49 protein-coding genes, 4 tRNA genes and 1 riboswitch (1 of these 54 running past the window's edge) are annotated in these 48,576 nt (G+C 41.6%); of the genes, 28 read left to right on the top strand and 25 right to left on the bottom strand.

Annotated elements, in window-relative coordinates; all coding sequences use genetic code 11:
* Positions 1 to 211 precede the first annotated feature (211 nt).
* Both MN869_RS11755 and smpB read left to right on the top strand, forming a co-directional pair.
* Complete coding sequence (locus MN869_RS11755; RefSeq protein WP_243307513.1) at positions 212 to 412, top strand: AlpA family phage regulatory protein; 201 nt, start codon at positions 212 to 214, stop codon at positions 410 to 412.
* 101 nt (positions 413 to 513) lie between these two features.
* Positions 514 to 987, top strand: a complete 474-nt coding sequence (gene smpB, locus MN869_RS11750) for an SsrA-binding protein SmpB (protein ID WP_004804984.1) — start codon at positions 514 to 516, stop codon at positions 985 to 987.
* A 39-nt stretch (positions 988 to 1,026) separates the two neighbouring features.
* On the opposite strand, the gene MN869_RS11745 is transcribed toward smpB, so the two are convergent.
* The 3 genes from MN869_RS11745 to rluD all read right to left on the bottom strand — a co-directional run bounded on the left by MN869_RS11745 (position 1,027) and on the right by rluD (position 3,545).
* Positions 1,027 to 1,599 carry a flavodoxin family protein gene (locus tag MN869_RS11745; protein ID WP_005312685.1) on the bottom strand — a complete coding sequence of 191 codons (573 nt, stop codon included), beginning with the start codon at positions 1,597 to 1,599 and terminating at the stop codon, positions 1,027 to 1,029.
* An 83-nt stretch (positions 1,600 to 1,682) separates the two neighbouring features.
* A complete protein-coding gene (pgeF, locus tag MN869_RS11740; RefSeq protein WP_033134438.1) occupies positions 1,683 to 2,423 on the bottom strand; it encodes a peptidoglycan editing factor PgeF in 741 nt (246 codons plus the stop codon).
* 72 nt (positions 2,424 to 2,495) lie between these two features.
* Positions 2,496 to 3,545, bottom strand: a complete 1,050-nt coding sequence (gene rluD / locus MN869_RS11735; protein WP_026057564.1) for a 23S rRNA pseudouridine(1911/1915/1917) synthase RluD — start codon at positions 3,543 to 3,545, stop codon at positions 2,496 to 2,498.
* Positions 3,546 to 3,616: 71 nt separating this feature from the next.
* Here rluD and MN869_RS11730 point away from each other — a divergent pair, with 71 nt between their 5' ends.
* Together MN869_RS11730 and MN869_RS11725 are read left to right on the top strand one after the other, a co-directional pair.
* The gene (locus tag MN869_RS11730) at positions 3,617 to 4,720 is read left to right on the top strand and encodes an outer membrane protein assembly factor BamD (RefSeq protein WP_004804977.1); all 1,104 of its coding nucleotides are present in this window, start codon (positions 3,617 to 3,619) and stop codon (positions 4,718 to 4,720) included.
* Positions 4,721 to 4,847: 127 nt separating this feature from the next.
* Positions 4,848 to 6,734 carry a CHC2 zinc finger domain-containing protein gene (locus tag MN869_RS11725; protein WP_033134437.1) on the top strand — a complete coding sequence of 629 codons (1,887 nt, stop codon included), beginning with the start codon at positions 4,848 to 4,850 and terminating at the stop codon, positions 6,732 to 6,734.
* 7 nt (positions 6,735 to 6,741) lie between these two features.
* Here the strand turns inward: MN869_RS11725 and hemA are convergent, their stop codons facing one another.
* Positions 6,742 to 8,025, bottom strand: coding sequence for a glutamyl-tRNA reductase (gene hemA / locus MN869_RS11720; RefSeq protein ID WP_004804973.1), 1,284 nt, complete (start codon positions 8,023 to 8,025; stop codon positions 6,742 to 6,744).
* A gap of 79 nt (positions 8,026 to 8,104) precedes the next feature.
* Between hemA and MN869_RS11715 the strand changes: the two genes are divergently transcribed.
* The 12 genes from MN869_RS11715 (at position 8,105) to MN869_RS11660 (ending at position 16,171) form a co-directional block, all read left to right on the top strand.
* Positions 8,105 to 9,823 carry a tetratricopeptide repeat protein gene (locus tag MN869_RS11715; protein WP_033134436.1) on the top strand — a complete coding sequence of 573 codons (1,719 nt, stop codon included), beginning with the start codon at positions 8,105 to 8,107 and terminating at the stop codon, positions 9,821 to 9,823.
* 4 nt (positions 9,824 to 9,827) lie between these two features.
* Entirely contained in the window at positions 9,828 to 10,409 is a 582-nt protein-coding gene (lolB, locus tag MN869_RS11710; protein WP_033134435.1) for a lipoprotein insertase outer membrane protein LolB, read from the top strand.
* Between the two features lie 14 nt (positions 10,410 to 10,423).
* Positions 10,424 to 11,257, top strand: coding sequence for a 4-(cytidine 5'-diphospho)-2-C-methyl-D-erythritol kinase (ispE, locus tag MN869_RS11705; protein ID WP_033134434.1), 834 nt, complete (start codon positions 10,424 to 10,426; stop codon positions 11,255 to 11,257).
* Positions 11,256 to 11,330 (top strand) — tRNA-Gln (locus MN869_RS11700). Before ispE ends, MN869_RS11700 begins: the two co-directional genes overlap by 2 nt.
* 29 nt (positions 11,331 to 11,359) lie before the next feature.
* Positions 11,360 to 11,434: transfer RNA gene (locus tag MN869_RS11695), tRNA-Gln, on the top strand.
* 18 nt (positions 11,435 to 11,452) lie between these two features.
* Positions 11,453 to 11,527 (top strand) — tRNA-Gln (locus tag MN869_RS11690).
* An 84-nt stretch (positions 11,528 to 11,611) separates the two neighbouring features.
* A tRNA-Gln gene (locus MN869_RS11685) sits at positions 11,612 to 11,686 on the top strand.
* 37 nt (positions 11,687 to 11,723) lie between these two features.
* Positions 11,724 to 12,677 (top strand): ribose-phosphate pyrophosphokinase, encoded by a 954-nt coding sequence (locus MN869_RS11680; protein ID WP_004804966.1) that lies wholly within the window; start codon positions 11,724 to 11,726, stop codon positions 12,675 to 12,677.
* Positions 12,678 to 12,774: 97 nt separating this feature from the next.
* Positions 12,775 to 13,071 (top strand): 50S ribosomal protein L25, encoded by a 297-nt coding sequence (rplY, locus tag MN869_RS11675; RefSeq protein WP_004663523.1) that lies wholly within the window; start codon positions 12,775 to 12,777, stop codon positions 13,069 to 13,071.
* A 19-nt stretch (positions 13,072 to 13,090) separates the two neighbouring features.
* The gene (gene pth, locus MN869_RS11670; RefSeq protein WP_004804964.1) at positions 13,091 to 13,672 is read left to right on the top strand and encodes an aminoacyl-tRNA hydrolase; all 582 of its coding nucleotides are present in this window, start codon (positions 13,091 to 13,093) and stop codon (positions 13,670 to 13,672) included.
* 139 nt (positions 13,673 to 13,811) lie between these two features.
* Positions 13,812 to 14,192 carry an aspartate 1-decarboxylase gene (panD, locus tag MN869_RS11665; protein ID WP_004655255.1) on the top strand — a complete coding sequence of 127 codons (381 nt, stop codon included), beginning with the start codon at positions 13,812 to 13,814 and terminating at the stop codon, positions 14,190 to 14,192.
* 188 nt (positions 14,193 to 14,380) lie between these two features.
* Positions 14,381 to 16,171: a patatin-like phospholipase family protein gene (locus MN869_RS11660; protein ID WP_005312665.1), complete on the top strand. Its 1,791-nt coding sequence runs from the start codon at positions 14,381 to 14,383 to the stop codon at positions 16,169 to 16,171.
* Here the strand turns inward: MN869_RS11660 and MN869_RS11655 are convergent.
* Together MN869_RS11655 and MN869_RS11650 are read right to left on the bottom strand one after the other, a co-directional pair.
* On the bottom strand, positions 16,168 to 17,340 hold the full coding sequence (locus MN869_RS11655) for a hypothetical protein (RefSeq protein ID WP_004804960.1): 1,173 nt from the start codon (positions 17,338 to 17,340) through the stop codon (positions 16,168 to 16,170). The two genes, MN869_RS11660 and MN869_RS11655, sit on opposite strands and share 4 nt — an antisense overlap.
* A gap of 1 nt (position 17,341) precedes the next feature.
* On the bottom strand, positions 17,342 to 17,566 hold the full coding sequence (locus MN869_RS11650; protein ID WP_004804958.1) for a hypothetical protein: 225 nt from the start codon (positions 17,564 to 17,566) through the stop codon (positions 17,342 to 17,344).
* Between the two features lie 185 nt (positions 17,567 to 17,751).
* Positions 17,752 to 17,909, top strand: a riboswitch (FMN riboswitch).
* Positions 17,910 to 18,007: 98 nt separating this feature from the next.
* Between MN869_RS11650 and ribB the strand changes: the two genes are divergently transcribed.
* Positions 18,008 to 18,667 carry a 3,4-dihydroxy-2-butanone-4-phosphate synthase gene (gene ribB, locus MN869_RS11645; protein WP_005205490.1) on the top strand — a complete coding sequence of 220 codons (660 nt, stop codon included), beginning with the start codon at positions 18,008 to 18,010 and terminating at the stop codon, positions 18,665 to 18,667.
* A gap of 47 nt (positions 18,668 to 18,714) precedes the next feature.
* Here ribB and MN869_RS11640 read toward each other — a convergent pair whose 3' ends face one another.
* Positions 18,715 to 19,389 carry an HAD-IA family hydrolase gene (locus MN869_RS11640; RefSeq protein WP_033134433.1) on the bottom strand — a complete coding sequence of 225 codons (675 nt, stop codon included), beginning with the start codon at positions 19,387 to 19,389 and terminating at the stop codon, positions 18,715 to 18,717.
* Positions 19,390 to 19,482: 93 nt separating this feature from the next.
* Here MN869_RS11640 and MN869_RS11635 point away from each other — a divergent pair, with 93 nt between their 5' ends.
* Positions 19,483 to 20,250: a hydroxymethylpyrimidine/phosphomethylpyrimidine kinase gene (locus MN869_RS11635; RefSeq protein ID WP_033134432.1), complete on the top strand. Its 768-nt coding sequence runs from the start codon at positions 19,483 to 19,485 to the stop codon at positions 20,248 to 20,250.
* 67 nt (positions 20,251 to 20,317) lie between these two features.
* Here MN869_RS11635 and lysM read toward each other — a convergent pair whose 3' ends face one another.
* From lysM to MN869_RS11605, 6 genes are all read right to left on the bottom strand, one after another.
* Positions 20,318 to 20,791 (bottom strand): peptidoglycan-binding protein LysM, encoded by a 474-nt coding sequence (lysM, locus tag MN869_RS11630; RefSeq protein ID WP_004804950.1) that lies wholly within the window; start codon positions 20,789 to 20,791, stop codon positions 20,318 to 20,320.
* A 206-nt stretch (positions 20,792 to 20,997) separates the two neighbouring features.
* A complete protein-coding gene (gene acpP / locus MN869_RS11625) occupies positions 20,998 to 21,234 on the bottom strand; it encodes an acyl carrier protein (RefSeq protein WP_004655272.1) in 237 nt (78 codons plus the stop codon).
* 86 nt (positions 21,235 to 21,320) lie between these two features.
* Positions 21,321 to 22,055: a 3-oxoacyl-ACP reductase FabG gene (gene fabG, locus MN869_RS11620; protein WP_033134431.1), complete on the bottom strand. Its 735-nt coding sequence runs from the start codon at positions 22,053 to 22,055 to the stop codon at positions 21,321 to 21,323.
* Positions 22,052 to 23,038: an ACP S-malonyltransferase gene (gene fabD / locus MN869_RS11615; RefSeq protein WP_033134430.1), complete on the bottom strand. Its 987-nt coding sequence runs from the start codon at positions 23,036 to 23,038 to the stop codon at positions 22,052 to 22,054. The genes fabG and fabD overlap by 4 nt, the downstream gene beginning before the upstream one ends.
* Before the next feature lie 197 nt (positions 23,039 to 23,235).
* Positions 23,236 to 23,421 carry a 50S ribosomal protein L32 gene (gene rpmF / locus MN869_RS11610; protein ID WP_004638135.1) on the bottom strand — a complete coding sequence of 62 codons (186 nt, stop codon included), beginning with the start codon at positions 23,419 to 23,421 and terminating at the stop codon, positions 23,236 to 23,238.
* 74 nt (positions 23,422 to 23,495) lie between these two features.
* A complete protein-coding gene (locus tag MN869_RS11605; protein WP_005312651.1) occupies positions 23,496 to 24,056 on the bottom strand; it encodes a YceD family protein in 561 nt (186 codons plus the stop codon).
* A gap of 96 nt (positions 24,057 to 24,152) precedes the next feature.
* Here MN869_RS11605 and MN869_RS11600 point away from each other — a divergent pair, with 96 nt between their 5' ends.
* Entirely contained in the window at positions 24,153 to 24,815 is a 663-nt protein-coding gene (locus tag MN869_RS11600; RefSeq protein ID WP_005205499.1) for an elongation factor P hydroxylase, read from the top strand.
* 88 nt (positions 24,816 to 24,903) lie between these two features.
* Complete coding sequence (locus MN869_RS11595) at positions 24,904 to 25,521, top strand: L-threonylcarbamoyladenylate synthase (protein ID WP_004804938.1); 618 nt, start codon at positions 24,904 to 24,906, stop codon at positions 25,519 to 25,521.
* Positions 25,522 to 25,633: 112 nt separating this feature from the next.
* Here MN869_RS11595 and MN869_RS11590 read toward each other — a convergent pair whose 3' ends face one another.
* Both MN869_RS11590 and MN869_RS11585 read right to left on the bottom strand, forming a co-directional pair.
* On the bottom strand, positions 25,634 to 26,131 hold the full coding sequence (locus MN869_RS11590; protein ID WP_243307511.1) for a hypothetical protein: 498 nt from the start codon (positions 26,129 to 26,131) through the stop codon (positions 25,634 to 25,636).
* A 192-nt stretch (positions 26,132 to 26,323) separates the two neighbouring features.
* On the bottom strand, positions 26,324 to 27,040 hold the full coding sequence (locus tag MN869_RS11585) for a GNAT family protein (protein ID WP_033134428.1): 717 nt from the start codon (positions 27,038 to 27,040) through the stop codon (positions 26,324 to 26,326).
* 246 nt (positions 27,041 to 27,286) lie between these two features.
* Here MN869_RS11585 and MN869_RS11580 point away from each other — a divergent pair, with 246 nt between their 5' ends.
* From MN869_RS11580 to rluB, 3 genes are read left to right on the top strand one after another with little or no spacing between them, the layout of a single operon-like run.
* A complete protein-coding gene (locus tag MN869_RS11580) occupies positions 27,287 to 28,081 on the top strand; it encodes a segregation/condensation protein A (RefSeq protein ID WP_004804932.1) in 795 nt (264 codons plus the stop codon).
* Positions 28,078 to 28,677: an SMC-Scp complex subunit ScpB gene (gene scpB, locus MN869_RS11575; protein ID WP_005205502.1), complete on the top strand. Its 600-nt coding sequence runs from the start codon at positions 28,078 to 28,080 to the stop codon at positions 28,675 to 28,677. The genes MN869_RS11580 and scpB overlap by 4 nt, the downstream gene beginning before the upstream one ends.
* 42 nt (positions 28,678 to 28,719) lie before the next feature.
* On the top strand, positions 28,720 to 29,667 hold the full coding sequence (gene rluB / locus MN869_RS11570) for a 23S rRNA pseudouridine(2605) synthase RluB (protein WP_004804930.1): 948 nt from the start codon (positions 28,720 to 28,722) through the stop codon (positions 29,665 to 29,667).
* Between the two features lie 54 nt (positions 29,668 to 29,721).
* Here rluB and MN869_RS11565 read toward each other — a convergent pair whose 3' ends face one another.
* From MN869_RS11565 to MN869_RS11540, 6 genes are read right to left on the bottom strand one after another with little or no spacing between them, the layout of a single operon-like run.
* Positions 29,722 to 31,455: an ABC transporter ATP-binding protein gene (locus tag MN869_RS11565; protein WP_033134427.1), complete on the bottom strand. Its 1,734-nt coding sequence runs from the start codon at positions 31,453 to 31,455 to the stop codon at positions 29,722 to 29,724.
* Positions 31,456 to 31,467: 12 nt separating this feature from the next.
* Positions 31,468 to 32,610 carry an ABC transporter permease gene (locus MN869_RS11560; protein ID WP_005205504.1) on the bottom strand — a complete coding sequence of 381 codons (1,143 nt, stop codon included), beginning with the start codon at positions 32,608 to 32,610 and terminating at the stop codon, positions 31,468 to 31,470.
* A gap of 10 nt (positions 32,611 to 32,620) precedes the next feature.
* Positions 32,621 to 33,559, bottom strand: a complete 939-nt coding sequence (locus tag MN869_RS11555) for an ABC transporter permease (protein ID WP_004804925.1) — start codon at positions 33,557 to 33,559, stop codon at positions 32,621 to 32,623.
* A gap of 12 nt (positions 33,560 to 33,571) precedes the next feature.
* The gene (locus tag MN869_RS11550) at positions 33,572 to 35,590 is read right to left on the bottom strand and encodes a M3 family metallopeptidase (protein ID WP_033134426.1); all 2,019 of its coding nucleotides are present in this window, start codon (positions 35,588 to 35,590) and stop codon (positions 33,572 to 33,574) included.
* 26 nt (positions 35,591 to 35,616) lie between these two features.
* A complete protein-coding gene (locus MN869_RS11545) occupies positions 35,617 to 37,431 on the bottom strand; it encodes an ABC transporter substrate-binding protein (protein WP_033134444.1) in 1,815 nt (604 codons plus the stop codon).
* A 14-nt stretch (positions 37,432 to 37,445) separates the two neighbouring features.
* Complete coding sequence (locus tag MN869_RS11540; protein ID WP_005312633.1) at positions 37,446 to 39,230, bottom strand: ABC transporter substrate-binding protein; 1,785 nt, start codon at positions 39,228 to 39,230, stop codon at positions 37,446 to 37,448.
* A 658-nt stretch (positions 39,231 to 39,888) separates the two neighbouring features.
* Here MN869_RS11540 and MN869_RS11535 point away from each other — a divergent pair.
* The 5 genes from MN869_RS11535 to MN869_RS11515 all read left to right on the top strand — a co-directional run bounded on the left by MN869_RS11535 (position 39,889) and on the right by MN869_RS11515 (position 45,230).
* On the top strand, positions 39,889 to 42,573 hold the full coding sequence (locus MN869_RS11535; protein ID WP_171248676.1) for a TonB-dependent receptor: 2,685 nt from the start codon (positions 39,889 to 39,891) through the stop codon (positions 42,571 to 42,573).
* A 153-nt stretch (positions 42,574 to 42,726) separates the two neighbouring features.
* A complete protein-coding gene (locus MN869_RS11530) occupies positions 42,727 to 43,440 on the top strand; it encodes a TonB family protein (protein ID WP_004804915.1) in 714 nt (237 codons plus the stop codon).
* 40 nt (positions 43,441 to 43,480) lie between these two features.
* Positions 43,481 to 44,356: a MotA/TolQ/ExbB proton channel family protein gene (locus MN869_RS11525; RefSeq protein ID WP_004804913.1), complete on the top strand. Its 876-nt coding sequence runs from the start codon at positions 43,481 to 43,483 to the stop codon at positions 44,354 to 44,356.
* Positions 44,357 to 44,367: 11 nt separating this feature from the next.
* Positions 44,368 to 44,796 carry a biopolymer transporter ExbD gene (locus MN869_RS11520; RefSeq protein ID WP_004804911.1) on the top strand — a complete coding sequence of 143 codons (429 nt, stop codon included), beginning with the start codon at positions 44,368 to 44,370 and terminating at the stop codon, positions 44,794 to 44,796.
* A 14-nt stretch (positions 44,797 to 44,810) separates the two neighbouring features.
* Positions 44,811 to 45,230 carry a biopolymer transporter ExbD gene (locus tag MN869_RS11515; RefSeq protein ID WP_004655303.1) on the top strand — a complete coding sequence of 140 codons (420 nt, stop codon included), beginning with the start codon at positions 44,811 to 44,813 and terminating at the stop codon, positions 45,228 to 45,230.
* Positions 45,231 to 45,304: 74 nt separating this feature from the next.
* Here MN869_RS11515 and MN869_RS11510 read toward each other — a convergent pair whose 3' ends face one another.
* The 4 genes from MN869_RS11510 to MN869_RS11495 form a co-directional block, all read right to left on the bottom strand.
* Complete coding sequence (locus MN869_RS11510; RefSeq protein ID WP_033134423.1) at positions 45,305 to 45,970, bottom strand: hypothetical protein; 666 nt, start codon at positions 45,968 to 45,970, stop codon at positions 45,305 to 45,307.
* A gap of 235 nt (positions 45,971 to 46,205) precedes the next feature.
* Complete coding sequence (bioD, locus tag MN869_RS11505) at positions 46,206 to 46,847, bottom strand: dethiobiotin synthase (RefSeq protein WP_033134419.1); 642 nt, start codon at positions 46,845 to 46,847, stop codon at positions 46,206 to 46,208.
* Positions 46,844 to 47,632 carry a malonyl-ACP O-methyltransferase BioC gene (bioC, locus tag MN869_RS11500; protein ID WP_033134422.1) on the bottom strand — a complete coding sequence of 263 codons (789 nt, stop codon included), beginning with the start codon at positions 47,630 to 47,632 and terminating at the stop codon, positions 46,844 to 46,846. Before bioC ends, bioD begins: the two co-directional genes overlap by 4 nt.
* Positions 47,629 to 48,576, bottom strand: the 3' portion of a protein-coding gene (locus MN869_RS11495) for an 8-amino-7-oxononanoate synthase (protein WP_033134418.1). It continues 207 nt past the right edge of the window; only the last 948 of its 1,155 coding nucleotides appear in the window; its start codon lies beyond the right edge, outside the window; the stop codon is at positions 47,629 to 47,631. Before MN869_RS11495 ends, bioC begins: the two co-directional genes overlap by 4 nt.

Raw genomic sequence — 48,576 nt, 5'->3', positions numbered from 1 at the left:
TTAATGGTTCAGATCCAGAATGCAACAGATTTAACTACACTGGACGCTCTTGAGATCGATGTATCAAGCTTGGACCCAATAGCTGCAGATCAAATCGGCATGAGTCGCACCAAACTCGGATACAGAGTCAGAGGCATTAGATCAAATACAAGCGTGAGGGCTGCAGCATGAATGATTTAACAGCAAAAGCAAATGTGGAGGATAAATAAATATGCAAATTGATCGTAGAGTGCGAGCAGCAGAGTTTATGCAACTCCTCTCAATTAAAAGAACCAAGTTTTATCGCATGATTAAAAATGGTGAAATTCCACAACCAATCAAGGTGAGTGATAGAGAAGTTTATTGGCACGAATCAAGCGTGAAGAAAGTAGTCGAAAAACATAAGGGAAAATCTGATATGATAGCCTGCTAACCGCAGGCTTTCTTTTAAGTCGAGTGCCTTTAAAAACGGGTAACTAAACGGGTAACAAGATAATCGCTTAAAAATTAGCTTATCAATTTCAATAGGTTAAGATGAACAAGATTGTTGTAAAAAAACATAATGGTGGCACGATTGCTCAAAATAAAAGAGCGCGTCACGATTACTTTATCGAAGAAAAATTTGAAGCAGGCATGTCCCTCCAAGGCTGGGAAGTAAAGTCTTTGCGTGCAGGACGTATGACCCTCACTGAAAGCTATGTGATTTTTAAAAATGGCGAAGCTTTTTTGCTGGGCTCACAAATTCAGCCGTTATTGTCTGCATCAACCCATGTGGTTCCAGAAGCAACACGTACGCGTAAGTTGCTACTCTCTCGTCGTGAGCTAGAAAAGCTTTTGGGTGCAGTGAATCAAAAAGGCTATTCATGTGTGCCGTTGGCTTGTTACTGGAAAGGCCGTTTGGTTAAGTTGGAAATTGCGCTGGTGAAAGGTAAGCAATTACACGACAAACGTGCCACAGAAAAAGACCGTGATTGGCAACGTGATAAATCTCGTCTGCTGTATAAATGAAAAAAACCTCCAATTATTGGAGGTTTTTTTCATTCAAGATTAAACTGGGATATGCGTCAATCTTAATTCAGCTAAATATTTTCCGAACTTGCGTGCAGTTTCCAAATCACCTTCAGGTGGAGTAATTTCAACACTGGCATTATCTGACTGAGTCATTAAGCCCAGAAAGCTCGACATACGGTTAATATCTAAAGCGCTTCTTCCCGTTGGCATAAATGGCAAACCAGCCCACACCATGCCATGTTGCATCGCAAATAAGTTAATTTGCTGCAATACCGCCAATTTATCGCCACTAAGACCGCCCCCATTGGTAAAACCAGCAGCCAGTTTGCCTTGCCATGCCCGTGCCAACCAGCGTTTAGATGAATCTTCCATAAACTGTTTCAATGCAGCTGTGAGACTGCCCATATAGGTTGGACAACCAATAACAATCACATCTGCTTGGTCTAATAAGTCCCACTGTGGCGCAGCCACAGAAATGAGATGCACCTCTGCACCCGCCTGCTCGGCACCCTGAGTAATATATTGCGCAACTTTGGCCGTATGCCCATAAGGGCTATGATAAACCACACAAACTTTAACTTGGGGAGTAATTTGCTCAATAACAGACATGGAGAATTTTAAAAACCAATGAATTAGATCAAGTTTAACATTTTCACTACGACATGGCGAATCAACAACACAAGGGATGCAATTTATTGCATGAATACAAAAGTTGCCATTCGTCCTGTTTTTGTATCACGACGATAAGAAAAATAATCTTCGGCTTGTTGATAAGAGCACTGATCTCCGCCTAAAACAGTTTCCACGCCCAAACGGTTTAAAATAAAGCGAGCAATCGCATAAAGATCCGCATGATATTTACCCATCACTTGACCAGCAACAAAAGCAGTTTCGAGTTCAGGATATTTTTCACAAAAAGCGGCTTTGACTTCTGCACCTATTTCAAAACACGGTTGGCTAATCGCAGCACCCAACCATGCCCAACTCGGCTGAGACTGCAATTCAGCGACTGTATTTTCGATAATCCCATTAGCCAAGCCACGCCAACCAGCATGTAGATTGGCAACCTCAGTCCCTTCGGCATTGCCCAAGACTACAGGCAGGCAATCAGCTGTCATCATCATTAAAGCATGACCTGCTTTTTGTGTAACCAAGCCATCGCCTTCAAGCGCAATAAATGGAATTTGTTCATTTACGGTATGACAAATCGTGCTATGGGTTTGCGTCATCCATGTGATTTTATCTACACCAAATACAGATAACTGATTCAACAAGACCATACGATGCTGCTGAACACGTTGTGCATCATCATTGACATGCAACGCCAGATTAAACCCAGACAGATTTTCATTTGCTGTTGCAATGGTTTGAGCATGTTCAATTCGTGTTTGCCCAACATAAACACCATTAGGCAGACCTTTTACAAATTCCATAAAATCCCTCCCAACCTCCCTTTTCAAAGGGAGGATCTGAACAAATCATCCTTTATTAAAAAGGAACTTTACTTAATACGCTTCATTTTCACTACGTAGGACTTCAAGCAACTGAGTAAAATCTTCAGGCCAAGGCGCTTCAAACATCATTTCTTCACCTGTACGTGGATGTACCAAACCGAGTTTGGCTGCATGTAGAGCTTGACGCTTAAAGCTACGTAACTTATCGGTTAATGTTTCTGATGCACCTGCTGGGAAACGCACGCGATTGACATAAACAGGATCGCCAACCAAACCATGCCCAAGATAACTAAAGTGCACACGAATTTGATGGGTACGCCCTGTTTCAAGTTGTGCCTGAATACGGGTAAAGTCACGGAAGCGTTCTTTCACATTATAATGTGTTACCGCATCACGCCCACCCGGTAAGATCGCCATTTTGACACGGTCTACAGGATGACGCTTAATCGGTTCATCAATGGTGCCACCCGCAATGACATTACCATACACAACTAAATCATAAACGCGATAAACGGTTTTCTTGGCTAACTGCTTGCTCAGAGAAAATTGAGCTTCCAGATTTTTTGCAACCACCAATAGACCACTGGTGTCTTTATCAATACGGTGTACCAAGCCTGCACGAGACAGCTCTGCCAATTTTGGCGCATGATAAAGTAACGCATTCACTAAGGTTCCAGTTGGATTGCCTGCGCCTGGATGAACGACCATCCCCACTTCTTTATTGATTACAATAATATCGTCATCTTCATAGACAATATTTAATGGAATATTTTCAGGTTGGCTCGAAGTTTGTGTCTCAAGTTCAACTTCAAGCGTAAGCAGCTCATTGCCTTCACAACGGTACTTCGGTTTAACAATGTTACCATTTACCAACAGATGACCGTCTTTCATCCATTGCTTGAGTTTTTCACGAGAAAACTCGCTCCAAACCAATGCGGCAACCTGATCAATACGTTGACCTAAATAGTTTTCATCAAGTTGAATTTGCAACGATAAACGTGTTGCAGTTGAGTCGGAATTATGATTATCTGCATCCACAGAATCTTCGAGTAAGAAATCTGTTTCAGAGATGTTTGAATTGGAAGATTGTGCTGAAGTCATTTGATGATCGGTACAAAAATGGTTTAATAGCACCATTGTAGCTCATTGCCCAGAATAACAGAGGAGTTTTTATGTCGCTACCACGTTATAAAATTACGGTGCTTGCACTATCTTTAGGTGTAGCGTCTGCATTTGTGGGCTGTAGCAGCAATCCAAGTAAGAAAGATGTGGTGGATAAAGGACCACAATCAAGTGAACAAGTTTATTTTGAAAAAGCCATAAAATCGCTTGAACGCAATCAATATACCGATGCAGTAAAGTCACTTGAAGCTTTAGACACGTACTATCCAACTGGGCAATATACGCAACAAGCTCAACTTGAGCTGCTTTATGCAAAATTCAAGCAAAAAGATTATGAAGGTACGATTGCACTTGCAGATCGTTTCATTCGATTAAATCCTCAACATCCAAATGTTGATTATGCCTACTATGTTCGTGGCGTAGCCAACATGGAAATGAATTACGACAGTTTGATTCGCTATACTTCTTTACAGCAATCACACCGTGATGTGAGCTATGTCAAAGTTGCTTATCAAAACTTCGTAGAACTGATTCGTCGCTTCCCAAGTAGCCAATATTCTGTTGATGCTGCACAGCGTATGAAGTTTATTGGTCAAGAACTGGCTGAAAGCGAAATGAACGCAGCGCGTTTCAACATTGAACGTAAAGCATGGCTTGCTGCTGCTGAGCGCGCGCAATGGGTGATTGAACACTATCCGCAAACACCACAAACGCCTGAAGCATTAGCGACTTTGGCTTATAGCTATCAAAAACTTGGCGATAATGCGACCTCTCAGCAATATATTGATATCTTAAAACTCAACTATCCAAATCTCGTAAAATCGAATGGTGAAGTGAATTTACGTGCTGCACGTAAAGAAGGTAGTTGGGTGAATCGTGCAACTTTAGGTTTATTGGGTCGCGAATCTAAAACGGTTCAAACGAAAAAAGATGAAGTAAGCAGCGATACTGAACAACGCAGCTTAACCAACCGTTTAAGCTTCGGTTTGTTTGATAAACCTGAAACTGAACAAGCCACACCTGCTCCAGTGGTAGCACCTGAAGCACCAGCAGCAACCACGGAAAATAAACCGAGTTGGAAAAACCGTTTAAGCTTTGGCCTACTCGATAAGCCAGAAGCGAGCAATACATCTGAGGACGATGCTGCAAACTAATTTGCAATCATCTGATACATCAAACAGGCAAGTCTCCCTTGCCTGTTTTTTATTTTATGCAACAATGATTCCTGACATTTTGCAGTGCAACAATGTTCTACTCCCAGTCTTAAATGGTTAAACACACATGGCAATTCCACAACATACGATTGATCAAATTTTAGATCGAACCGACATTGTCGATCTGATCGGTCAACGTGTGAAGTTAAAAAAGACGGGACGTACTTATTCGGGTTGCTGTCCTTTCCATCAGGAAAAGTCACCTTCATTCCATGTTTATCGAGATAAGCAGTACTATCATTGCTTCGGTTGCCAAGCCAATGGCAATGCCATTCGCTTTTTGATGGACATTGATAGCCGTAACTTTGTCGATGTAATGAAAGATTTATCTAATCAGACAGGCATCGAATTACCCAAAGATAATCACGACAATAAAAAATTATCCTATAAACGCAGCCCACAACAGGCTGTAGCTCCGCAAATCACACAAACCCCGCAAGAGCAATCAACAGCACCAGCTCCTTCTATCCAGGAAGCGCTGGACGATCATTTTGTTGATATGGATCACTATATGGATGATCCTTTTGCGCAGTTTGATCCTTCATTTAACATTCAAGAACAAGTACAAGAAGGTAATCTCTACGACTTGTTAGAAAATGTCGCCCAATTTTATGAACGCCAACTCCCTAATAGTCAAAAGGCACAAAACTATTTTAAACAACGTGGCTTATCCCCACAAACCATTCAATTTTGGCGTTTGGGTTATGCCCCAGAAGACTGGCAACATTTAGAAAAAGCCTTCCCACAAGATATTGAAGGGTTAAAACAACTGGGCTTAATTCGTTCCAGTGATAGCGGTCGAGATTTCGATTTATTGCGTGAACGAGTGATTTTCCCGATCCGTGATCATAAAGGACGTGTAGTAGGTTTTGGTGGTCGTGCCTTAAACGATGAGATTAAACCCAAATATATCAACTCACCTGATTCTGAAGTATTCCATAAAAACCAGCTGCTCTATGGTCTATACGAAGGTCGTAAACTCAAAGCCAATGATTGGTTGATGGTCGAAGGTTATATGGACGTCATTGCCTTACAGCAATATGGGATCAATGGTGCAGTGGCGACACTGGGAACGGCCAGTAATGCCGATCATTTAACCACCCTGTTTAAACAAAATTCTCGAATTACGATTGCCTTTGATGGAGATGCCGCAGGTCAAAAAGCAGCTCGACGCACCTTGGAAATTGCATTGCCACTACTCAATGATGGTCGTGAACTAAAATTCTTTGTGCTTCCGAATGAGCACGATCCAGACTCGCTGATTCGTCGTGAAGGCTTAGAAAATTTCCAAAAATTATTACAGCAAGCACCACTGTTATCAGACTTTGTGTTTGCCCATTTAACAGGACAGCATGACGTCAGTACACCCGAAGGTAAAAGTCTGGTCATGGGTGAACTGCGTGAATTAACAGAACTACTACCCAAACATGGTTCATTTCGTTATCTACTGAGTCAGTCTTTCCGTGAAAAACTCGGTCTAGGCAAACGCTTCACGCCACAAATCAGCCACGATGCCTCTTTATCTTTTAATATTCAGACCAAGGATGAAGATTTTGCAGTGGCAATTTTAATGCACCACCCCTTCCTGTATATTCATTTTGAAGAGCTACGCGCGGTGATTGATCAAAATGAATTATTGGCGAAGATTTTAGCGGCACTGAATATTGTATTTGATGATCTTCCTGATGATCAGGAACTTGCAACCTATTATGTGCTGGGCGCTTGTAGTAGTTATAGCCATGAACTGGCGGATATTATGCAGCGTACCAATATCCAATCCTTAACCCAAGCACCTGAAGTTGCCGATAAACTTGCAAAAGAATATGCGCTAGGGCTACAAGAGAAGTATTTGCGCTTAAAGCTCAAATCGCCAATTTCTTTAATTGAATCGCGTAATTTACGTCAACAACTGAATGAATTGACCAAACAGATTAGTTTGCGTTTATTGTCTTAATTGTCCATTACTGGCGTGGCTTACGCTCATGTTCAAACACATCTTGTAGATGTTGCTGTAGCCATTCAAAGTAATCTGGATTTTCAGCTTTAGCTGCTTCTCTAAGTAAAATTGAGGTTGGGTGCATCAACTTTTGGGTCAGACGATGTGCAAACTCTTGTAAGACCTGTTCAGCAGTATTTCCATGTTGCAACGATTCTAAAGCATGCGCCAATTCTTTTTGACTGACTTCTTCACTATGTTGACGATAAGCTTGAATGGTACCACTGGCTTCTTTGACCTTTTGTTGGGTCATTAATTGGGTTGCCAATTGATTGACCATGATTTCAGCTTCAACTGCGGCCTGACGACGTTGCGCTAGGTTTTCATCAATTACACTTTGTAAGTCATCAACACCATACAAATACACGTTATCCAATGATTCCACTTTCGGATCAATGTCACGCGGAACAGCTAAATCGACCATCAACATTTGTTGATAGCGACGCTTTTTTAATGCAGCTTTAACGTCTGAATATTCAATCACTTGATGCAAACTACCTGTACAGCTAGAGACGACATCCGCTCTATGCAAGTTTTGTGCAAGCTCAGCAAAGGGAATAATTTCCACATCAACTTGATGGGCAATTTCTTGTGCCAACAGATCTGCACGTTCGCGGCTACGGTTACAAATCAGGATTTTAGCAACCCCCATTTCGGCCAAATGTTTGGCAACCAAGGTGTTCATCTCGCCTGCCGCGACCACCATCACTGTGAGTTTTTCCGTGTGGCTAAACACTTGTGAGGCCAGTTGCGCAACCGCATAACCCATTGAAACAGCATGACTTCCTACCGAGGTTTCAGAACGGACGCGCTTTGCTGCATAAAAGGCATATTCAAAGACACTATTCAATTCAGGCGAAACAGTTTCTGCATCTTTTGACAGCGCCAATGCACTTTTCACTTGCCCTAAAATTTGCGGCTCACCCAGCATCAGCGAGTCTAAACCACTGGCAACACGCATTAAATGTGTAACTGCTTGGGCATTTTCGTAACGATAAACATGATGAATTAACTGTTTTACATCAATATTATTCACTTGGGCCAGCCAACTCAGGACGCTATCCGCATCCTCAGTCATGGCATACACTTCGGTACGATTGCAGGTCGACACCACCACTAAATCATTCAGTGATGCATGTTGGTTTTGCTCAAGCAATAGCGCAGCTAATCGCTCTGCATTGAAAGCAATTTGTTCGCGAAGTTCAACAGAGGCTGTTTGATGGTTGACGCCCAATGCAAAGAAAGACATATCAGATCATCATTTCGCTAAATTTATGTTATTGTGCAACATCGGTGTCATAAAAAGCATTACTTTGGATCAATAAAAATTGCGTCAGCTATATCGCCGTACCCTTTTTAGCGGCAAGACGATTAGACGGTATTCTACCACAATCTTGTTGTTAGGTAGCATGAGCTCTTATGTCTCTGCACAAGCAATACACGACATGTATGCAGATAAGAGCTTTGAGCATGCACTGCAACAGAGCATGATTGCTGAATTTTCTCTTGCTTATGACGATATTGCAACGGCACTACATAATTATACTGTGCTTGCGATTCGTAGTAACTCAACCACCATTAAACAACGTGCCTTAGACATTGCTTTAGAATACAATGATTTACAAGCTGCTTTAAATATTGCCACGCATTGGGTTGAACAAGAACCCAAAGATGTTCCAGCCCTGTTCTATTTGTCTCATATCGCGTTAAAAACACATGAATATGAGTTAGCAGCCAAGACGCTGGATAAGATTCTCAATATTGATCCTACTGCCGATCTTGAACAGATTTTGGCGGGTATTGCACCTGAACAAGCACAAGATCGTGAGATTCTACTCAATGCGCTCCGTGCCAGTGAGGAGCGCAACAATCCCTCTATTCTCGCTTTAATTGCAGGTTTAGAAGCGCAAGATGGTTTGTATGAACAAGCACTGAATAATATTAATCGTGCATTACGCAAGCGTTCAAAATCAACCAGTTTTATTCTAATGAAAGCCAACCTATTAATGGCTTTGCAGAATGATGAAGAAACCAAACAATGGTTTGAAAAAGCTAGTCGCAAAAACAAGAACAATATTGATGTTCGCATGGCAGAAGCACGTTATTACATTCAAATTAATCAGCAACAAGAAGCCTTGGATAAACTTGAAGATATTATTAAAGATCATCCCAAGGCAGAAGAAGCGCTCTTTATTGCAGGCTTGACCAGTATTGACTTAAAGCAATACGAAAAAGCCGAACAATATCTGGTTGAATTGCGCTCATCGGCAAAATACCAAAATGAGGCTTATTATTACCTTGCGATCAATGCACAACGTAAACAACATTATGAAACTGCAAAAGCATACTATCGCCTAGTCGATGGTAGTTTATATATCGTTTCTCGACGCAATATGATTGCGATCTTTGAAAAACAAGGTCAACTGAATGATGCCTTACGCTTCTTGACCCAAGAACGAGTCAACTATCCACAACATGCCAGTTTCTTATATCAAGCACAGGCCGATATTTTAAAGAAGATGGATAATAAAAAGGCGGCTTTGGCCTTACTGGATGAAGCAATTAAGAGTCTACCCGACGATCCTGAATTGATTTATGCCGAAGTATTATTACTCGACCCATATACCGATCGAGATAAATTAGACAAAACATTAAAGCAACTCTTAATAATTGAGCCCAATAGCCCAACCTATCTCAATGCTTATGCCTATACACTGGCACTACAAAACCGTCGCCTTAAAGAAGCACGTAAATATGCAGAACTAGCGTTAGATTTTGCCCCAGAACAGGCATCTATCCTAGACACCTTAGGCTATATCGCCTTTTTACAAAATGATTTCGATACCGCATCCAAAGTCTTGGGCCAAGCGTATTCGCTGAGTGAGAATGTCAATATTGGTATTCGTTATGCTAAAGCCCTATATATGCAAGGCGCACTCACGCAATTTAGCGAGGTGTTACAGCAATTGAAACAAAAACATGCCAATGCCCCACAATTACAACAACTTGATAGCTTAATCTTACCCATCACCGTAAAAAAGAGTTAAATTCATGCGCTTGTTTTCAAAATTATGCATCACCGTTTGTAGTAGTAGCGTTCTATTTTTAACTGGTTGCCAACATTTAAGTCAGCCAAATAAAGTGATTGCATCACCACAAGTTCAAGATGAAAATAATTTTAGCTTACAAGGTAAAATCGGTGTCCGCACACCACAACAATCTGGCAGTGCTTTTTTCACATGGGTTCAACAACAGGATCAGTTTGATATTGAACTCACTGGAATTTTAGGAGTTGGTAAAACCCAGATCGAAGGTAAACCGGGTGAAGTGACATTAAACAGTGCCAAAACAGGTCTAATTACGGCTGAAACACCTGAAGAGTTACTTGAGAAAGCAACTGGTTGGCAAGCACCGATTATGCATCTCGCTTATTGGGTACAAGCTAAGCCTGCGACTCAAGATGCACAAGTGAATAAAGATGAAAATAATCGTCTAAAGCAGTTAGTTGAAGATGGCTGGACGGTTGATTTTAGCTATAACGATGCGCAAACCCTTCCCAATAAACTTTTATTGAAGCAAGCACTTGTCGATAACAAAGAAAACCGTATTACAATGGTGATTCAAAACCGATGATTTAGATTGTTTTTATGATTAGAGTGCCTTCCCCTGCAAAATTGAACTTGTTTCTGCATATTACAGGTCGTCGTGACAATGGTTATCATGAATTACAGACTATTTTTCAACTGATTGATCTATATGACTGGATGACTTTTGAGCAATGCTCAGAGCAAATCATTCAAATTGAGGGTCTGAACGAAGTCACTCTTGAACAAAACTTAATCTATCGTGCTGCACAGCTACTCAAACCACATGCAAAAAAAATCTGTGGGCTAACTATCAGCATTGAAAAAAACATTCCAATGGGCGCTGGTCTCGGTGGTGGTTCATCCAATGCAGCAACCACACTGATTGTACTGAATCAGCTCTGGCAATGCGGCTTAGATGAACAGCAATTAGCCGATTATGGCGTACAGCTTGGGGCAGATGTTCCGATCTTTGTTTTAGGTCGTAATGCATGGGCAGAAGGCATCGGTGAACATTTATCATTCATAGACTTAGCTCAAAAAAAATTCATAATCTTAAAACCTGACTGTTTTATCAGCACTCAACAGCTTTTTTCACAAAAAACATTGACAAGAGATTCTAAGATCACTACATTTTGCGCCTATCAGTTACAACCTTCTAATTTTGGAAATAACTTTGAACCTCTGGCTCGACAGTTATACCCTGAAGTAGATGAAGCAATGCAATATTTAGATCAATTTGGTCTAGCAAAGCTTACAGGTACAGGTGCTTGTGTTTTTACTGAAGTAACCGATGAAATGAATATAGAGCAAATTTTGCAAAACGCGCCTTGTAAAGCTTACTTGGTCAACAGTTTAGCAGAATCACCTCTAAGACATTTTGAAGTTACCTGTTAGGGGCGTCGCCAAGTGGTAAGGCACCGGGTTTTGATCTCGGCATCCGTTGGTTCGAATCCAGCCGCCCCTGCCAATTTTCATCTGTAGATACATGTAATATTTAGGGGCGTCGCCAAGTGGTAAGGCACCGGGTTTTGATCTCGGCATCCGTTGGTTCGAATCCAGCCGCCCCTGCCATTACATAGTATCGAATTTAGGGGCGTCGCCAAGTGGTAAGGCACCGGGTTTTGATCTCGGCATCCGTTGGTTCGAATCCAGCCGCCCCTGCCATATCTTAGACAGACTTGTTTTATATTGATATTTGCTCAAATATATTGACATTATCTTTTAAAACCTTTAAAGTTCTGCCGCATTAGGGGCGTCGCCAAGTGGTAAGGCACCGGGTTTTGATCTCGGCATCCGTTGGTTCGAATCCAGCCGCCCCTGCCATCCAAATTCATTATAAGCCAACCGCCAAGGGTGCTTCATGCCCAATCTTGTCGTTTTTAGTGGAAGTGCTCATCCACATTTCGCTCAAAAAGTCGTAAGCCATTTACATATTCCTTTAGGTGCTGCTTCTGTTAGCAAGTTCTCTGATGGTGAAATTTCAGTTGAAATTACTGAGAATGTTCGTGGTAAAGACGTTTTTGTCGTCCAGTCTACTTGTGCCCCTACCAATGATAACCTAATGGAAATCTTGGTGATGGCTGATGCTTTGCGTCGTGCAAGTGCTGGTCGTATCACTGCTGTCATTCCTTACTTTGGTTATGCTCGCCAAGATCGTCGTCCACGCTCTGCTCGTGTACCGATTACTGCGAAAGTTGTTGCAGACATGCTGACAACTGTTGGTATTGACCGTGTAGTAATGATTGACTTGCACGCAGACCAAATTCAAGGTTTCTTCGATATCCCTGTTGATAACATCTATGGTACGCCAGCATTACTCGCTGACCTACGCCAGCAACAACACCACAATCTTGTGGTTGTTTCACCTGACGTTGGTGGTGTGGTTCGTGCCCGTGCTGTTGCTAAACAAATGGGTGATATCGATTTGGCTATCATTGATAAACGTCGTCAAAAAGCAAATGAATCACAAGTGATGCATTTGATTGGTGATGTTAAAGATCGCGACTGTGTGATCGTCGATGACATGGTAGATACAGCAGGTACGCTTTGCAAAGCGGCCGATGCACTAAAACAATTTGGTGCTCGTCGTGTTGTTGCTTATGCAACTCACCCTGTTTTATCTGGCAAAGCCATTGATAACCTTCGTAACTCTGTCATTGATGAACTTGTTGTTACTGACACAATTCCTCTTTCAGATGAAGCACTAAGCTTAGGTAAAATTCGCCAAGTTTCTGTTGCTAGCATGGTTGCTGAAACAATTCGTCGTATCAATAACGAAGAATCTATTAGCGCAATGTTCGATAGTTATCTATAATAGCCCAGCTTTTTTTCTTAAACCCTAGCTCGCTAGGGTTTTTCTATCACTAAACTGGTCGCAAGTTTAGTTACTCAAACTCAATGAGGATATGCCCATGGCAAACTTCGTATTAAACGCTCAAGCACGTGAAGTAGCACAACAAGGGAAAGGTTCGAGCCGCCGCCTTCGCCACGCTGCTCAAATCCCAGCAATCATCTATGGTGGTAGCGCTGAGCCTGTAGCCGTTACTTTAGAGCTTCGTGAAATCGTTAAAGCTTTAGAAAACAACGCTTTCTTCGAAGAAGTTATCGAAATCAAAATCGGTGACAAAGTTGAAAACGTTAAAATCCAAGCGTTACAACGCCACCCTGCTAAAAACACGCCTATGCACGCTGACTTCAAACGCGCATAAGTGTTAAAGGCGTAAATTAGTGTCAAATATTTCGCTAATTGTTGGTTTGGGCAATCCTGGAAAGGAATATGCCCAAACCCGCCATAATGCAGGTTTCTGGTTCGTTGAACAGCTTGCAGATCGTTATGGCATTTCTTTAAAAGCTGATCCAAAGTTTCATGGATACAGTGGTCGTGGCCAAATCGAAGGTCATGATGTCCGTTTATTACTTCCTACCACTTTTATGAACCGTTCTGGTCAAAGTGTTGTCCCTTTCGCTAAATTTTATCAAGTTGCACCTGAAGCAATCCTGATTGCGCATGATGAACTGGATATGAATCCTGGCATTATTCGCTTGAAAACAGGTGGCGGACACGGTGGACATAATGGTCTCCGCGATATCGTCCCGCATATCGGTGCTAATTTCCATCGTCTACGTATTGGAATTGGTCATCCGGGTGCCAAAGAACGCGTTTCTGGTCATGTGCTTGGTAAAGCACCTAGCAGTGAACAAGGCTTAATGGATGCAGCCATTGACCATGCCCTATCTCAAGTGAAAATGCTTGTTGATGGACAAGTGTCACAGGCAATGAATCAAATTAACGCTTACAAACCCGCTTAAACTGAATTGTTGATCAATCCCGCTTGCCATATTGCATTTTTAAGCGCAAAATGCGCATCAAACCGCCTATAGCCCGCGGAAAACGTGACAAGTCAACCATAAGATAATCATCTTAGGTCTTACTCAGGAGACGCTAGCCATGCTATCTCGTTTATTAAAATGTAAAATTCACCGTGCAGTTGTGACTCATGCAGAGCTTCATTATGAAGGTTCTTGTGCAATTGATGGCGTATTAATGGACTTAGCAGGGATTCGTGAATACGAAGAAATCCACGTATGGAACGTCACTAACGGCAAACGTTTCACCACCTATGCAATCCGTGGTGAAGATGACTCAGGTATTATTTCAGTGAATGGTGGCGCAGCCCATCAAGCTGATGTTGGTGATTTAGTGATTATTGCGACTTTCGGTGACTTTACTGAAGTCGAAGCCAATCTTCACAAACCACGTTTAGTTTATGCAAACCCAGACAATACAGTGAACCACACTGCAAACTGTATTCCTGTACAAATTGCATAAGACCTATAAAGATTCTCAAAAAGCCAGTCAATATGAACTGGCTTTTTTATTGCACAAACACAGCCCATTCATCCTCTAGGGCAAAATACAAAAACACTGAAAAATAAGGCCAAGTTTTACGCAAGCAAACTTGTAAAACAGCACCAAAATTTGTTCAATAAGAAGACAATAATGATAATTTGAACAATATGGATATTACTCATCTTCTTAGCAAAGTTAGCCTCTTTGCTGATTCCGATCACACCACCCTAGAAAGCTTGGTGCCTCACTGTCATATTCGTCATTTACAAACAGGACAGCAGCTTTATTGTGCACATGATATTGCCGATTATGTGTATATTGTTGCTTATGGTCGGGTCAAATTGACCACTTCGGCAGGCTTACTGACGTATTTTGGTCGCCATGATATTGTTGGCGAAACAGGTGTCATTTCCAATCAACCTCATCAAGGTACAGTCAATGCAGTCCGTGACACTGCTCTACTCGGTATTCCACAACAACAATTTCTAGATTTCATTCACCAACACCCCAAAGTGTTATTTGCTTTATCTCGACTCATCATTCACCGCTCGCAACCCGAATTACAACATTGTCATGCAATGGGACACAGTCGTACACTTTCAGTAATTCCTGTATCCGCACATATCCCTGCCACACATCTGGCAGAAAAACTGACCGAGCACTTACAACGTTGGCCTCAAGTTCGTTTAGTCACTGCTGCACATATTGATGCGTTATTTGGGGTAGGTTTTAGCCAAACCCCATTAGATTACAGTAGTGAAGATTTAAAACTACGCCAATGGCTGGCCAATTTAGAGGAAAAACACTGTTATGTACTCTATGCTGCGGATTGCAGTGATGATGAATGGTCGAAACGCTGTTTACATCAAGCTGATCGAATATTGATTTTGGCGGAGGCCAACCAAACACCCACTCAAACCAGACTATCGGATGTATTGAATCAGCATGATTGGCAAAGTCCAATTGAATTGGTTTTACTGCGTTCCGAAGGAGACCCATCTCCGCATACATTGATTTGGAAACAGCTCTATCATGCCCGCGCCCACTACTTTATTCACCCATGGGCACAGGCCGATATCTGCGCCGTCGCTCGTCAGATCTCCAGCCAAGGCGTTGGCTTGGTACTTGGTGGTGGTGGTGCACGTGGCTTTGCCCATATTGGTTTAATTCGTGCGCTTGAACAACTACATATCCCGATTGATATTGTTGGGGGCACCAGTATGGGGGCATTTGTGGCGGCGCTAGTCGCCTGTGGTTTTGATAGTGTGGAAATGACCCATATTGCTTATGAAACTTTTGTCGCACGAAATTACCTCAATGATTACACCATGCCTCGCGTTTCACTGATTCGTGGGCAACGTTTCCATACCCGATTACAGGCCATCTTTGGAAGTCGCAGAATTGAAGAGCTCAGACAGACCTATTACTGTATTTCAACCAACCTTACGACAGGTCAAGCGGTGATTCATGATCAAGGTGAACTGGCGACTTGGGTTGGAACCAGCATGAGTGTGCCGGGTGTTGCTCCTCCTGTTGCTTGGCATGAAAACCTGCTCTGTGATGGCGGTGTAATTAACAATCTCCCCACAGATGTTATGCAAAACTTAGAGCGAGGCACCATTATTGCTAGCAATGTCAGCTTGCATGATGATATTCGAGTCCCAGGAATTGGTTTAGAAGAACCAGATCAAAGTGCATTATTGAACTGGAATAAAATCATCAAAGATAAGCTTCTACATGCACCACGTTTGGCAGAGATTTTGATGCGTACCGCGACCCTTGCGAGTGATACCATGATACAAACAGCGGCAATTGAACGCGCCAATTTACATATCCGCATGCCCATTGAAGGTATCGGTATGTTTGACTGGCATAAATTAGATGAACTAATCGAACGCGGCTATGAGCATGCTCTAGAAACCTTATTGCCAATTCGAGAAACGTTGCCTAGTGCTTAAGCCGAATGAATCTGATAACGATCCAATAGCCCATCTAAATATTGATAAGTTTCTGGATCTAATTGCTGCATATAACCATCTAGAATACGATGACATAGCTGCTGCTTGTCGATTGGCATACGTCGCATAATATCGAAAGTAACTTCCCATTGTGAGCGTAATAATGATGCATAGGCAATATGATGCAGGACCTGCTCATCAATTTGGGCAATCGCCGTGGCAACAACCTCCCTTGCCTCATCTTGCATATAATTCACAATAACCAACATATCCGTCCATAAATCACAACGATCAGCCGCCTCTACAATACTCCGAATAATCTCTACTCTTCTTAATGTCGGTAAATTAGCAACAAAGCTCTGTGCTTGCGCCGACAAACAGGCCACGACAGGCAACATGTCTTCCCACAATTGGTCTTCCTGTGTGGCTTGAATAATCGCATTCACAACGGATTCCCCTTGCTGAACCGCTAAATCACCAAGCTCCTGCTTAAGTCCATAACTGATATAACTCATTAAAGCCAAAACTTTAGGCCATACCAGTCGCTGGGCTGGATCACCCACAATCAATAAGGCTTGCTCAATGCGCTGCTTGGGCAAAACATGCACCAGATGATCGATTTGCTCTCGGGACTCAATATAAAAAGCTATTTCTAACAGATCACTTTCACTCTCGACCACTTGCGCCACATCTTGTAATACCGCATCTGACAACATACTGACAAAACGACCAATTGTCACAAAGTCCCGCTGCTCCAATAGAACTTGAGTAATGTCGGTAATTTGATGTGTAGTAAGATAACCAAGTAGTTCTCTTGCCAATCGAGGATCTAAATAAACAGCAATTGCAGCTATGGTTTTTGCAGGTAAATGCTTCGCTATTCGATAAGAATTTTCTGTAGATAAATACACTGCAATCTGGGCGACAATAAAGGGTTCTAAAAAGTGTTTAACCATAAAAACACTTACCCAACGTGGTAACCAACTCACCCATGCTGCTAGGTAACGGAAACGCTTTTTCTGACGATTTTGTAGTCGTTCTAATATCGCAAACCGAAACTGTCTAAGGTTTTCAGGGGCCAAAAACTGCATAAACTCTAATTCTTGCTCTGAGACCTGCAAAATGCGAGCGAGCTTAATCAGCTCTGCCTGTACTGCCAATCGAGTCATGCTATTCCCTCATTTTATTTTTTCGAAACAGCCAACGAAGGAAAAAAGGTGTTTGGTACACACTACGATTCATTTTCTGATCCTCATTTTTGATGGCCTGTTGTAATTGTTGATTGAGCCAAGCCAAATCATGATTAGAAAGTTGTGAAAATGGTTGAAGACTCATCACAGGCCGACGTAATTGTTGTGCCAATCGTTCTAATTCTGTCTTATCTGCTTGCTCCATTTATCGACTCCTTGAATTATTGTTATTTTATCTTTCGAGTGTATGCTCAATTTAAATCCATTGCCAGTTTCACAGATCGATAGAAAAACTAGAGCTACTTCTCAGCAAATTTTTTCATTTTTATAGAACGATTCATTCTATAAAAAGTTGCCTTTTCTCATAAAAATCCGACTATAATCGAAGCACATCGCTTCAGGGCGGGGTGAAATTCCCCACCGGTGGTAAGTTAGGCATTCTAATCAAATGACCTAATCAGCCCACGAGCCTGTATATATTTTTATATACTCGCAGATTTGGTGAGAGACCAAAGCCGACGGTATAGTCCGGATGAAAGAAGACGAAACCACTGAAATACGCTTTTTGCGTTGTTTTTGTGCACGCTTATTTTTTACATCAGTCCTGAAATGTTCAACCGTATCCAATTTACGAGAGCGTTTCATTATGTCTAGTTTAATCCAACCCGAACTTTTCTTTTCAGCCCTTTCCCCTGCTGAACAACGTATTCAACAAGCTTTAGAAGATATCCGCCAAGGCAAACCTGTATTGGTGATGGATGATTTTGATCGTGAAAACGAAGCTGACTTGATTATTGCTGCTGAAACTTTAACTGTCGAAACCATGGCGCAAATGATTCGTGATGGTTCAGGTATTGTTTGCTTATGCTTAACAGAAGCCTTAGCTGATCATTTAGAACTTCCACCCATGGTCGTCGACAATTCCAGCCAATTTAAAACAGCATTTACAGTAACGATTGAAGCGGCACAAGGTGTAACCACAGGCGTGTCTGCCAAAGACCGTGTCACCACAGTTTTAGCTGCAACCAAAGATGGCGCAGTAGCGAGTGACTTAAGCCGTCCAGGTCATGTATTTCCTTTACGTGCGCGTGAAGGCGGTGTGTTAAGCCGTCGTGGTCACACGGAAGGTACAATTGATTTAGCACGTCTAGCAGGTTTAAAACCATCTGGGGTATTGTGTGAATTGACCAATCCTGATGGCTCTATGGCTTCTGGTATTCAAGTGCTTGCTTATGCACAAACCCATGGTTTAACTGTGATTAGCATTGAAGAACTGGTGCAATACCGCTTAAAACACAATGTCTAATTAGAGATAAAAAAGCCTCGAATCATCGAGGCTTTTTACAATTCGTTTTATGAAACTTTTCGCTCGGCGTTCAATTCAGCAACAGCTTCAATCAACTGACTAAATTGCGAAATTTGGATCACAGGTTGTGCTTGAGCCAACTCTTCTGCCGTGCCATAACCATAATTCACAGCAATGGTTTCAATCTCATTGGCACGTGCACCAATAATGTCATATTGGCGATCACCCACCATAATACATTGCTGTGCATCTAACTGCTGTTGTTCCAGAATATAAGCGATTAAATCCGCCTTATTGGTTCTCTCACCAGTCAATTCACTGCCATACATTTCGGTAAAATACCGAGCTAGATCAAAATGAATCAAAATTTGCTTCGCATAAACTGTAGGCTTTGCTGTCGCCAAAAACAAAGCATAGCCTTGTGATTGCAATTGCTGCAACGTCTCAACGACCGTTGGATATACTTCATTTTCAAATAAACCAGTCACTGAGAAACGCTCACGATAAGCCAGCAATGCCTGCTCAGCCAGATCATCATCTTGAGTATTGAGTAATTTTGCCAGAGATGCTTTTAAAGGTGGGCCAATCGTCCAATCCAAATTTATGTCATTTGCCAAAGGTTGACCTAATTTTTCTAGCGCAAAACGAATTGAACCATGAATCCCAGCTTTAGGGTCTGTTAAGGTTCCATCTAAATCGATGAGAATATTTTTGATCGTCATTCGTTCAATCTCTTACAGTCTTACACAACGCAGTCGAGAGTTTCTCGAAACTTCCCTATACTACCGTAGATTGCAGAATAAAAGGAAATTGCAGTGCGTCCGACCGTACTTTGTTTTTCAGGACTAGATCCATCTGGTGGTGCTGGCTTACAAGCAGATATTGAAGCAATTGGGCAAAGTGGTGCGCATGCTGCCATTGCATGTACCGCGCTGACGATTCAAAACTCACAGCAAGTATTTGGTTTTGAAGCCACTTCAAAGGAATTATTGCTGGCACAAGCCAATGCCGTGGTCAGCGACTTACCGATTAAATGTGTAAAGTCAGGCATGTTAGGCACAACTGATAATATTGCTGCATTAGCCGAGTTTTTACGAGAACATCCAGATTATTTATATGTCCTAGATCCCGTTTTAGTGGCAAATAGCGGCGGTTCATTGGGTGACCAAGCAACCTTGGTCAAAGCCTTCGTGGAGTTGATTCCTTTAGCAACGGTGATTACCCCCAATACGGTTGAGTTAAGAGCCTTAACAGGTCTTGATGATATTGAACAGGCCACACATAAACTGTTTAAAATGGGTGCAAAAGCAGTATTGGTCAAAGGTGGGCACGAAGATACGCCTGATCATATCCGCAACGTGCTCTATGCTGATGGCAAAATGCTTGCAGAAAGCCGCTGCCCACGCTTAGAAGGTCAATACCACGGTTCAGGTTGTTCATTGGCAAGCTTTATTGCAGGACGTTTAGCACTCGGTGATTCGCTTAAAATTGCGGTTCAACATGCTGAAACATGGTTATTTGGAGTGTTAAAACATGCTGAGACACCTGTACCAAATGGGCAAAAGATTCCAAAACGTTTTTAAATCATCCCTGAACAAATGAATCTTCAATAAAAAAGGCGCATCTCGCGCCTTTTTTATTTCGGATCAATTACTGTGGAATACGGAGTACTTGACCAGGGAAAATATCATCTGCATTTTTGAGTAATGGACGATTGGCTTCAAAAATTTTATTGTACTGGTTTGGATCACCATAATACTCTTTTGAAATCTTAGACAGATTGTCTCCTGATTTCACGGTATAAAACTTACTTTCTGGCTCAGGTGTTTCCACGGTAAGTTGATCATCAACTTGTGCAACATGATCAATGTTTCCGACAGCAAGTACGATCTTTTCTTTATCTGCTTGGGTTTTAACCTGCCCTTTAATGGTTGCTGTATCGGTATTGCCATTATATGTGACCGATAAACCATCAATCGGAAGACCTAAACTTTTAATCAAACCTAATAATTTATTCGCAATCTCTTGAGCTGATGGTTCAGCTGGCGTTGCTGGTGCAGCTTGCGGTTCAGCTGGTGCTGTATTTTTCTTACCAATACCTTTAACAAAATCAAAAAGACCCATTGTTATTTCCTCTGTAATTATTAATGCATAATAGTCAAAATAGACCTACATCTAGTTATACAGAAAAAATAAAACACTCGAGTTTCAATTTAACGCGGTCTTGTAAATATATGTATATTCGATAGAACTTAATGAAAAACATTCTGTTGCAAAACGTACAAACACAAAAAAGCCACCTTGCGGTGGCTTTTGATCATGCAAGATGATTAACCAAGTTTCTTAGTTACGTAATCGATTGCAGATTGAACAGTTGTGATTTCATTTGAATCTTCATCTGGAATCGTGATGTCAAAATCATTTTCAAAAGACATTACAAGTTCAACCAAATCTAAAGAGTCAGCACCTAAGTCATCCATGAAAGATGCTTCGTTTTTAATCTCTTCAGCACGCATACCTAATTGTTCAGCTACTGCTTGTTTGATGCGTTGTTCGATATCGCTCACAGGAATTCTCCTCATTGCTTGTGGCGTTTTAATTTGCCACTAGTTTAATTGAATATAAGATTTTTTAAAAGTTTATACATCGCCACTTAGGCCATGTATAGACCACCATTTACGTGTAAAACTGTACCAGTAATGTAACTAGCCTTATCGCTCGCCAAGAAACTCACTGCATTTGCAATATCTTGAGGTTCACCTAGACGATTTAAAGCTACTTGATCAATCATTTTTTTACGAATATCTTCGCTTAACTGATCAGTCATTTCAGTGGCAATGAAACCAGGTGCAACACTGTTCACTGTAATCTGACGACTACCCATCTCTTTGGCTAAACTACGACTGAATGCTTCAATCCCTGCTTTTGCTGCCGAGTAGTTCGCTTGCCCAGGGTTGGCAAAATGTGCAACCACTGAACTAATATTAATAATGCGGCCAAAACGTGCTTTGGTCATACCTTTCAATACACGCTTAGACAAACGATAAACCGCTTTTAGATGAATATTGAGAATATCGTCCCAATCATCTTCTGACATACGCAGCAGCAAGTTGTCTTTGGTAATGCCTGCATTGTTGACCAAGATCAACACTGAGCCATATTTTTGCTCGATGTCTGAAACCAGTGCATCAATCGCTTCGCCATTGCGAACATCAAGTACAGCACCTGTCCCATGTTCAGCAAAGCTTTCTGTCAGCTTTTGCGCGCCTGCTTCAGAAGTTGCGGTACCAACCACAAAAAAACCGTCTTGAATGAGTTGCTGTGCAATTGCTGCGCCAATGCCTCGGCTTGCTCCTGTCACTAACGCAACTTTTCGTTGTTGTGTCATGCAATTTTTCCTTCTGCCACTAACACTGCGTTTAGGGCATCTTCCATACGTGCTTTGCTATCAAGGGCAAATGCTTTTTCTATGTTCGGTAATCGCTTAGCAAGATTACTCAGTACCGTACCCGGGCCACATTCAACCACGTACTGGATACCCTGATCTTGCAGATATTGCATCGTACGCGTCCATTGTACTGATTGGTACAATTGAGCGGTTAACGCCTGACGTAATTGAGCAACATCTGTCGCGATTTCCGCGTTGACATTTTGTATTACAGGAAGGCATGGTAGCTCAATGGCAGTTTGTTCCAAAGCTTCGGCAAACTTTTCCGCCGCTGGTTTCATTAATGTGCAATGAGAGGGAACAGAAACAGGCAATGCAATTGCTTTCCCTGATTGTTCTTTTGCTTCTGCCATTACCTGCTGAACCAATGCTGTACTACCGGCGATTACGACTTGGCCTTGAGCATTATAATTTGCGGCTTCAACTGAACCTTGACCTGTAGCAGAAGCATTTTTACAAAGCTCGACCACTTTCTCATCAGCCAAACCGAGAATTGCAGCCATTGCACCTTCACCTGAAGGAACAGCACTCTGCATCAGTTTGCCACGTAAATGAACCAGTTTAACTGCATCAGCCAAGCTCATTGCTTCCGCTGCAACAAGCGCACTGTATTCTCCCAAAGAGTGTCCAGCCAAGTATTTCGGCACAATACCACCCAGCTCTAACCATACACGCCATAGCGCGATACTTGCGGTCAGTAACACAGGTTGGGTATTTTCAGTTTGGTCCAAGCCTTCACCCGTTTGGGCAATCTGCCAAAGGTCAAAACCTAGTGCAGCTGATGCCTCAGCAAATGTATCTTGAACGACACTAAACTGCTCTGCAAGTTCAGCCAGCATACCTGCTTTTTGAGAACCCTGACCAGGAAAAACAAATGCTGTTTTTGTTGCTTGAGCAGCCTGCTCAAGTCGTTTAGTCGACATATAAAAATCCTTAAATTAGTCTACCGCCAATTTTATCAATACTCATAATTCTACATGAGAATGACAATAGACTCTTTAGCGATGCGGCAATTTAACACTGATTAATTCTTTTTATAATTGCGAAAAACAACAAAAAAGGGAGCTTTCGCTCCCATTTTTTCTATACTTTAAGCTAACGCTTAATGCATATAGTTCAATTATTCAGCATCAGCTGCTTTAGCGAATAATTGACGACCACGGTAAATACCGTCTTTAGTCACGTGGTGACGACGATGAGTTTCACCAGTAGTTTGGTCTACAGATAATGCATTCTCGGTTAAAGCGTCATGTGAACGGCGCATGTCACGGCGAGAGCGACTTTTACGGTTTTGCTGAACGGCCATGATGGCTCCTTACAAAGATCGAAAAAATGGATCAGAACAAATTCAGTTGTCTTAACTCAACATTATAACATAAATTATGAGTTAAGTTTACCCTTCAGACCTGCCAAAACATCAAACGGATTATCCCGTTTCTCTTCGACAACATCTGGAGTGGTAGGTTGATGCTTATGCTCACAAGCATCATGCTTAGGAGATAAAGGCACCAACAATAACAGCTCATCTTCTAATAGTGCGAGCAAATCTATCACTGCAGGTGCATCAAAATCACCTTTTTTTGAAGATTCACTTTCACCTAGAACGATGAAATCAGCATCCTCATCCAATCGCTCTATCAGTGACTCATCATCAATCAAAGCTAAATGAAAATCTGAAACCAATTCAATTTCAACGGCTTCCAAACAACGTTGGCACACCATTGGAACTTTTGCTTCAGTATGTCCATCTAACCATACAATACGATGATAGATATCCATTGATAGCTTACAGTCTATGTTGATCAATTGATCATCAATTGAACCAACAGCTTCTCGAGCAATACGAGCAAAGCGAGACAATGGCAGTGTTCCTGACCATGTAAAGCCCTGTTCAGCCCATTTAAATGGCTCGATTTGGCTTGGAAAAGTATTTGCTGACATAATTAAGGCGGCAATTCTACAAATTCATCGGTACTCTGTCAAAGATTAAGATACAATTTTGTACTTCTTTAGACAGAACTCGGGGTAAATTAAGCAATGTACCTGTTGCAGCCGCAACTTGAAGTAACATCTTCATTACTTGTTAGCACCCATTCAACCTCTGTTCCTGTGTTAGCGCTAGATCAAGTGCAACGTTCATCTTGGCAAAAGTTAACAACAGAACCAGAACAGGTCGATTGGCTTATTTTACACTTTAATCACTGGTTTTCCCACCATAATGTCACACTTGTTAAAGGTGATTTTGAACCAGAATATTTCCCAGCCACTTCTGAGCAGCCTGCAAAGATCCAATTTGCCCATGGTTTCTTCAATAGTGCTCTACATGAAATCAGCCATTGGAGCATTGCTGGTGAGCAACGCCGCCTACTTTCCGACCTTGGCTATTGGTATGCACCTGATGGGCGAAGTTCAGAACAACAGGCCCTGTTTGAACAAGTTGAAATTAAACCTCAAGCCATAGAATGGCTATTTGCGACTGCCTTTGGTCGGAAATTTCGTGTGTCACTGGATAACTTAACAGGCGATGGCGGTAATGGAGATCAATTTAAAGATCATGTCTTTGCGCAAGTACAACGTTATTTTTCTGGGGAAGCAAAATTACCCCGCGATGCCGCACATTTCATTCATTACATCTGCGTGTCTACCCGCAATGGAACACCATTACAACTCGATGAATTTAAACGTGAATACCTTGATTAAATGACAAAATTATCACATCTAAGACTTGCAACATGCCCCTAACAAGTTTCATACTGAATTTAGCCGTATAAATCAGGGAGTTAAAATAATGTTGCATTTACATATTCATCCTGAAAATCCACAGGCTCGCTTAATTACACAAGCAGTAGAACGTATTCGTGCTGGTGATGTTGTGGTCTATCCAACAGATGCTGCATACGCGATCGGTTGTCAAATCGGAAATAAGAGCGCAATGGAACGGATTGCACAAATTCGTGGTCTGGGACCAAAGCACCAGTATGCGATTATGTGTTGTGATTTATCCGATATTGCGACCTATGCCAAAGTCGATAACGCGATGTATCGTCTATTAAAAAATAATACACCAGCGGTTACGACTTTTATTTTGCCCGCGACCAGCGAAGTACCAAAACGTTTAATGCATCCTAAGAAAAAAACCATTGGTCTACGTATTCCAAGTAATCCCGTTGCACAGGCTTTATTAAAAGAACTTGGTGAACCATTGTTAACCAGTACCTTAATTTTGCCTGATCAAAAAGATCCGTTGGATGATCCATTTGATATTGAAAACCAGTTGGGTAAACGTATTGATGTGTTTATCGATAGTGGATTCGGAACCTTATCCACCACCAGTATCGTAGATTTATCTGGAGAAAACCCTGAAGTCGTACGTCGTGGTGTCGGTGATGTCAGTGCTTTTGAGTAAATGTTGTATAAAACGCAGCTTGGGTGCAGAAAGCGTCGTAAGCTGCTAGAGGTCTCCAACAGAAAACGCAGCGTCTGCCTATAGTCATATTCAATTCACTTAAATCAAAATGCTATACAATAGTTTGTTTTAATTTTAAAAACTCAGAACACTCTGAAAGTATCTGTTTTTTTTCATACAACACATTGCCATCATAAGTTTTAAAAAAATAAGTTGTGGCTGGCTGATCCTCTTCTATAACTTTCACAACCCCTTTGCCAATATCTTTATATTTGTCGCTGGCTTCTTTTTCCTGAATAAAATCAAAATAACCGCATGTCATTTGATGATGTGCTTTTTCCATTTCCCCTCTTAGATCATCTCTATTTACGTTTTCTGTCATTGGTTCAGTTAAAGTGACATAAACTAAAATATGAGGGTATTGATTGAGTGCATCCACTTTAATCGGGTAGCCCGCTCGACGCATAGCCTCATTCATTTGCTGTACAAAAGCCATACTTTTGAAATGGTTTCTGGCCTGCTGTTCAAACTGCTTAGCCCAATATATCTCAGTCCCCCAAAATAGAGCACCAATAATTATTAGGCCCGTTGCAACAAATTTAATATTCATATTAGCCCTCATTATTTAATTTTATAGTCTATGAGTTCTCACTCATTTAATAATCGAGCTATTATTTATAAATATTTATTAAATTCAACAAAATAAATCAAAAAACCTTACTTTCCGATGACTAGAAAATCAACGGTTGCTTTATGATGAATTATTTTAAAAAAGGCATAAGCGAATTTTAATAATCGCTCATTAGCCTTCAAAAAAGTCAGACAATCGCTGTTTTTGAAAACCTTGCGCATCAAAATTATCAGGACTGAGCCATTGTTGATAGATTTTTTCTAAATCAGGCCATTCTTCATCAATGATTGAAAACCATGCAGTATTACGGTTATGCCCTTTAGTCATCCGATCTTGACGAAATAAACCTTCATACTGAAAACCAAAACGTAAGGCTGCGGCTTTAGACGGTGCATTACAATCATCACATTTCCACTCTACACGCCTAAAACCATGGGCAAAGCATCGTTGTAACAGTAAAAAGATTACCTCCGTTGATGCTTTGGACTTTTTCATTCGATGGGAAAAGTAAACATTGCCTATTTCGATCGCGCCCTGTTCCAGCCTTGGATTTAACAAAGCAATCCAACCTTGGGTCTCGCCATCAATTTCAATTAAAAAATGAGTTGAGCCTTTAAAACCAAATAGATTTTGCAAATCCTGTTTTAACAAAAATTGGCTTTGCGGTGCGGCATAAGGCAAATACGTCCAGCAGGCCGCATCCTTTTCCGTTGCAACAGCATCCCAAATTTGATTCGCAGCCTGATCAGAAATTTCACCAGCAATATGAATCAATTTGACAGATTGCCCATCTAAATTATGTTTAATCGGTTGATTGGGTTGATGATCAATGGCAAAGCCTACGGTTTGCCCAAACTGGTTCTGTTGTGTTTTTAAATAATGTTTCATGATGATTTATAATTGAAAAAAAGAATGATTTCCGTTGCTAATTTAAGCATAAGTTTTTTCTATGACCTATGGAATCTTGCATAAATACAGAAAATACCCTGAGAACTTTAAGGTTTTTGTAAGTAGGTAATTTATTAAATTGGCAATTTCGATTAGAATAGAGCTGCTCTTGGTAGCATGTGCCTCTCTTTGCACAAAAAATTATATCTTTCATGCTTTTGAAAATTCGCGTGGCTTATAACGGTAATGAACCAAATTCTCCCCCAAACTTTGGAGTCCACTCCTTCCATTCGCGTGCTTGACGAGTGGCAGGAAGTCATACCTGAAGATTTATATATACCGCCCGCCGCGTTTGAAATCTTACTGGAACAATTTGAAGGCCCGTTAGACTTTCTGATTTACCTGATTCAAAAAAATGGCTTTGATTTATTACAGGTCGATATTTCTCCGATTGCCACTCAATATCTGTCCTATATGGATAGTATGAAATCACTGAATATTGAGCTCACGGCTGATTATATGGTCATGGCAGCATTACTTGCAGATTTGAAATCGCGTTTACTGCTCCCGAAACCAGTCGCTGTTGATCAATTTGAAAAAGATCCAAAACAAGAGTTAATTGACCGTTTAGAAACCTATCTACGTATAAAGCAAGCTGCGGAACGATTGGGACAGATGCCAATCTTCGAACGCGATACTTTTAGCGCTAACGTGAGTATTGGTCACATTGCCCCTATTTATGAAGGCTATGATGTTGAAGCCTTGCATGATGCTTTATTTTGCGTATTCAACCGCCCTGAGCCCATCACTCATGTTGTGGCACAAGAGCCTGTATTATTGGAAGAACGTATAGCCTTTATTGAAAGCCAACTTGCGTCAGGTGAGGCATTGAGTTTTATTGAATTATTAAATCCCATGCAAGGTCGTATGGGGATGGTGGTCACTTTTATGGCGGTGCTTGAACTGACACGTCAGCAAAGAATTCAGATTATCCATACAGGTATTGAAGCTCCTTTAACCATTCAAGGAGTTGCTGCATGAGTTTAGATCAATTTGAGCAAAATGAAGGTATGTCGTTTGAGGACATTCATCATGAGGTTTTATTGCAACTTGAAGCGATTTTATTCGCCAGTGACTCACCAGTCTCTCTTGCACGTCTAAAAGAGGCTTTTCAAAACCAATATAATAAGCAGCAATTACGCACATTTTTACAGCAACTGGCGATGTTACAGCATGGCCGTTCAATCGAATTAATTGAAACTGCGCAAGGTTTTCGATTTCAAGTACGTGCCAAATATCGAAATGTTATTGCACAGGTTTGGCCAGAGCGCCCAACCAAGTTGTCACCCTCTTTACTCGAAACTGTCGCAGTGATTGCTTACCATCAACCAGTCACACGTGCCGATATTGAGCAGATTCGTGGTGTATCCAACAATAGCCAGAATTTAAGAACGCTTTTTGACTGGAACTGGATTAAAGAATCTGGTTTCAGAGATTTACCCGGAAGACCTGCGTTGTTAGTCACAACGCCCCAATTTTTAAATGCATTTGGTTTAGCTTCGCTAGGTCAATTGCCTCCCCTGCAGAACGCCAAGGAAGCATTCATGACACTCGACGCACATGCGCCGAAGTCCTGAGAAAGGTGAACTGTTGATCATTATGTCTAAGGTTGTGCTGTCATGAGTGAAAAATTACAAAAGGTTTTAGCGAGAGTCGGGTTAGGCTCGCGTCGCTATATGGAGGAAGTCATTGCTGCTGGTCGTGTCAGTATCAATGGTCAGATTGCCCAAGTTGGCGAACGTATCGAACCAGGTGATGAACTTCGTATCGATGGTCGTAAAGTACAATTCCAAATTGAAGATGAAATTCGCCGCCGCGTATTAATTTACTATAAACCAGAAGGTGAAATCTGTTCACGTAATGACCCTGAAAAGCGTCCTACGGTATTTGATCATTTGCCTCAAATTGCCAACGACCGTTGGGTCATGGTGGGTCGTCTGGATATTAACAGTACTGGCTTATTGTTATTCACCAATGATGGTGAACTTGCCAACCGTTTAATGCACCCTTCAAACGAAGTTGAGCGTGAATATGCTGTTCGCGTGATGGGCGAAGTAACCCCACAAATTCGCAATAATATGCTGAAAGGTGTTGAGCTTGAAGATGGTCCAGCCAAGTTTGAATCATTCTCAGAAATTGGTGGCGATGGTATTAACCGTTGGTATCAAGTGGTGGTTAAAGAAGGTCGTAACCGTGAAGTCCGTCGTATCTTTGAATCACAAAGCTTAAAAGTCAGCCGCTTATTGCGTACTCGTTACGGCACTGTCATTTTGCCACGCGAGTTACGTACAGGTCGTTGGATGGAATTGGATAAAAGCGATATCGATAACTTGGCAAAATCAGTGGAATTAAAACCACGTCAAGGTACAGGTCTATTTGGTATGGCAAAACGCCGTACTGAACGTATGTCTGAAAAGCCAATGGCAGCACGTCGTGGCGGTTACTTACGCCAACAACGTCGTGATGATGAACAAGATCAGTCACAGCAACAACGTCCAAGTGGCAATGCCAATAATAACAATGGTCGTAAAACCATTGGTTTCAATAAAGGCTTTAAGAAGTTCTAATTCTTGATCCTAAAAAATAAAAAAACGCTCTAATAAGAGCGTTTTTTATTGGCTTTAACTATGCTGAACAATGCCTTGCGGGATCGCATTCAGCAGTTTTTTGGTATATTCATGCTGTGGATGTAAATACAGTTCGTCCGAGTTAGCAATCTCAACTAATTCGCCATGATTCATGACCATGACTTGATCAGAAATGTATTTCACGACAGATAAATCATGTGAAATAAAGATATAACTCAGACCAAACTCGTCCTGTAAATCCTGCAACAAATTCAACACCTGCGCCTGTACCGAAACATCCAGTGCAGAAACAGACTCATCGCAGATTAAAATCTCAGGTTTCAAGGTTAAACAACGTGCGATCGCAATCCTCTGTCGTTGACCACCAGAAAACTCATGTGGATAACGGTCATAGGCTTGAACAGGCAAACTGACGCGCTCTAACAATTCGAATGCCATCTTTTTACGCTCAGCATCATTTTGACCTATGCCATGAATCCGCATCGGTTCCAATAAAATCTGCCCGATAGTAAAGCGTGGATTGAGTGAAGCATAAGGGTTCTGGAAAATGATTTGAATTTTGCGCTGGTACTGACAAAACTCTTTCTCACTCATGGCCAGAATATCTTTTCCACCAATCAAGGCTTGCCCGCCTGTGGCTTCATGTAAGCGCATCAATAGCAGACCAATCGTGGTTTTACCTGAACCCGACTCGCCAACTAGGCCCAAGGTTTTACCTTTGGCCAATTGAAAAGAGACACCTTTAACCGCTTGAAATTCGTCTTGTCCCCACAAACCCTTACGACTATAAAATGACTTTTTCAGATCTTTTACATCGAGCACAATCGGCTCATCGCCAGTCAGACCACGGACACGTTGTTTCAGGTTTAAATCAGACAGATTGGTGGCTTCGATCAGTTGTCCATTTTCGTCCTGCTGCATAAAATCACTGGTCACAGGCAAACGGTATGGACGAGTCGCCAACTGTGGACGACAATGCAGCAAAGCACGCGTATACACATCTTGTGGTTGTTCCAGCACCTGTTCAACAGGGCCACTTTCCCGAATCTCACCATGACGCATCACAATCACTTCATCTGCAATTTCACCCACCAAGGCTAAATCATGGGTAATAAACAGCATCGACATTTCATGGCGTTGTCGTAATGACTCTAATAAATCAATGATCTGCTTTTGGATGGTGACATCTAAGGCTGTGGTTGGCTCATCGGCAATCAGCAACTTCGGCTCACAGGCAATTGCCATCGCAATCATGACCCGTTGTTGTTGCCCACCTGAAAGCTGACTCGGATAAGCATCGATCTTGGTTTCTGGTGCAGGAATACCAACTTCTTTCAGCAACTCAAGTACCCGTGCTCTGGCCTGCTTACGTCCCATGCCTAAATGAATACATAACACCTCAGCAATTTGATCCCCCACGGTAAAGACAGGATTCAACGAGGACATCGGTTCCTGAAAAATCATGGCAATGTCTTTACCACAAATTTTGCGAATCTCTTTGGCCGATAAGTTGAGTAAGTCTTTACCTTCAAAGCAAATTTGACTCTGTTCGGCAATTTGACTTTGCCCTTTTGGCAACAGCCCCATCACCGCTAGGGAAGTGACCGATTTACCACTGCCCGACTCACCAACCAGTGCTACAGTTTTATTTTTAGGAATTGAAAATGAAATCCCTTTGACTGTTTCAATCCACTGCTTATTTTCACCCTTAAAGCTGACACGGAGATCATCGACACGTAATAGCGTTGTTTCATTCTGATATTGCATTTTATCTCTCCGCTATTTCAACTTAGGATCTAAAGCATCACGTAAGGCATCTGTAAACATCGAGAATGCAGTGACTAACACCGCCATTGCGATAGATGCCGCAGCCAATTGCCACCATTTACCTAAGATCAGCTCACTTTGCGCTTCATTCAACATACTGCCCCAAGACACCACGCCGACAGGTACACCAAAACCAAGGAAGCTCAGAATGACTTCAGATTTAATGAATGACACCACCAAAATCGAAATCTGTACCAAGGCAATATGACTCACGTTTGGGAAGATATGTACAAACATACGACGTAGATGACTCACTCCAATGGCTTTGGCTGCCAGAACATATTCGCGCGATTTATGTTTCATATATTCGGCACGAATCAGACGGAACACCCCCGTCCAACCAGTTAAACCCAAGATCAACACAATCGACAGAATGCCTTTTTGTTGCAGGACAGCCGCAATGGCCAACACCAACAACAGATAAGGAATCGAGGTAAAAATGTTATAGAACCAGTTCAAAACATCATCAACCCAGCCACCAAAATAACCTGCAATTGCACCCAAAAAAGTACCAATCACCACCGCCAATAGCGCAGACAATAAACCGACCAGAATTGAAGTTTCAGCACCTTTGATGGTTTTTAGCAACACATCTTGTCCCCACTTATCCGCCCCAAAAGGCAAAGTGGTTTTGAGCTCTTGCTTTTGATCGAGTAAATGCCCACCGAGTTGCTGATCAATCTGCTGCATATCCTCAGCCAAAGGATCAACCACGCCATAATTATCAATGACTGAGCCACCTTGCTGTTCAGCTTGAATTTCCGCATTCAGCTGCTGAATCACGTCTTTCAGAGGATCAACAGGATTTTCAGGCAAAGTTGCTGTGTTTTCTGTAGTTGCCTTAATTTGATCTGACTCTGTATCCGCACCCAAGAAAGTGGGTGGTGCATAACTGACTGCAACTTCTTTATTCCAATTAGAGGCTATTACCCCTGTCATCGATAAAGCGAGCAGGATGAAATAAAATAAAACCACCAAAAAAGACACCACGGCGATTCGATCTGACTTCAATCGATTCAAGGCCAAATGCCACAATCCTGTTGACGCAGAAGATTCATTCGAGGCAGCTTTGCTTTTAAAAATTGTACTGAGCATCGTCATCCTCCTATTTCAACTGCACACGAGGATCGAGGAGCTTATAAATCAGATCGGCGATCAAGTTAAAAATCATGGTGACTGCAGCGATATATACGGTGATGGCTTTAATCACAGGAAAATCACTGCGTTCAACCGCAATAATAATTTCTCGACCAATGCCCGGAATACCAAAGAAACGTTCAATCAGGAAAGCACCAATCAATAAGGCAGGCAGACTGGCCATCACTTCGGTGACAATGGGAATCGAAGCATTACGCAATACATGCACACCCAGTACCCGAGACTCCCCCACACCTTTAGCACGCGCAGTCCGCACATAATCTTGGTTAATTTCATCTAAGACGAAGCTTCGATATAAACGTAGCGTTGGAGCAATACTGACCACCAACATGATTAAGATCGGCAACAAGGCATAATGGAATAAATTTTGACTAAAACTATCACTCCAGCCTTGTACGGGGAACCAACTTAACTGATAGGCCAAAACATATTGGAAGATGATGATATACACCAAGATACTGATCGACATGCCAATGGTACACAGCATCATCACCATACGATCGGTCAATGAACCACGCACTGATGCAACCGCTAGTGCCAAGATGATTGAGATCACAGTTTGTAAAATGGTTAGAGGAATCAATAAAGTTAGTGAGGGCCCTAAACGAGTCAAGATAATCTGTGAGACAGATTCGCCTGTACTCCAACTGGCACCATAATCAAAAGTCAGAATCTGTTTAATAAAAATCCACAACTGCACATAATAAGGTTGATCAACCCCCAACTGTTTACGGATGTTTTCAATTTGCTCAGGGTTGGACATTTTTCCTGCCAAGATATATGCAGGATCGCCCCCCACCCAGTTAAACAAGAAGAAAATCAGCAAAATGACACCCAACATGGTCGGGATCATTTGCCATAGTCTACGCACGACATAAGCAAGCATAATGGCAAATCCTTATTTGACCCGTTGACCTGTAATTTCATTAAAGAAGGCTTTGTTATCTGGTTCTCTGCCTAAGAAGTCTTTAACCAGTTGTGCTGCATTCTTTTGACTGCCTTGTGACAAAATCGCCTGACGGTAGCGTTGTCCTACTTCTGGATTATTCAGGTTATCGCCAAAAGCCGACAACATATCTAAGGCTAAGACTTCAGACCACATATAGCCATAATAGCCCGCTTGATAACCCATCAGATGGCCAAACTGTCCAGGGAACTCGGTGTTCGGTACATAGCCTAATGCGGTTGCCGATTCCATTTTTTTCCAGACATCCATCGGCTGTACTTTCAGCGCATCCGCACCGTGTAAAGCCATGTCATATTGTGCATATAGGGTTTGACGTGCATAACGCAAACCACGTCCATAGTTATGTACCGATTTAAGGCGTGCAATTAGGGCATCGTCTACACGTGGACAAGCTGGATTACAATAATCGGCCACTTTAGACAAGGTTTCCTTACGACGCGCCCACTCTTCATACATTTGTGATGGTGCTTCGACAAAGTCGCGCTCTACCGATGTACCCGACTGTCCCGAATAACGGGTTTTCGATAAAATGCCATGTAGGGCATGACCAAACTCATGTACAAAGGTTTCCAGCTCGTCACTATTTAAACCTTTGCGGTTAAAGTTGGTGACCAACACTGAAATTGGTTTACGCTTGCTCAGCGTACTGCCACCATATACTCCCCAGACCGCTGCATGTCCATACTTGCCTTCACGTGGAAATTTATCCATGTATAGACCACCGAGAACTTCACCTGTTTTTTTGTCAGTGACATCATAATATTCAACTTCATCTTGCCATGCATCGACTTTGGCTGGCTTAAATTCAATCCCATAAAGATCAGATGAAATCGCAAATAACCACTTTTGTGCCGCTAAGGTCGGGAAATAATCACGCAGTTTTTCTTGGTCTATCTGGTATTTGTCTTTACGGAGTTTTTCACTCCAATAGTTCACATTCCAACGGTTAATTTCAGCTTTTTCTAAAGTTGTGTTCAAGGTTTTGGCTTTAAATGCACGGAGTTCTTCCACTTCTTTTTGCTCAAGTGGTGCAACAACGTTGTGTACATCAGCCAAGAAGGTGTTAACCGTTTTTGGCGTTTTCGCCATACGTTTTTTTAACGCCCAATCGGCATAGCTTGGTTGACCAAACAGCTGCGCCAATTCATAACGTAAGTCAATAATCTGTTTAAGCAAGACTAAGTTCTTTTCTGTACCACGACGTGTAAATGCAGTTTGATAACGTTTGCGTGCATCATCACTGTCGGCCAACTCCATAAACGGTTGGTACTCTGGATATTCAAACCCTAATAAATAATTGCCTTTGTCATTTTTCTTTAGGCCTGAAATATAACTATCTGGTAAGCCTTTTAGCTCGGCAGGCGTAAATTCTAATTTTTCTGGGTTATCACGAATATTGCGGGAGAATTCTTGCGAAAGTTTGGTCAACTCATCAAAAATTGTTTTGACCCGTGCTCTTTTTTCGGGTGAAAGTTGTACCCCTGTATCTTCAAAGGCATCAAGAATATCTTGGCGGTACTTAGTATCAATTGCATCGTTGGCTTTGGTGTTTTTAAAACGTTGGTATAACTTCGGATTCTGATAAATTTCGGTTTGTAGTTGATTCAACTTAACTTCGCAATCTTCAGCAGCTTGGCGTAATTTAGCATCTGGATCAACATTGCTATACAGGCTAATCGGCCCAGCAAAATTCTCGAAAGTTGCCATTAATTGATCCCACTCTGCCAACACAGGTGCAGCATCGGATTGCGGTTTAATGCTTTGTTTTTCCAGTTGAGAAATACGCTGCTTTAAAGTCTGTAAATTAGCATCGCACCATTGTGCGCTTTCACTGCTTTTTAAAATCGGTAACGTGGTTCGTGTGCTTTCAGCCCAAATGCCTTGACTCATCCCCGTGACTGCCATCGATAACAGTCCCAGTGTCGACAACTTCAATATTCTTTTCGCCATGCGCTTTCTCCAATTTAATCTGTTTGTTATTTCTTGTCTTGAATATCGATATACATCCACTCTGCTGGCAGAACAGGATGTTTTTTATAACCAATCACACGTGGTTGAGCGACCACGGTACGGTAACGCGTCGACATAAATTGTACGGGCGAATAAAACTCTAACAACCGTGACATTTTGCGGTACAGCATATCGCGCTCAGGGCCATCCTCAAGTCTCAATGATTGCTCATAGAGACGGTCATATTCGGGTAATTTGAAGCAGGTATGATTGGTTGCATGAATATTTTTGCCATAGAACAACTGCACAAAATTATCTGCGTCAGGATAATCTGCAATCCAAGCCGAAGCCTTAAACATGGTTTTACATTGTTTCTCCGCTTTTAAACCTTCTGCGAAAGGAACAGGCTTCGAGACCATATTAATTTTAATATTGGTTAAATCTTTCTTGAGTAACTCGGCCATTTGCATACTTCGTGCACTGCTGGTCGATGGCATAAATTCAATCACTAAAGGCTTTCCGTCAGGTAAAGTTCGCCAACCATCTTTACCTACTTTGTAGTTGTAGCGATCCAATAGCAAATTGGCTGCCTTTACAGAATAAGGAATACTGCTTTTATAATTTGGATCATGCCCTGCTACACCATATGGAATCGGTGATTCTAATTTTTGGGCATTGCCTTTGGCCAAGACCGCGATAAATTTTTCTTTAGAAACTGCCATGGACATCGCGCGGCGCAATGCAATCTTATCTTTACTAAAACCACCGACCACAGGGTTTTGGATATTCCAATACAAATAATCAATCGAAGGATCTGAAATACGAGACAGTTGGATGCCCTTCTGAGCAAGTTCAGGTTTTAATGAACCATCGGATTGCAAAGCCTGTGCAGGTAATTCACCATCAAGTGTAAATAAATCCAAACCATCTTTTTGGAATGACAGCCAACCCGATTGTGATTCTTCAATGACTTGAATATCGACCACACCGATTTGTGGCATTTTTTTGCCTTGCATCTGTTGTACGATTTTTTGATCTTCAGGAGTGCTGGCCTTAAAGTCCCATGTAAAACCACGATAATCTGGATTTGCCTTCAATATAATCCGTGAACCTGGTGTCCAATGTGACAGCATATAAGGACCTGTTCCCACAGGACGTCCCATCACATAGCCCGCCTTATCACGATATTTTTCAATCACTTCACGTGCCACTGCACCCGTGGGTTGATGCGCCAACAGCATCGGAAAATTATGATTCGGTTCTTTTAAACGAATCACCAAAGTATAACGATCAGGCGTTTGTAGTCCCGCGATCGGCTGATCATAATTAAACTTTCCTGTTTTACTGGCTTGTTGAATAAGTGGTTCAATGCCCACAATTTTATCTTCAAATAACCAGCTGTTAGGAGAATGCAGATTTGGATCAAGTAAGCGTTTAAATGAATACGCATAATCAGCAGTGGTGAGTTCACGTGACTTGCCTTTAAATGCAGGATCAGGTGTGAAATAAATCCCTTTCTGAATCCGAATGGTATAGGTCAACCCATCCGCACTCACTTCAGGTAATGCCACTGCCGTTTTTGGCACCAACTTGGCAGGCGAAGCTAAATAATCGTAGGTATAGAGCGTTTCAAAAATAGAATATAAGACATGAGCCGAATACAGGTCTTGTGTCGCTACGGGATCAAATCCCGTTTCTGCCACTGGAAAGGCATAACGTAAGACTTTTTTTGGATCGGCAGGGCTTTTCGCTTCTGTAATCGTTACCCCTAGACTTAATGTTGTCCCCAATAACAGCGCCAGACTAGTCCGTTGCATCGAAAGTTTAAAATTTTGCTTCATCATAAAAACATCACTTATTTTTGATTTGGTGAAACAATATCTAAGTATTGCCAGTTGGTATTCATAATTGGATGAGCTTTAAATCCCTGCACCTCAGGTTGAATCAACCAGTTCCGAATCCGTGTATCTTGTAAAATCCACGTTCCATCTGCTTCAATTTGACGACTCATTTTTTCATAGAATGGCATACGTTTTTCAGGGGCTTGCTGCATCGCCTGTTTATATAAATTGTCATAAGCAGCTGACTGATAACAGGATTGATTACCACGACCAACATTCGGACCATAAAGCAATTGCGTGAAATTTTCACCCTCTGGATAATCCGCATGCCATGCGCCACTCCACATCATGTATTGACACTGGGTTGCGGCTTTTAAGTTATCGGCAAAATTACTGACTTTAAAGTCTGCCCGAATCCCGATTGCATCTAGATTTTTCTTCCACAATTCAGAATACATCACGGAAGATGTCCCACTCTCGGTATTTATTTTTAAGGTTAAAGGCTTGCCATTGGGCAGATTACGATAGCCATCTGGGCCTTTTTTATAGCCGAAATGATCCAATAATTTATTGGCTAAAACAGGATTGTAACCAATGCTACTGCGATAATTCGGGTTATGACCATTAATGCCTGCAGGTACCAGCATTTCAGCCTTAACCGCCTGACCTTTTCTTAAGATGCGAATATATTCATTGACATTAAAAGACATCGCAATTGCACGTCTTAACGCAATTTTATCTAAGCTATTACCACCAACAACAGGATCACGCATATTCAACATTGAATAAGTGATCTCTGCCTCTTTATTGGCATACAGACGTATACCCTGCTTTTGCATTTCTGCTTTTAACTGATTATTTTGATCAAGCACTTTAGGAATTGCACTGGAAGTGACCTTATCAAAATCCAGTTGTTTGGACTGAAAAGCGAGCCAACGTGATTGTTCTTCTTCGATAATGCTAATATTGACTTTGCCAATTTGCGGCATTTGCTTGCCACTCATTTCTTTAACCAGCTGGTTATCCCATGCCGTGCCTGTCGATTTAAAATTCCAGACAAAACCGCGATAATCAGGATTTGCAACTAATTCGATCTTGCTGCGGGGTACATATTTGCTCAGCATATAAGGCCCTGTTCCCACAGGATGCATGGCTAATCGATCTTTATAGTATTCAACCACTTCCCGTGCAGTCGCACCAAAGGTGCTATAGGCCAAAATATAAGGGAAATTATAATCAGGTTGCGTCAGGGTAAATTGAATCGTATATTTATCCAGTGCTTTAACGCCGTCAATCTTGGCATCATAGTTAAATGTGCCCGTTTTTTTGGCTTGGTCCACCAGTGCATTTGCACCCACAATTTTATTATCAATAAAAGAAAATGCTGAGGCATGATTTTTAGGATCTAATATCCGCTTAATGGAATAGACATAATCCTCTGCAACCAGCTCTCTGCGTTTACCTTTAAATGCAGGATCATCGGTAAAATAAATCCCTGGCTTTATTTTAAATATATAAACCTGACCATTTTTTTCAATCACAGGTAGGCTTTCTGCTGTAGATGGAACCAATTTTACTGGGTTAGCGAGATAATCGTATTGAAGCAATCTTTCAAAAATTACATCGGCGACATTTCCGCTGTAAAAATTAAAAGTTTTAACCATATCAAAACCATCATCTGGGGCTTCAAAAGCAACACGGAGTACTTTATCTGCCTGAGCAGGTGTTTTTGCATACCCCATCGGCATAAATGCAATAACGGTTGATAATACAGTGACCGTAAAAAAAGTTGACTTCAAATCAGTGCTCACATCATCGTTTTTTAATAAATACTAGACTTTTGCATAGCATTCAACACTACAACCGTTTCCCTTTCAGCGTGTCTCATTCCAACTTTTTATTAAAAAATCATTTATTTAATGATGTTTTACCAGTTGGAAAAATTAAGTTAAAAGAAAAACCCCTTAAAGATTGAAAATTACCTTGCTAATTTCATGCCACTTTTCAAATAAAAAAATTATGTTTATTTTTTAATCAAAACGTATTCTTAGCAGATCTAGTTTTCACGCATCTTAAATAAAAGTAACTTTATGCCAAATCATATTTTTATATATTATTTTCCATTTCAATGAAATAAAAATAATAAACCATATGTTTTATAACAACAAAAGATGATTTGCACCACAAAAAAGCAAAAATAAAACTTTATGATTCATTTTAATGCATTACAAAAACATACCTTATTTGGAACTTTATGTTAACCAATCCACATTTAAAATTATTTCAATATTTTTAATATTTAGTAAAAATATGAAAAGCTTATATATAAAAACTAAAACACTTTTACACATTTTATTCTACATTAAGCGAAATCTAAAAATAGGGTTTGGCACAGCTCTTGCTAAAACGGATTTATTGAATTTTTAGAGTGGCAATCCATTAGGGGTTAAATAATCAATGAAAAAAGCCAACTTCGCTCAACCAAGTGCTCTGCCAAAAGCGGGCAAAACCATACTCAAACTCAGTACGCTTAGTTTAAGTATGTTGTGTTTAACCATGGCTCACGCTGCAGAGGCAGAATCACCATCCGAGGAAAAAGCAGCCAAAGTCGTAAAAGTTGCGGTTACAGGTTCATCCATCAAAGGCGTTGCAGCACAGAGTGCTTCACCGATTACCATTGTCAAAGTGGATGAAATTCTAAAACAAGGGGTCACAACAACCGAAGAAGCACTCTCAAAAATTACAGCCAATCAATCAAATTTTGTCACGGCTTCAAATGTAGGAACCAGTAAAACACAGGGATCTGCTGCAAATTTAAGGGGAATTGGTGCCAACAAGACCTTGGTTTTGCTCAATGGTCGTCGTTTGGCAGCCAATGCCTATGACAGCGGTGTGACCAATTTAAATATCATTCCACTGGCGATGCTTGATCGTATTGAAGTGCTGAAAGATGGTGCATCAGCGATCTATGGTACCGATGCGATTGGCGGTGTAGTCAACTTTATTACTAAAAAACAATTTAGCGGTTTAAATTTCAGTGCCGACTATCAAAAACCAGAACAAACAGGTGGCGAGCAACAAAACTATTCCATTTTTGGTGGTTATGGTGATTTAGAAGAAAATGGATTCAATGTTTTCGGGGTTGTTGATTATCGACATGGTGATGAAGTCATGGCAAAAGACCGTAAGGTCAGCCGTCGTGGGGGTGTATTACCCGAATTAGGTGTCAATCGAACCAGTAGTGGTTCTTTCCCGGCAAATTTATACGATACAGAGACAGGTACATTCGGCAGTCCTTATGCCAAAACAGGATGTGGCGATAATCCGCTATTCTTCAGTAATGATGGAGTGACCTGCCGTTATAACAGTCAAGCTGTGATTGGCATTATTCCTAAAACAGAGGACGTTTCTGTCATGGGTCGTGTAACCGCAAAAATTAATGATCATTTCAATGCGATTGGTGAGTACGTTTACGCACGTAGTGAAGTGACTACATCCGTTGCACCTGACGTATTTTTTGACTTACCGATGAACCCATCAAGCAAATATTATCCTGGGAATGGTATTACACCTGCCATGGATAATGTCAGTGGCCCACTAGAATTATATTTACGTTCACAAGCAGGTAATCGTATCAGCAATAGCGTAAATGATTCACACCGGATTTTTGCTGGTCTTGAAGGTGATGCGTATGGTTGGGATATTAATACTGGCGTAACCTATGCCCGTAGTAATGCTGCCGATAACGTTCTAAATGGTTATCTTAATTACAATAAAACCGCTGCAGCATTATTAGATGGCACTCTCAATCCCTTTGGTGCACAAAGCTCAGCCGATGGTGATGTATGGAATGGCTTAAGCGTTAAAGGTAAATATCTAGATGCTAAATTAGACTCAACCACAGTCGATTTCACTGCAAGCCGCCCGATCTATACTTTACCTGCTGGTGATGTCGGTTTTGCTGTTGGTGCAAGTTATCGCCGTGATGATTGGCAATCAAAAACACTGGCTGAAATTGCAAGTGTTGCACCAAGTACTGGGGTAGATCCGAATGAGCCAGTAAATGAAGGCTCGCGCAATATCAAAGCTGTCTTCACAGAACTACATATCCCTTTGCATAAGACTTTAGAAGCTCAACTTGCAGCTCGATACGATGATTACAGTGATTTTGGAGATACATTTAATCCAAAAGTGTCGCTTCGTTGGGAACCAATTAAACAGGTCATGTTTAGAACCAGCTATACCAAAGGTTTTAGAGCACCGACATTACAAGAAATGCATTCACCTAAATCCGTCACCAATACAGCTGCAACGTATAATGATCCGCTACTTTGCCCTGGTGGTGTTCCAGCAGCGGGTGCATTACCTGCACGTGACTGTGGTATGCAATTTGATCGACAAAATGGTGGTAACCAAAACCTAGAGCCTGAAAAATCAGATTCATTTACCGCTGGCATGGTATTTGAGCCCATCAAAAACTTGGTCTTCACGCTCGATTATTTCGATATCAAAGTCAAAAATCAGATTACCACCATTTCAGAGACTGCCATTTTTGCTGACCCAGTGAAATATGCAGATAAATTCATCCGTAATGCAGATGGATCGCTGAACTATATCAATACAACCAATCAAAATTTAGGTGGTATCAAAACCTCAGGATTTGATGTCGGTGCAGCTTGGCGCTCTCCAATGACCAGCACAGGCCAATTTGGTCTCAGTATTGATGGTACTTATGTAACAGATTACCAATACCAAGAAAACAAAGGCATGCCATGGATTGGTGTTGCTGGAAGCTATGCAGGCTTGGATTATCAGGCAATCGTTTTACGCTGGAAACATACAGCTAATTTAGATTGGCGCTATGAGAACTGGGCACTCAACTTACAGCAAAACTTCTCTAAAGGTTATAAAGACCAAAACTCTAATGGGCAAGACCATTCCGTAGGCGACTATACCACTTATAACCTTTCAGGCACTTATAAAGGTTTCAAGAACCTAGAACTCACACTTGGTCTTAAAAATATATTTGATGCTGAACCACCGGCTTCAAATGTCGTCGATAACTTCCAAATGGGTTATGACCCGCGTTATGCAGATGCTGTTGGTCGTAGCTATTTCGTTCGCGGTACCTATAAATTTTAATGCGTTTCATCACTACGGCATGAATATTGTTCTGTCGTAGTGATTCACCGTAATCCTCTGTTTCATCACATTCCAAGCGGTTGTTGTCAGTCTAAATCGATATAAGCCGCCCCTAATGGATATGAATTACTGATTACAATTTCAGGAGTATTTATGGGCATCCCCTTTTCTGAGAGTGAAAATCAACCAGCCAAACGCCTTGTCGGTATTGGTCTGGTGTTATTTCTACATCTCATTATCGCCTATATTCTGATGACAAGTTTAGCGACCGACTTTAGCAAGCCTGTCGATAAGCCTGTAGAACTACAGATTATTCAGGACATCAAACCACCACCGCCTCCAAAACCAGAGGAACCAAAACCTAAAGAAAAGCCACCCGAGCCACCGAAAATGGTCGAAAAAGTGGCCAAGATGCCTGACCCACCTAAACAGGTGGAGAAAGTCACACCTGTGCAAAAACCAGCACCTGCTCAACCGACCAAAACGGCTGTTGCGACACCAACACCTACGCCTGCTGCAGCAAGTCCGAGCCCTGTTGCTGCTCCAACAGCGCCAGCCGCACCTGCGACTCCAGCAAAACCCGCAGGAATTTCACGCGGTGTTTCTGAAGGAGAAGCGGGCTGCCAAAAACCTGAATACCCTCGTGAAGCCTTGATGAATGAAGAAGAAGGTACAGTGCGTATTCGTGTGCTGGTTGATGGTTCAGGCAAAGTGATCGACTCAAAAGTTAAAAAATCGAGTGGTAGTAAAAGCCTAGATAAAGCAGCTGTCAAAGCCTATAGCCTGTGCACATTTAAACCTGCAATGAAAGACGGTGTACCACAACAAGAATGGTACGAAATCGAATATCCATTCACGATTTCCTAATTAAATACATTGAACAAACAAGTTTTTGGAGAATTTAAAGATGACAAACACAGCAAAACGTATTTCTCGAATCGCAGCAATTGGCCTCATCGCAGGAACGACCTTACTTCCAGTTGCAACCGTGTGGGCGGATGAAACCACGCAAACCACAGCCGTAACGACGGTAGCGACTGATGCCGCAGCACAAGCAGCACCAACCCCGCCTCCATTACCTGCAACTGTTGAAAAAGTACATAACCCTTATGGTTTAGAAGCCCTATGGCGCGAAGGTGACTTGGTCGCAAAATCAACATTATTTATCTTGGTACTAATGTCGATTGGAACGTGGTACATCATTCTGTCGAAAGTGTTCCAACAAAGTAAGATCAAACGCCATGGCACAGAAGCTGAACGCCATTTTTGGGAAGCGGAGTCTTTAAATAGCGCTGCAGAAAGTTTAAATAGCAATAGTAGCTACCGTTATATTGCTGAAAAAGGCATTCGCTCAACCAAACATCACGATGGCACCTTATTAGAACGTATTGATTTCAACACATGGGTGACGATCTCAATCCAACGTGCAATCGAAAAAGTGCAAAGTCACTTAAGCAATGGTTTAGCCTTCCTTGCTACTGTGGGTTCAACCGCGCCATTTGTCGGCTTATTTGGAACAGTTTGGGGGATTTATCACGCGCTTACTGCGATCGGTATTTCAGGCCAAGCATCAATTGATAAAGTTGCTGGACCTGTGGGTGAAGCACTGATTATGACCGCAATTGGCCTTGCAGTCGCGGTTCCTGCTGTACTTGGTTATAACTGGTTAACCCGTCGCAATAAAGCGGTGATGGACAATGTCCGTTCATTTGGTTCAGACCTACATGCCGTACTCCTCAGCGGTGACCTAAACAGTAATCACCCAAACCGTGATTCTAAATAAGGAACACCATTATGGGCATGATGATTAATTCAGATCAAAGTGACGATGATGTCATCGGGACGATTAACACGACTCCGCTGGTCGACATCATGCTGGTGCTGCTGATTATCTTTTTAATCACAGTTCCAGTGGTCACACACACTGTTCCGGTAAAACTACCTGAAGAAAAAAATACACCTTATGCCACCACACCACAAAATATCCAGCTTTCCGTCAATAAAACGGGGGATATTTTTTGGAATGAACAACACGTTGCAAATAAAGAAACGTTACTTGCCCGTTTACAAGCTGAAGCGCAAAAACGTCCACAGCCTGAGGTTCATATTCGTGGCGATCAACAGACACATTATGAAGCGATAGATCAGGTGATCAGCACAACACAGCAAGCAGGGATTGGCAAAATCGCTTTTGTTACGACTCCCCCTGCTTCTACACCATAATAGGAGAATCACACATGGGTATGAATGTGGGTTCAAAAAATGATGAAGAAGATGTGATGCTTGACGTCAACATGACACCGCTGATTGATGTCATGTTGGTGCTGCTGATTATGTTCATTATCACCATCCCGATTCCAAACAATGCCATTAACATTAATTTGCCAAATGGCACACCACCACCGCCAACAGATCAGAAGCCCCCCGAAACTATTAATTTACGGGTTGATGCGCAAGGGCATATTTTTTGGAATGATCAAGCGGTTGCTGATCGTTCAGCCTTAAAAGCCTTGTTTGATTCGGTTGCTCAAAAAGCTGATCAGGATCAGATTAAGTTTAAGCCTGATGCACAGGCTGAATATAAGAATATCGCGATGGTGATGGCACTCGCTCAACAGAGCAATATCACCAAAATCGGTATCGTCAGTAATAACTAAATAATAAAAACAAAAAATTAATCAGATAACTACAATTTTACTCCTGAGCTAACAAGTTCGCTTGTTAGCTTTTTTTATTTTATTTCATTGATGACAACAGGAATAAGCTTACTGCTCACCTTATAACCTTGTGGTTTGTTATTACAGGCATCCCCTGTCACGGTGGTTCGAATGACATAAGGAGAATAAGGCATCACATTTAAATAGCCCGAATTATCTCGGCCAGTACGACAGTCTTCTGCCCCCATTTTTTCATCATAGCGACCGTCATAAGAAGATTCCTCTACTTCTGCAATCAGTTTGCTGGTCCACTGAGTGAAATAAACCAAACTTTTACTCGACTCGACCGTCCCCTGTCCTGAACCTGCACTTTCAATTTCGATCAGTTGAATCGGTTTACCTTTATAAACGGTTGAATGCACTTTAAAGCTATTCGATTGACCACCAAACTCTTTTAGGATTCGCGCCTGCTTTAATTTTGGACGGGTTAACACATAGCCAGCCCAAAAATTACGTCCTGCATTTTCAAAACTCACACCCGATAAATAGGCTTCTTCTCCTGAGATCAGTTTTACTGCTTCGGTAGAATCGATCTGAATGGCTTGGGGTGGATTGGCATTTGAATCTTGTAAGTTAGTGATCCAACTGATAATGGTTTTATCTGGAGGTACAGCAGCATGAGTAGTCGAGATTAGACCTGACAGGCAGAGGGTTATAAAAATAAAATTCTTTTTATTCATTGTTAGTCACCTTAAATTTATTAATTAAATGGCTTCCAAAATCTATTAGCTATCGTGACGGCGGCATGGATGCCGCCCGTAGGGCTGCGGTATAAGGATATACCGTCAGCCCTACAAAGGATTTTTGTTACTTTTCATCCCTGAAAAGTAAGATAATGTGGTATTCATTTGAGAAAACTCGGGAAGACGCTGTGGTTCACCCTATTGAATAAGATTCTAAATTTAATGAATTAAATTAGAATTTTTCCAACTCAACCCATTCTGCTTCTGGAAAATGCTTTGCCAAATAAGCTTTTAAATAATCTGCGGTATCTTTCGAAATAAGTGGATCTTTCGACTCATCCCTTAAGTTATACACCAAAGCATGCAAACTCAAACCACGCTGCTTTAAAGCCTCTAAACTCAACAAAGTATGATTAATACTTCCTAAACGCCCAGAAGTCACTAAAATCACAGGAAATTGATGCTGAACGATATAATCAATCGTCAACAACTCTGTAGTTAAAGGCACCATCAAACCACCAGCACCTTCTAACAACACCACCTCAAACCGCTGAGCCAACTCTTTGGTTGCAGCTTCGATCTTGGCAAAATTCAGATCACGTCCATCCAAACGTGTAGCTAAATGCGGCGAGGCCGGATAAGTAAAAATTTCAGGCATAGTCAGCTTTTCATGATCTTCCTGAAACCAACCACTGCCCATAATTTCACGATGTTTTTCGATATCTTCGGAGATATCTACATTCCCCGTTTGTACTAATTTTTGGGTAATGACACGCTGTCCCTGTTCGGTCCAAAGTTTGGCGAGATAACCAGTGGCATAAGTTTTACCAATTTCAGTATCGATACCACTGACAAAATAAATTGCTGCACTCATGCTGTTCTCCGTGCAATCACATAAATCGGATGATAAGTCAGACGAAACCCCTGCTCATCATAAAACTGTTGATAATCTAAATAAAACTGCTGCAAGGATTGCTTGGTCCAACGATGTGATTGAGCTGTTGCGGTCACGCCTGTGGCTTTTAAATGCTGCAATACAGATTTTGGATGATCAAAATAAACCTGCTTATGATCTTGATGTATCAATAGAATTTCAAAGCCTTGCTGTTCAAGCTGTCGCTTTAAAGATTCTAAGTCAACATAAGTTAAACCTTGTCCTGTTAACTGCTTAATTTCAGTCAAATTGTCAGGCCCAAAAGTAGAAAAACCGAAAAATGCATTGGGTTTTAATGCCGCATAAATTCGCTGCAATAAAGCAGGTAGGTCAATCATCCACTGTAATGCTGAACTGGAAATCACTGCATCCAAACATTGCGGTAACATCAGTTGCTCAATATCACCGATCAACCAATCAACCTTAGGTCTCCCCTTAACAAAGGGGAGATTTAGAGGGGATTTAAAATTTGAAAAATGCTGATCGACATCTGCATATAAATCATTTAAGAACAGTTGCTCAACCTGAAAATAAGACTCACATAAATAGGTGAGATTGCCTGAACCACAGCCAATCTCTAGGACTGAATCCAAGTTTTGCGGACAATACTCTTTAAGGTATTCAAATAACTGCGCACTAATCTGTTTCTGTACCACAGCATGCTCGACATAGCTTTGCCCTGCTTTGGCAAAACGTTGGGCCACCAGTGCTTTATTGATGCTCACAAACACTCCACCAATTGTTCCAATTCATTTTTTTGCACCAAAGAAGTTAATGAAATACGCAGGCGTGAACTATTCTGTGGCACTGTTGGTGGGCGTACTGGCATGGCATAAAAACCTTGTTGTTGTACATAGCGTGCTTTTTCAATCGCAGCTTGGCTTTCACCCAAGATAATCGGAATGATATGACTGCTAGATGGGCTCGAGAAACCTTTTGCAATCACAGCCTGTTGTAAATATTGACTGATCTTAGCCAGATGCTGACGCTGTTGCTGCATGCTCAGCACTTTATTAAAAATAAAATCTGACCATGCTATCGAAATCGGTGGTAAAGCGGTACTAAAAATCAATGGGCGCATTTTATTGATCAGATAATCACGAATGATTGAATCACAAATGATATAGCCGCCTACCGAGGCAATTGCTTTACCAAAGGTACCCACCAAGAAATCAATCTGATCCAACACCCCATATTGTTCAGCACAACCCAGACCTTGCTCACCCCTGACGCCGATCGCATGGGCTTCATCGACATACAACATGGTTTTGGCAAAGCGTTGCTTTAACTGCGCCAATGCAGCTAAATCCGTCTCGTCCCCATCCATACTAAAAATACTTTCGGTCACCACAAGAATGCGTTCAACTTGCTCATCTTGATGATACTTTTGCAATAACTGTTCCAGATGCTGCAAATCATTATGGCGATAACGTACATATTGAGCAGTCGAAAGTCGAATGCCATCAATCATACTGGCATGTACCAGTTTATCGGCCAGAATCACGGTTTTGCTATCACATAAAGCAGGCAAAATACCGATATTCATGTGGTAGCCACTATTAAAGAGTAAGGCAGCACGACCAAAGGCTTTGCTTAGGCTATTTTCAAATTGTTCATATTCTGCAAAATTACCCGTCAGCAAGCGTGAAGAAGATGAACTAAAGAGCGC

Origin of the sequence: Acinetobacter sp. NIPH1876, from assembly GCF_022808535.1 — a bacterium.
Taxonomy (GTDB): Bacteria; Pseudomonadota; Gammaproteobacteria; order Pseudomonadales; family Moraxellaceae; genus Acinetobacter; species Acinetobacter higginsii.
This window is presented reverse-complemented; position numbering and strand designations above follow the sequence as displayed.

What these genes read in the sequence shown, in the direction of transcription:
- rplY (WP_004663523.1), top strand. Translation starts at nt 12,775, where the DNA reads ATGGCAAACTTCGTATTAAACGCTCAAGCACGTGAAGTAGCACAACAA.
- fabD (WP_033134430.1), bottom strand. Translation starts at nt 23,038, where the DNA reads ATGTCGACTAAACGACTTGAGCAGGCTGCTCAAGCAACAAAAACAGCA.
- rluD (WP_026057564.1), bottom strand. Translation starts at nt 3,545, where the DNA reads ATGACTTCAGCACAATCTTCCAATTCAAACATCTCTGAAACAGATTTC.
- MN869_RS11730 (WP_004804977.1), top strand. Translation starts at nt 3,617, where the DNA reads ATGTCGCTACCACGTTATAAAATTACGGTGCTTGCACTATCTTTAGGT.
- MN869_RS11520 (WP_004804911.1), top strand. Translation starts at nt 44,368, where the DNA reads ATGGGCATGATGATTAATTCAGATCAAAGTGACGATGATGTCATCGGG.
- ribB (WP_005205490.1), top strand. Translation starts at nt 18,008, where the DNA reads ATGTCTAGTTTAATCCAACCCGAACTTTTCTTTTCAGCCCTTTCCCCT.
- MN869_RS11550 (WP_033134426.1), bottom strand. Translation starts at nt 35,590, where the DNA reads ATGGCGAAAAGAATATTGAAGTTGTCGACACTGGGACTGTTATCGATG.
- rluB (WP_004804930.1), top strand. Translation starts at nt 28,720, where the DNA reads ATGAGTGAAAAATTACAAAAGGTTTTAGCGAGAGTCGGGTTAGGCTCG.
- ispE (WP_033134434.1), top strand. Translation starts at nt 10,424, where the DNA reads ATGATTAGAGTGCCTTCCCCTGCAAAATTGAACTTGTTTCTGCATATT.
- MN869_RS11640 (WP_033134433.1), bottom strand. Translation starts at nt 19,389, where the DNA reads ATGACGATCAAAAATATTCTCATCGATTTAGATGGAACCTTAACAGAC.
- MN869_RS11745 (WP_005312685.1), bottom strand. Translation starts at nt 1,599, where the DNA reads ATGTCTGTTATTGAGCAAATTACTCCCCAAGTTAAAGTTTGTGTGGTT.
- MN869_RS11590 (WP_243307511.1), bottom strand. Translation starts at nt 26,131, where the DNA reads ATGAATATTAAATTTGTTGCAACGGGCCTAATAATTATTGGTGCTCTA.
- MN869_RS11660 (WP_005312665.1), top strand. Translation starts at nt 14,381, where the DNA reads ATGGATATTACTCATCTTCTTAGCAAAGTTAGCCTCTTTGCTGATTCC.
- panD (WP_004655255.1), top strand. Translation starts at nt 13,812, where the DNA reads ATGCTATCTCGTTTATTAAAATGTAAAATTCACCGTGCAGTTGTGACT.
- MN869_RS11580 (WP_004804932.1), top strand. Translation starts at nt 27,287, where the DNA reads ATGAACCAAATTCTCCCCCAAACTTTGGAGTCCACTCCTTCCATTCGC.
- MN869_RS11585 (WP_033134428.1), bottom strand. Translation starts at nt 27,040, where the DNA reads ATGAAACATTATTTAAAAACACAACAGAACCAGTTTGGGCAAACCGTA.
- MN869_RS11530 (WP_004804915.1), top strand. Translation starts at nt 42,727, where the DNA reads ATGGGCATCCCCTTTTCTGAGAGTGAAAATCAACCAGCCAAACGCCTT.
- MN869_RS11510 (WP_033134423.1), bottom strand. Translation starts at nt 45,970, where the DNA reads ATGAATAAAAAGAATTTTATTTTTATAACCCTCTGCCTGTCAGGTCTA.
- smpB (WP_004804984.1), top strand. Translation starts at nt 514, where the DNA reads ATGAACAAGATTGTTGTAAAAAAACATAATGGTGGCACGATTGCTCAA.
- MN869_RS11565 (WP_033134427.1), bottom strand. Translation starts at nt 31,455, where the DNA reads ATGCAATATCAGAATGAAACAACGCTATTACGTGTCGATGATCTCCGT.
- MN869_RS11755 (WP_243307513.1), top strand. Translation starts at nt 212, where the DNA reads ATGCAAATTGATCGTAGAGTGCGAGCAGCAGAGTTTATGCAACTCCTC.
- MN869_RS11655 (WP_004804960.1), bottom strand. Translation starts at nt 17,340, where the DNA reads ATGACTCGATTGGCAGTACAGGCAGAGCTGATTAAGCTCGCTCGCATT.
- MN869_RS11545 (WP_033134444.1), bottom strand. Translation starts at nt 37,431, where the DNA reads ATGAAGCAAAATTTTAAACTTTCGATGCAACGGACTAGTCTGGCGCTG.
- lolB (WP_033134435.1), top strand. Translation starts at nt 9,828, where the DNA reads ATGCGCTTGTTTTCAAAATTATGCATCACCGTTTGTAGTAGTAGCGTT.
- bioD (WP_033134419.1), bottom strand. Translation starts at nt 46,847, where the DNA reads ATGAGTGCAGCAATTTATTTTGTCAGTGGTATCGATACTGAAATTGGT.
- MN869_RS11725 (WP_033134437.1), top strand. Translation starts at nt 4,848, where the DNA reads ATGGCAATTCCACAACATACGATTGATCAAATTTTAGATCGAACCGAC.
- rpmF (WP_004638135.1), bottom strand. Translation starts at nt 23,421, where the DNA reads ATGGCCGTTCAGCAAAACCGTAAAAGTCGCTCTCGCCGTGACATGCGC.
- MN869_RS11560 (WP_005205504.1), bottom strand. Translation starts at nt 32,610, where the DNA reads ATGCTCAGTACAATTTTTAAAAGCAAAGCTGCCTCGAATGAATCTTCT.
- scpB (WP_005205502.1), top strand. Translation starts at nt 28,078, where the DNA reads ATGAGTTTAGATCAATTTGAGCAAAATGAAGGTATGTCGTTTGAGGAC.
- MN869_RS11515 (WP_004655303.1), top strand. Translation starts at nt 44,811, where the DNA reads ATGGGTATGAATGTGGGTTCAAAAAATGATGAAGAAGATGTGATGCTT.
- MN869_RS11600 (WP_005205499.1), top strand. Translation starts at nt 24,153, where the DNA reads ATGTACCTGTTGCAGCCGCAACTTGAAGTAACATCTTCATTACTTGTT.
- lysM (WP_004804950.1), bottom strand. Translation starts at nt 20,791, where the DNA reads ATGGGTCTTTTTGATTTTGTTAAAGGTATTGGTAAGAAAAATACAGCA.
- MN869_RS11605 (WP_005312651.1), bottom strand. Translation starts at nt 24,056, where the DNA reads ATGTCAGCAAATACTTTTCCAAGCCAAATCGAGCCATTTAAATGGGCT.
- pgeF (WP_033134438.1), bottom strand. Translation starts at nt 2,423, where the DNA reads ATGGAATTTGTAAAAGGTCTGCCTAATGGTGTTTATGTTGGGCAAACA.
- hemA (WP_004804973.1), bottom strand. Translation starts at nt 8,025, where the DNA reads ATGTCTTTCTTTGCATTGGGCGTCAACCATCAAACAGCCTCTGTTGAA.
- MN869_RS11525 (WP_004804913.1), top strand. Translation starts at nt 43,481, where the DNA reads ATGACAAACACAGCAAAACGTATTTCTCGAATCGCAGCAATTGGCCTC.
- fabG (WP_033134431.1), bottom strand. Translation starts at nt 22,055, where the DNA reads ATGACACAACAACGAAAAGTTGCGTTAGTGACAGGAGCAAGCCGAGGC.
- MN869_RS11555 (WP_004804925.1), bottom strand. Translation starts at nt 33,559, where the DNA reads ATGCTTGCTTATGTCGTGCGTAGACTATGGCAAATGATCCCGACCATG.
- MN869_RS11650 (WP_004804958.1), bottom strand. Translation starts at nt 17,566, where the DNA reads ATGGAGCAAGCAGATAAGACAGAATTAGAACGATTGGCACAACAATTA.
- MN869_RS11595 (WP_004804938.1), top strand. Translation starts at nt 24,904, where the DNA reads ATGTTGCATTTACATATTCATCCTGAAAATCCACAGGCTCGCTTAATT.
- MN869_RS11680 (WP_004804966.1), top strand. Translation starts at nt 11,724, where the DNA reads ATGCCCAATCTTGTCGTTTTTAGTGGAAGTGCTCATCCACATTTCGCT.
- MN869_RS11535 (WP_171248676.1), top strand. Translation starts at nt 39,889, where the DNA reads ATGAAAAAAGCCAACTTCGCTCAACCAAGTGCTCTGCCAAAAGCGGGC.